We start from the raw sequence: 57,671 nt of genomic DNA, 5'->3' as shown, positions 1-57,671 counted from the left end.
CGCTGGTGTTGTCTGCCTCCGGGGCACGCCTAGCCAAGCGTGACGGCGCAGTTACCATCGAAGAACTGACAGAGCAAGGAGTGAGCATCGCCCAGATCATCGAGGTTCTAGCTCATTCGATGGGTGTTAAAGGGGTTCACTCGGCCTCGCAGCTTCTTGAATCGATGGACGTCGAGAGACTGCGAGCACTTCCACAAGAGCCATGGACACCCGACTTGGAGAGGCTCTTTCCCCGCAAATGACACACGAAGTCGACAAAAGACACAGGCCATAAGCTGTGTCATTTCGCGACTTCGTGTGGAGGGGGCGACAGCGGGCAGACACGGCAGCAGACAAACGTGTGCCAGGAGCAAAGCGGAGGGCACAAGCGGAACCGGGGCAGACAAACGTGCGCCGGGGGCGAAAGCCCACGCCTTCACCCCCGGCTACTCTGCCCTACTACGAGCAGCAGCTACCTCTCGCTACTTCAGAGATGAGCTTGCCGCTTCCTGCAAGGAGTTCAAGGTTTCTTCCACACCTGCGCCGTTGAGCCAGGTGGCCTCGATCTGTTCCTGAATTTGGTCGGCGATCTTCGGCCAGGCCTCGACGCGCGGTGCCATGCGGGCGTAGGTCGTCGCGGTCTTCAGGTACTGCGAGCGGTGCGGAGCGTTGAGGTACTCGCTGGAGTCCAGAGCCTTCTGGGTTGCAGGCATGTGACCCGTCGCGATTGCCCAGTCCCCGGTGTGCTCATTGAGGAACTTGGTGAACTCGAAGGCTGCACGGTACTTCTTAGCATCGGGCTTGGCCGAGACGGGAACGGTCCACACGTGGGAGTTTGCCCAGGTTGCCTTGTCCTTGAAGAGCATGAGCGCATCGCTGGTCTCGTACTTGAAGGGAGCTTCAGCGGTGAACTGGTTGACCGACCACACGCCGTTGTACATCACTGCAGACTCGCCACGCAGGAAGGCCTGCACGGAAGCATCGTAATCGTGGTTGACGGTCGTGTAGCCGTCCTTGACCAGGGTGTTGATGAACTCCAGGGAGGTCTTCGCCTCGGGCGAGTTCATGTTTGCCTTGGTACCGTCCGCGGAAATGATGTCCGAGCCCTGCTGCTGGACCAGGGTCATCCACAAGCGCTCGCCCATCGGGTCCTTCGACAGGGCGATATCGATGTAGTTCTTTCCGGTCTTTTCCTTCACGGCCTTTGCGTGCTCAAGGAGCTCATCGGGCGAAGTCGGAAGCTTGTAGGTGCCGTCCTCACCGACCAATCCGGCCTGGGAGAGGATATCCATGTTCAGGTGGCTGATGATGGCGTGGGTGTCGAAGGGAACGCCCCACTTCTTGTCCTTGTAGGTCACAGCGTCCAAAGCGGGCTTCGTCGAGCCGGACAGGTCGATACCCACTCCATCGGGCACCTCCATGAGCAGGCCCTTGGCCGCGTAGTCGGGCAGGTTGGAGCCGTGCATGATTGCCACGTCGGGGCGATCCGACGAGGCCAGAGCAGCGTTGAGCGAGTCGTAGTAGCTGTGCCACGAGGCGCCGCCCATACGCTCGACCTTGATGCCCCACTTGTTCTCAGCATTGAACTTGTTCGTGAGGATCGAGATGGCGGTGCATTCGCTATTGGCCTTGGACAGGTCGGTGACTCCCTCGGTCTTTTCCTGGCAGTCGCCGAAGAATCGAGCCATGGTGATGGTGGTCCCCTTGAGGTCCTCATCGCTCACGCCGGCAATTGCTGCACCGTCGACGGTCTTTGAGGAGGATGTGGAGGACACTCCGCATCCGGTGAGCACGAAGAGAGCGGTCGTTGCCAGCGCGCATGCGCTGAATCCCGCGTGACGTGCCAGTGCGCGTCCTTGTCGCATTGTCATGCCTTTCAATCTGTGTGGTGAATGGTGTGGTGAGTTTTCCTGTGTATGTAAGATCGCCATTTCCGAGGCCATCGTTGAGAACCCCGGGAAAGCCGATCAGGCGTGTGGCGCAGGTGGCGATAGCCTACTTATCGCCACTGGACAGTGAGATTCCTCTGATCAGATATTTCTGAAGCAGGAGGAAGACAATGAGCAGGGGTGCAGCACCGACGATTCCTCGGGCCATCAGCGAGCCCAATTCTGTCGATTGTGCGAAGGTTCCCTGCAAGGATGCGAGGCCCGTGGTGACCGTGAACATTTCGGGCTTTGTCGCCGAAACCAAGGGCCACAGGTAGTCGTTCCAGGTCTGAACGAAAGAGAAGGTTGCCAGGGCGATCAAAGCCGGTCGCGCCAGCGGAACCATGATGGAGAAGAAGACTCGAATCGGAGAAGCCCCATCAACTTGTGCCGCCTCTTCCATTTCGCTGGGTACCTGAGAGAAGAACTGCGTCATGATGAAAACGCCCAGGGGGAAGGCCACGCGGGGGAAAATCAGCGCAATGTAGGAATTCGCCAGCCCGGCCTCGGAAAACATCATGAACAAGGGGACGAACATTGCCTCTTTAGGAACCATCATTCCCGCCAAGGTCAGCCCGTAGACTACGGTGCGCCCGGGGAAGGGCAGTTTCGCGAAGGCGTATCCGGCGGCCGCGCAGATGAGGACGGTGATGATCGTGGCGGTGATCGAAACAATCATCGAGTTGAGGAACCAGCGCCCCGCGAGTCCAGTTCTAAAAACGTCCACGTAGTTCGACAAGGTCGGCTCGGTGGGGACAAGGATCTGCGAGTTGGTCTTCAGTGAGGAGTTAGAGCTCAGGGAGATGACCAGCGTCCACAGCAGCGGAATCAGCCACAGCAGAGCAAGTGCCATCATGACGACGTGGTAGCCGCAGGACTTGAATTTCTCTCGCATCTCAGCGGCTCCTTTGGCGTGAGATCAGGAATTGAATCAAAGAGATGAAGACCATCAGGACGAAGAGCACCAAGGACATTGCCGAGGCGTAGCCAAGCTGGGTATCCCTAAAGCCCGTCTGGTAGATGTAGCGCACGAGGACATCCGTTGTTCCACCGGGGCCGCCCGCGGTCATGATGTTGACCTGACCGAAGATTTGGAACGAGGCAATGATCTGCGTGACCAGAACCAAGACCGTTGCGTGGCGAAGGCCCGGAAGGGTGATGTTGACGAATTTTTGGAAGGAATTCGCGCCGTCCAAGCTTGCGGCCTCGTACAGTGTCGGATCGATGTCTTGAAGGCCCGCACCAAAGAGGATGAGGTTGAAGCCGACCGTCCACCATACGGTTGTTACAACGATTGCGGTCATTGCCCACTGCGGATCCGAAAGCCACGAGATGGTCCCCCATCCCATGTATTCGGTGAAGCGCGCGACGATGCCGCGCGAGGGATTGAGCATGTATCCCCAGATCAGTGTGGCAACCGAGACCGGTAGAACGTAGGGGACGAAGAGCGCCGCGCGGTAGAAGGAGCTTGCCCGTCCGCCTCGTTGAAGGAGGAGTGCGTAGATCAGGCCGAGGCCCGCGATGATCGGCGTCGAAACCAGGGTAAATATCGCGGTGTTCTTCATCGCGTTCCAAAAACGCGGGTCAGACCAGGAACCGCCATCACCGGGATGGATTCCCAAGATGATTGCCGCAGCGATCAAAGTGACGATCAAGAGGATTCGGCCCGAGTTCAGATCGCGTTCGCGCACCGCCTTGACGGCCACATACACTCCGCACACCAAGCAAAGCAGTCGGACCATCCACATCGAAGTGATGTCCCAAACCAGGCCGGTACCGCCAAGCATGTGGGTGTAATTTTCCAAACCGATCCATTCGCGGGTGCTGCCCAGCAGGTCCCAGTTGAAGAAGGACATGAGGACAGCCTGGATGACCGGGAAGAGGATGAAGATCCCATAGAAGATCAGGAAGGGGAGAGTGAAGGCGAAATTCACGGCCCATCTGCGAAGCACGCGCGGCTTAGGCATTGTGATCACCTTCGAAAGCCGTTGACACGACACTGCGCTCGTCGGTGCCTACCACCGCGCTGGCCTCGACAATCGTGCGAGGCCGAATCTGTCCGCTCTGCTGAGCGGAGCTGGTGACGAAACCACGAATCACATCCAGCGGGAGCTTCGGAGTGCGGTTTTCGTCAGCGAGGCCGTTTGTTTCTTGGCGAGTGTCGGTTAGTTGCGTGTAGCAGAAGCCCGCGAGGATCGGGGAGGCTTCAAGGGCCTCGAAAAGACCACTCACGCGTTCTTCGTAGGCCTGAGCGTTGGGGACAACCGCGTAGCCCCATGCGTCTTCCGCGTCTAGCGGCAATGAGATTCCGCCGAACTCCGTGACCATGACGGGGCGGTCATCACTCCATGGCTGGCCCAGAAGGATCTTGCGTCCCTGTGGGCCGACTCCGTTGACCAGCTCTGCAACCGATTCACGGTCGGCGTAGTTGACGCGGAGCTGCTCGCCGTAGACCCCGTAGTCGTGAGTTGTGACGATCGGGGTTTCCAGCTGTTCCCAGCCATCGTTGGCGATGACTGGGCGAGTTCCGTCGAGTGCCTCGGTGAGCGCGACGACCGAGCGAACGAACGCTTGCTGGCGCGGCGAGGTGACGATGAGGTCTACTCCCCAACTTTCGTTGAAGGGCACCCACACGATGACGCTGGGGTGGTTACGGTCGCGCAGAACGAGGTCGTGCCATTCCTGCGTGGTGACGCTGACAGCTCGGTCGCTGAAAGCGTAGGCCGAGGCGGATTCTCCCCACACCATCATTCCCATGCGGTCGGCCCATGTCAGGGTTCGCCGATCGGCACTGCGTTCGTGGATTCGCACGAAGTTGAAGCCCATATCTCGGGCAAGTTCCAGGTCTGCTTTCAGCGCCTCGGCGCTGGGCGCGGTGAAGTATGAGTTCGGCCAGTAGCCCTGGTCGAGGATGCCGCGCAAGTAGGTGGGCTGGTGGTTGATCTCGAGGTAGCGGTGTGAGAGGTGTACGTCGCGGATTCCCACGTAGGAGACGACCTCGTCTTCACCCACGCAGATGCGCGCGTTGATGAGGTTGGGGTGGGCGGGCGACCACAGCAGCCGGCCCCATTCCTGACGGTTTGCCAATGCGGGGATTTGTGCGACGAGGCGGAGCTGGCCTGAGTGCGCACGGACCATTGTTGCCGCCAAGGTGGCGCCCGCGAGGTCAAGGGTGAGGCTTGCCTCGACGGCCTCGTGAGTGCCCGTGCTGAGGGGGAGGCCAGCGCAATCCACATCGCAGGTCACTTGGGCTTCTTCGATGTCCCATGACCAGGTCAGCGAGCGAACGTAGTTTGCGGGCACTACTTCCATCCACACATCGCGCCAAATTCCGACGACGGAGTGGTACCAGATACCGTGGGGATGTTCTTGCCAGTCTTGCTTGCCGCGAGGCTGATCGACCGCGTCAAGGCGATCGTGCGCTCTCACAACGATTTCGAAGCCTGCGTCGAGGTAGTCACTGGGATCAATCTCAACGCTGAAGGGGGTGTAGCCACCTTCATGATGGACGAGGTGAAGTCCGTTGACCCACACGTCGCTTGCGAAATCGACGGCCTCGAAGTGAATGAGGAGGTGGGGGCGGTGGCCGGCGTCTGCTAGGCCGGCGTCTTTGATTTCTTCAGGCGTGACGCGTCTGCGATACCAGACAACATCGGAGTGCTCTCCACTCCACTGACTGCTGGGGCTTCCGGGAGGGAAAGGAACACAGATTGTGTGCGAGAAGTGAGCACCGGGGAGGTGCCATCCCAAGGTGAGGCCTTCATCGGTAGGATCCGTTGCGAATTCCCATTGGCCGCCTAGGTTCAACCATGATTCACGGCAAAGATCGGGGCGAGGATAGTGCGCGTCGCTCCATGCTTCAAAAGTGTCTACGTTGACCTTCATGGAATTATCATGCAGGATTTTCCAAAAAATTGCAACGTAGCAAATTATCGCAATCTCTTCAGCGGATTCCCTGATTTTTCAGTAGACTAGAGCCCATAGCCCCTGATAATTCCACATCTCGCCGCGATTTTATCGGAGACGGACATGAAAGCTTCACGGCCTAATATGCGCGATGTTGCGCAACTCGCCGGCGTCTCACAGCGCACCGTTTCAAACGTAGTAAATAATTTCCCCCATATTTCCCCCGCTACTCGGAAGGCAGTTGAGGACGCAATCCGTCAACTGGGTTACCGGCCAAACATTGCTGCGCAGCGCCTTCGACAGGGACAGACCCACACCTTGGCACTGGCAATTCCCAACCTCGCATGGCCCTACTTCGGGGAACTCGCGCACCTCATCCAAGAAGAGGCGCGGCGCAGTGGATATTCGATCATGGTTGTCGAGACTGCTGGTTCGCGCGAACATGAAGTCTCGGTCCTGCGTGATTTCCGAACCAATCTCATCGATGGACTGATCCTCTCCCCCATCGAGCTCGACCTTGACGGCCTCAACCAGCTCGAGTTGGACGCACCGCTGGTGCTGCTCGGTGAAAGGATCCAAGACGCGGGTATCCCCCACTTTTCAATGGATAACGTCTCCGCGGCCTCGGAAATGGTCCATCATCTCTACGATCAGGGAGCGCGCAGTTTCCTGGTTCTGGGATCGACGCACACGCAGGCTACCTCCAGTGCGGGCGCACTTCGCCAACGCGGGATCGAGAAGGCGCTGGCCGAGCTCGGCTTGGACTCGTGGGCATGGCGCAGCGTCGAAGTTTCCCCGTGGACCGCAGGTGGAGCGCAGGAAGCACTCTCGCAGTGGCTGGAGTCCAACAACCTCCCCGATGCGATCTTCACGATGAACGACCTCCTTGGGATTGGTGCACTGCGCGCGCTTGCCGAGGCGAATGTGCGCGTACCCGAGGACGTGCTGGTCTCCACGTGGGACGATACGGTTCTTTCACGCTTCTCAACGCCAACGTTGACCACGATCACGCCCGATACTCATGCAATTGCTCGCGAGGCCGTCCAGGGGCTAATTGCGCTTATTGAGGGGCGCGGGGGTTCGGGTGGAAAGCAAGCGCGCGAAGCGGATGGGAAGCTGAGCGGTGAGGAAGGCGCCGCCTCGCCAGGGGAAGAAGCTCAGGGCGTGGCAGATGTGACGGTCTCACACACACTGACAATCCGCCGCTCGACCGTCCGTGCCTAAGCTCCCTCATTCCTGTTTTAGCTCGCACACCTACGGCCTCAGAACAGCAATAGGACAGGAACAAGTGAGCTAAAGCAGGAATGTGGGCAGGAATAGAGGGGGCGGGAAGAACGACAGGCGGCCGACGCACACATACACGTGTGGGCAGACCCGAAGGCCTGCCCACACGAGAAAACTGCGAAAGAACACTCAGAGGTTCAGCTGGATCTTTCGACCAGGAACGGCCTCGATCAGCTCGCGAGTGTAATCCTGAACCGGGTTGTCGAAGAGAGCATCGGTCGTATTCGCTTCAACCAAGCGTCCCTTTTCCATGACCACAACATCATCAGCGATCTGGCGAACAACAGCCAGGTCGTGAGTGATGAAGAGGTAGGACAATCCCAGCTGAGCCTGCAAATCGTTCAGCAGGTGCAGAATCTGGTTCTGAACCAGCACGTCCAGAGCAGACACGGCCTCGTCCAGGACGATCACTTCGGGGTTCAGTGCAAGCGCACGCGCAACGGCAACGCGCTGACGCTGACCACCGGAAAGCTCATTCGGGTAACGACGCATGGCGCTTCGCGGCAGGGCGACCAAGTCGAGCAGCTCGGCGACGCGCTCTGCACGCAGCTTCTTCTCGGCTTCGCCGTGACCTTCAAGAGCGGCGACGGCCCACGGTTCAGGATCGCGACCGGTCGCCTTCGCGCGCTCAACTTCCTGCTGAGCGTAGGCCTTCGTGCCGTAGCTGTGGATGCGCAGCGGCTCTTCGATGATTCGGTAGATCGAATACATCGGGTCGAGCGAACCGTAGGGGTTCTGGAACACTGCCTGAAGGCGACGACGCAACGCGAAAAGCTGCGCCTCGCTGTACTCCGAGGTGTCCTCACCGTCGAAGAAGATCTTGCCCGAGGTCGGCTCCAGCAGGTGGAGGATCATGTTCGCGGCAGTTGACTTACCCGAACCGGACTCACCCACAACCGCCAGAGTCTTTCCACGGCGCAGCGTGAAGGAGACATCGTCGACCGCAAGAAGCTTCGAGGCCTCACCCTTCGCACCGCGGATGTGGAACTCCTTGGTGAGGTGCTCGACGCGAATCATTTCCTCGCTCGAGGCATTCTTCGCCGAGCCGGTGAGTTCTTCTTCCGTGTGCGTGATGCCGCGCGCGTGAGCGGACTCAATACGTGCCGAGGCCAAGGACGGGGCCGCGGACACCAGGCGCTTCGTGTAGGGGTGCTGCGGGTGCTGGAGAATCTCCAGAGCAGGACCGGATTCCACGATGCGACCGCGGTGCATAACGACGAGCTGTTCGGCGCGCTCAGCAGCCAGACCCAAGTCGTGGGTAATGAAGAGCACTGCCGTGCCCATTTCCTTGGTAAGAGTCTCGAGGTGATCGAGAATGCGACGCTGAACGGTCACGTCCAGTGCCGAGGTAGGCTCGTCAGCAATGAGCAGCTTGGGACGAGAAGCAAGACCGATTGCGATCAGCACGCGCTGACGCATACCACCCGAGAACTCGTGCGGGTACTGCTTTGCGCGGCGCTCGCCGTCGGGAAGGCCCGCCTGTTCGAGCAGCTCGGTGACGCGCTCCCCTGCTTCGGAGCGGGGAACAATATTGTTCGCCAGCAGGGCTTCCTTCACCTGCGTGCCCACGCGAAGAACGGGGTTCAGGTTACTCATCGGGTCCTGGGGAACCAAGCCAATGCCAGATCCACGAAGTTCGATCCATTCCTTGGAGCTCATCTTGGTGAGCTCCTTACCGTCGAACTCGATGGAGCCGCCGGTGACCTTACCGGTACCCGGAAGCAGGCCGATAACTGCAGCGGCGGTGGTCGATTTACCCGAACCGGACTCGCCGACGATTGCGACGGTCTGACCGGGGTAAATGGTCAGGTTAGCTCCGCGAACGGCGGGAACGACACCGGTCGAGGTCGTGAAGGTGACCTCCAGGTCGGTGATCTTCAGCAAGGGGTTGGCGTCGTCCGGGTGGACTTCGACCTTCTCAGCGCCTTCGAGGATGACCTCGGTGACAGTCTCTTCGAATTGTTCTTCGTTCACTTCTTCGCCTTCGGGTCAAGGGCTTCGCGAACGGCGTCACCCATCGTGATGAAGCTGAGCACGGTCAAGGCCAGTGCCATAGCGGGGTAGAAGAGAACCATCGGTGCCTGCCTCAGGTTATCCTTCGCCTGCGAGATGTCAGCACCCCAAGACACCACCGTCGGGGGAAGACCAATACCCATGAAGGACAGCGAGGCCTCGGCGACGATGAAGGAACCCAGAGCAACCGTCGCGTAGACGATAATCGGTGCCATGGAGTTCGGGATGATGTGGGAGAGCAGGATCCGCCAACGCGATGCACCGGTTGCCTTCGCGGCCGTCACGAATTCTTCGTTCTTGGCGCTCATGACCGAACCGCGCGTGATACGTGCGATCTGAGTCCAGCCGAACATCGACAAGACCAAGATGACCATCCAGATGTTGCGGTGCTGCTTGAACATCTGCATGAAGACAATTGCAGCGAGCAGCAGGGGAACTGCGAAGAAGATGTCAGTGACACGTGAGATCACGGCGTCGATCCAGCCGCCGAGGAAGCCGGCGATGGAGCCAAGAGTTGCACCAATCAAGACAACGCAGATCGTCGTCAGAACGCCGACGGAGACCGAGGCGCGTGCACCGTAGATGACGCGAGCGTAGATATCGCAGCCCTGGAAGGTGTAGCCGAAGGGGTGTCCGGCCTCGGGCTTGCCCAGAGAGTGCGAGAGTTCGCAGTAGTCGGGCTTAACGCTCGTGAAAAGCTGTGGGAACGCAGAGATCAAAACGGCAATAACGATAATGACCGCAGCGATCCAGAACAGGGGACGCTTGCGCAGATTCTTCCACGCTTCACCCCACATTGAGGCGGGCGCGGACTCATCGGCGACGGCGTCAACTGCGCCCAGACCGGTCTCATCGATATCCGAGACGTAGTGCTCCTGACCGGCGCGAGTACGCGAAATAGCTTGCGAAGGGATGAAATCACTCATAGCGAATCCTCGGATCAAGAACGGCGTACAGCAGGTCAACAAGGAGGTTTGCGGTGATGTAAACCATGACCAGGACTGTCGTAAAGGAGACAACGGTAGCGGGCTCACCGCGGACGATGGACTGCCACAAGGTACCGCCAACACCGTTGATGTTGAAGATACCTTCGGTGATGATTGCGCCACCCATGAGGCCACCCAAGTCGCCACCGAGGAAGGTTGCGACGGGGATCAGCGAGTTACGCAGAATGTGGCGCGTCATCACGGTGCCTTCTTTCAGGCCCTTGGCGCGAGCGGTACGCACGTAATCGGCAGAGACGTTTTCGGACACCGATTGGCGCGTGAGTCGGATGACGTATGCGAGAGAGGTTGCGCCTAGCACAATTGCAGGCATCGTCAATGACTTCAATGAAACAGTACTTGCCGTTGGCGGGAAGATACCCCACTTGATACCAAGGAAGAACTGCATGAGGAAGCCGATGACGAAGGTCGGCACAGAAATGACGACCAGCGAGAGAACCAGGACCGTCGAGTCGAAGATACCGCCGCGACGCACACCCGCAATAACACCGAAGAGAATGCCGAGAATAGCTTCAATCAACAGAGCGTAAATGGCCAAGCGGATGGTGATCGGGAATGCGGTTGCCAGTACCTCGGTCACCGGTCGACCGGAGAAGGTCTTTCCGAAGTCAAGGGTGAAGATGCCCTTGAGGTAGAGCAGGTACTGCAGCCAGAAAGGCTTATCGAGGTTGTATTCTTCGCGGATTCGAGCTGCCGCAGCCTCGGTCAAGCCCTTATCGCCACCGAGGGCCGCGACGGGATCACCTGGCATCAGGTAGACCATCGCAAAGATCAGGAACGTTGCTCCAAAGAAGACCGGGATGGTCTGCAGGAGACGTCGTCCGATGTATCGCAGCATGGACAGGTCCTTTTAATACATGCGTTTACGAATGGTTTTCGCAAACTCGTCGGGGTTCATCAAGATGAACGGGATTTCGCATGGGTCGTACACTCTGCAAGCCTGGGGCCGAAAGCAGGTACACGACGCTACTCATGCGCACTACTGATCATAGTAATGCAAAGAAGTGGTAAATGGTCAATCGTGTGTCTTTAATTACGCGCACACAGTTGCGTTTCGCGATTAGTCATGAACAACTGTGGGGTGGAAGCCTAATGACCTCCACCCCACAGTTTTTCCGCCTATGTTCAGCGGGGAAGAACTATGTTCAGTTCTTGGTAATCGCGAAGTAGTTCACGGTCGAGTTCCAGGTGAACTGAACGTTGCTCACCTTGGTGGACCATGCACCGTTGGTGTTCGAGTACCAGGTCGGGATAACCGGCATATCCTCGAAGAGCAGCTCTTCTGCCTTGTACTGGAGCTCAAGAGCCTCGGTGCCCGAAGCGGACAGAGAGTCGCTCAGGTACTTATCGAACTCAGCGTTCTTCCAACCGGCGTAGTTGGAGGAAGCATTCGAGGAGTAGGTCGGGAACAGGAAGTTGTAGAGCGAGGGGTAGTCGCCCTGCCAGCCCTGACGGAAGCCGCCCTTAGTGGTGCCGGCCTTCATGTCGCCCAAGAGGGACTTGAAGTCTGCGTAGGCGTCGCCTTCAGCCTCAATACCCAGGGTGTTCTTGATGGAGTTGCAGGTTGCGTCAACCCACTGCTGGTGTCCACCATCGGAGTTGTAAGCGATCTGCAGCTTGCCGCTCCACGGGGAGATGGCGTTGGCCTGTGCCCACAGTTCCTTAGCCTTCTCAGGGTTGTAGGTCAGAACCTCGGAACCCTTCAGGCCTTCCTTGTATCCATCGATTGCGGGAGAGGTGAAGTCCTTAGCAGCGGTACGGGTACCTGCGAAGACGGTCTTGATGATCGAATCACGGTCGATCGACATCGAGATGGCCTTGCGACGCAGCTTGCCTTCTTCACCGGAGAAGTGCTCCAGGCGACTGGGGATGGTGACGTACTGAATGACGGCCGCAGGCTGGTTGGCGGTACGTCCGGACAGTTCCTGCTGGTAGCTGGAGAAGACCGAGTTCGGGACAGCATCGAGCACGTCGAGGTCGTTGGAGCTCAGGTCAGCGTAAGCAGCATCAAGGGACTGGTAGAAGACGATGCGCAGGCCACCATTCTTCGCGGTACGAGGACCGGAGTAGTTGGGGTTCACGGCCAGATCGATCTGCTTGGAGTGCTGCCAAGCATTCTCACCGTTAGGCATGTAGGGGCCGTTACCCACGGGGTGCTCGCCACCGTTCTTGGGGTCTGCCAGAGTCGAGTCGGGAAGCGGAGAGTAGGCGGTGTAGCCCAGGCGCTTCATGAAGTCCGACTCGGGACCCTTCAGCTTGACAACGAAGGTGTAGTCATCGAGGATCTCGAGGCCGCCTTCCATGTCGCCAGAGCCGTCATCGTCGGTGCCGATAACGTCAGCGAAGAAGCCTGCGGAACCGAGGTTCTGCTTCGTGGCCATCTTCCATGCCTCGACGAAGTTCTTTGCCAGAACGGGGGTGCCGTCGGAGAACTTACCATCGGCACGGAGCTTAATGGTCCACTCGGTGTTGTCAGAGTTAGGGGTGATGGACTCTGCAGCGTCCAGCTGGGTCGAGCCGTCAGCCGCGTAGTATGCGGGGGACGAGAAGATGCTGGAGACGATGCGGCCGCCACCGGTCTCGTTGGTGTTCGCCGGGATCAGCGGGTTCTGGGGCTCAGAACCGTTAACGGTGACAATGTTGTCCGAAGACCCACCAGGCGACCCACCATTGGAGCCGGTGCTGCCAGAAGAGCAGGCGGTCAGTGTCAGACCAAGGACGGCGGGCACTGCCAGCCAAGACCTCTTGAGGTTCATAAGGATTCCTCCTATTAGGAATGCTGTTCATCAGAAGTGCTGATGACGGAGAGCATAGCCGACTTTCTTCCCAAAAACTTCACGTGTCCATGATTTAAACATTACATTTCGATTACGATTGTCAAGATTTGGTAAAGAAGATTCTTTGAGAATAGTGCTCATTATGTCAACCTATGCCACATATCACAGGGGTATCAATTTTGCTTCCTCGTCAACCATTGATACCCGTTCCGATCAGGCTTATTGCCTAGTCAACAGCCCGCTAAATGGCGCGAAAATTTAGCTTTCCGCACGAACTAACCCCTGCCGTAATGAACTGAAACAGACTACTCTAAACAGTGCAGGACTCGCCGCCTCGAGGACTGCAGCCGGATATTTGGTCTTGCTTCAGCGGTCCAAATATCCGGTTAGACGTTACGGGGTTGGCGGTTGCGGCTGCTCAGTCGCAACCGCCCGCCTTAACGCATCTCCATCTTCGCCGCACCAACGGGGGATACCCGCCGGCACATCATCCAAAGCGCCTGAGGAAATCGCTTCAAAAGTACCGTGCGCCATCAATTGCTCGATCTGCGAGAGCGAACGAATAGCAATTCCCGCAACATTGTGCGGAAATTCCCGCGCGAATTCGGCATAAATCTCAGGATCATGCTGCCCGTCATCACCGACCAAGATCCATTGAATATGCGGAAAAGTCTGGCGTAAACGACGAAGTTCGCGCCTCTTGTGTTCCATCCCAGAACGGAACCACCCAGTATTCGAGGGTCCAAAATCCGTCATGAGCAAAGCACCCATCGGATAGTCAGCACGTCGCAAAAACTCACGCAAACCGGGAACCAAGTTCCACGGCCCCGTCGACAGGTACATGACTGGAAGCTCACGAGGCCGCGCTCCCCCACGTCCACCGGTGTCCTTTCCCCCGGCGACGATCGGCATCCCCCGGCGTGAAAGTTTGCGTAAGAAACGGGCCATCCCAGGCACGGCCTCGCGCTGAGAAACTCGCTCCATCAGCGCATGCTTTGCAGCTGTGAGAAGTCGCGGAATCATCGAGACAATGATGGTGTCATCGATATCGGAAACCACACCAAACTCTTCATCATTGCCAATCACGCGCAAAGAGACATCAACCGCTTTTGCTGCGCGCACTCGCCCCAAAACACGATCATCGTCAGCACTGTGAACGCGGAACAACTCGCCGCCCGCGCTGAGCTCACCGTGGCCAAGCTGAGACAAATGGAAAAGCTTCTCGCCCTCTTGCAAACCAAGTTTTGCGACATCACAGGCGTTCAAGGGCTGAATCGAAGCAGTATGCCATCCCGGCGCCAAACCGTGTCCCTCAAGGTCAATATCGATGTATCCGCCGCGGTCACTGAAAGCAAGAGTTTGCGCCTGACCAAAAGTCACGACAACAGGTTGACCGGGGACCTGTGCATCGAAAAACTGACGCCAGCCGCGACGCTGGCTGAGCCATGAACGCTCACCACCGCGGTCCTCCATAATGACTCGAGCCATGACACGAGCCGTTTTCTCAGAGGCATAACCGCCAAAACCCACGATCCCAGGGTAGAAACCCGCCCACCCCAGCAGGCCTGCGAGGCCTCGGGAAGTTGCCTCGTCAAGGGAAGCAGCGACGGAAAGCGCGAGGGATGGGGTCTCGTTATCGATCATCTCAATCCTCATCCAAAACTTCGCGCTGTCGGGCGGCCTCTTCCTGTGCAGACTTTTCCAAAGACCTCTTCAATGTCGGCAGGCCAACAACCATACCCAGAACCATAAGCCAAGCAAAAATCGCAATCATCACGTAGGCACCGGTGGAACCATAGCGGTCAACTGCCGGTCCAGAGGCGGAAGAACCAAGGGAAACACCCAGGTTGATCGCTGTGCTCAGCCATGCCAAGCCCTCGGTTTGACGATGGCGAGGAACCGACTTCGTGACCATCATGTTGACGTTCGTCATGGTAGGCGCGCAGGCAATGCCACTGATCAACATGATGATCCCCAGCGAGACCAAGGAGTTCGCCAGCAGATATGCAGTCATTCCAATGGCAAGGGCTACGACGCCCACGGCGAAGAGCTTCCACAGGGGGTAGCGCCAGCTTCGCGCGCCATAGAGCAGGGCAGAAATTAAGGAACCGACGGAGAACATGGCCAGCAACACGCCTGAAAGCGCCGGAACCCCGAGCTCCTTCGTAAAAGCAACAACGGCGATATCGTTTGCTCCGAATTGCGCGCCCATTCCCGCGTACGTCAGCATGAGGACGATCATTGCGGGGAGTAGAAGCAAGGAACGCTGAGGGGTCGAGGCCGCGGGACCAGCAGGTGTTTGCTTACCTCCGCCTACAGCACCGGACGCGTCCGCCGCCTCGTCACCGTGGGCGGGCGAACGATGGGACACGGGAACCGGCTCGGAAGAGCGCTGTCCCAAGAAAAGCGCAGCCCCGAGGATAAGGAAGACGATGGAAACGGCAACGCCCGTTGTTGGGTGAAGAGCAGTACCCAAAACCGTTGCAACCACGGGGCCAACGATGTAGACAAACTCGTCAACTGCGGCCTCCAATGCGAAGGCACTATTGAGCTGGGCAACGGTGTCAGTCGCGCGAATCCAACGTGCACGAAGCAGGGCACCCGGGGAACCCCACGTGGCTCCCGCGATACCTGCCGATACGAAGAGGATCCATGTGGAGGCGACTTCTAGGGTTGCAAACAAGAGCACCGTGGTCGCGATAGCTGAAACCGCAAAAACTGGTCCCATGACTTTGAGCTGTCCATAGCGATCGACCAGTCGCGCCCACATCGGTGCAGTCACCGCCAAAGTGATGATATTGATCGCCGAGACCACGCCCGCGAGGGTGTAGTTTCCATATGCCGCCTGGATCGACAAAATAATCGAGATCGGCATGATGGACATGGGTAGACGCAAAATGAACCCAGCAGCCGAAAAACGCCAAGCACGGTTCAGACGAAGAATTTCCCCATAAGTCGACAGCACTGTGTCAGTTTATGCGCTTCCACGCACCTTTGACACTCTCCACGCGTATGGTGCCGCGCACCCTCCAAAGCGCTTAAACAGCGCTTGGCCTAGACCATTTCCGCGCCGCGTACGCTTCGTCCGTACCGCGCGCCACGGCTTAGTTCGTCACTTCAATCTTTCCGTGAGCCCCTGCCTCGGCAAGGCTCATGACGTGGTTGACGAAGGTGTAGGTCCCCGGTTCTTTGAAGGAGAGCTCCACGAAACCTCCCTGCGCGGGAAGCATGGGGAAGGTTTGGGATCCCCCTCCCCCACGGCTAATGGCATTGCCTCCGTCGATGAGCGTATATCCACCCTCGTCCCAGACGGTATCGAATTGCCCACCGACGATGTGGAAGGACATGGGAGTATTCGGGCCTGAATCCATCAGCCAGAAACGCACGCGCTCGCCAACCTTCACTTTGAGGGGGTGCGCGTCGTACTGGAAGGGGCGACCATTAAACGCCTGCAGGTCAGGCATCATCGAGGCGATCTTCGTGGCGCTTGCGGTTCCGCCGTTATCCCCCAGATACAGCTCGGTCGCAACCATCGCGTACTCGTGATCCACTGGGCGCAGATCGCTTGGGTCAATAATCACCGCACCGGTCATACCGTTGGCAATGTGCATGGACATGGGATGCGTCGAGCAGTGGTACATCCAGATACCGGCTGCCTTGGCCGTGAAGGTGTATTCCAGCGTCTGCCCGGGATCGATCGTCTTCATGGCCTCATCCGGCGCAATATCGCCCGCGTGGAAGTCCAGAGAATGCCCCATGGTTCCTTCGTTTTTGAGGGTGATGTGGAAGGTGTCGCCGATCTTCCCTCGAAGGGTGGGGGCGGGAGTGTTCCCATTGAAAGTCCAGACCGTCCTGCTGACATCGTCGCTCAGGTTCTGCACGATATCGTCGCGGGCAACCAGGGTGTAGTAGTGGTCTTTTTCTTCCGAGGCCGGTGCAACTTCAGCGGGATAGGGATCGACTTTCGCTGCGTAGGCTCGTAGTTGATCCGCGGTGGGGATTCCCGTTCCCGTTGCAACCTCGTGGTTGTGGGAGCTGCCGGCGGAGTGCGAGCCTGTTGAACCAGTGCCGCCCGGTGCACCATCGGCGACAATGCTCAGCGTCATTCCCATCTCGCGGTGCCCCGGCAGTGAACACCAGCCCTCAGTGTTGGCAGTGATCACTCCGGCGTCCAGTTCTGCGCTTGCTCCAGGGGCCAGAGAGCCGGTCGTTTGCCCACTAGCAAGAACGAGGTCGTGCCGTTGTTCCGCGGTGTTCGTGAAAGTAATGTGCAGTCGATTTCCCGCCGGAACGTGGACGACAGAAGGAGTGAAGGACATCCCTTGGACACCGATTTCCACGTGGGTGGTTTCACCGGTTTCTTTCACCTGCGTTGCCGAGGCCACGCTTGAGTGTGCCCCCGCATCCGCGCCCGTCGTGCCCAGGTTTGTCCCTCCCGCGAGAACGCTGGCAACGACGAGAGCCACAACTGCGCCAAGGCCAGTGAAGACCATCGCTGCCCGCGAGGGCCCGGTGTTTTCTTCGCTCATTGAACCTGCCTACTTTCACTCAGGGTTTCACTGCGGGCACGACGTGCCCGCGCTTGAGTAACGCCAGTTTTTGCATAGATGACGACATCGATGACGAAGGTTGCGATCACAAGGAACCATCCCGCCATTCGAAGCACGTGAACAGAGGTGCTATCGCCTGCGAAGAACAGAAATAGCTCGAGGATCAGTGCGCTGTTTCGTAGCCCCAAACGCAGGGGAAACTGCCAGTCGATGATTGCGATACCGATTCGAACGATGGAGGGGCCACCGCCGATCACGACCGGCATCAGATAGGACAGAGCGCCTTGGAAGAGCTGAGTAAAACCCGCGATTCCAATGATGGGAAGCCACATGAGGGTGAGCGCACGAAGCTGAGAGGGAGTGGAGACGAACAGTGCCGCCACTCCTAGAGCGCACACTCCCACGCTGATCCACAGCAGACCAAGCAGGAATGACCAGGCGGAATACTCACGCGGACCTTTATTTCGAAGGACTTTCGCGTAAGGGTAGACGATCCCGACAATTGCGCATGCCCCGACCGCAAGGATCCCCGCTCCGACCAGGGGCATCACGCCCAGAAGGGCACCAGCGATTGCAAGAAGCAAGCTCAAACACCAGGGAAGAAGAACCCGCACACCGCCGCTGACTGCATCGGGAGACATCCGAGTGCGCAGAATTGTCGGCCCCAAGGTAATAACCGTTCCACCTATCGTGAGACCAACCCATCCCGCAACGCCACTGAGGGCGTGAGCAAGGGTCAGGCGATCGCGCATCGCGACCATGGCCTCGGGAATGGACGGTGAAAACATCGTTACGGTGACAAAGGAAGCCAGCAGCGCGGCAAGAACAAAGAACGAGGCCGAGCACACGTAGTAGCGCACGACGATGACGAAGCGGGAAGCCAAGCGTTCGCGAAGAACCGAGAGCATTTCGGCGCCGTGCCACGCGGCGACTGCGGCAATTCCGGTCGCAGCGATCACTGTACCGACCATCCATCCCAGCCACATTGAGACAAAGAGCGAGGCGAAGAAGGCATTGAAGATCAGGACGCGGATGGTGTTGTGTCGGCGCGCTCGCGGGTCATCAGCGGACAAGCGCGCCAGAGAGCGCGCGAAGAACCACGACCACTGAAAAATCCCATTGCTTAAGACACCCAGGGTCACCAGGTGAATCATGGTCCACAGGGGTTGGGGCATCCGGCTTTTAGCGACCAGCGTGGCAAGCGCCATTGCGACCGCGATCATCATCCAGATCGAGGTGAAAGTGTCAGTGCGCTGTCGAGCAGTTTTTGCGGGAGTCAGCGTGGATGCGGAAGGCGAAGCAATCTCAGGCATGAGTGCTCCGCTCGCGCCTCGTGTTCGCAATAGTCACGCTCGCCGTCGTGACGACAAAGAGGAGGAAGGCGCACACGCCCAGCGTTCCCCCAAAGCGCCAGGGAAGTGCAGCCTCGCGCGCACCAGAAAGGAAACGGATCAGCAGACTCAAGTGGAAAAGAATGAGGGGAACCCACATCGCAAGGTGATAGGGAACCTCGCGGCGAATCACCGAGGGGATGATGACCGGCGCGTGCGCGATAACCATTGAGACCGCGAAACCCACGGTCAGGGCGTGGACGATCGCATCGTAGCCGTAGCCGGAAAAGGTCGGGGGCGCGGTAATCCACAGAACAGCCGGGAGCATCGCCCACCCGTATCCCGCGAGCATCGCAACCGCAGAAAGACGCGGAATTCCAGGGATTTTGATCGTTTTGAGAGCCACGTCGTGATATCCCATGTCGATCGCAAGGGCTGCAAGGGAGATCCCGAGAAGCGGGTAGGCGACAAGGGGAACAATCAGCGTCAGGGCAAGCGAGATGACCAGAGCTCCGACCCAGACTAGGACTCGCTTCTCGGTTGTTTCACTGAAGGCAAGGCGCGCCAATTCGAGGCGCTCACCAATGATCGTCAGGACCAAGAAGAATAGCCACCAGGGCATGATGAGGGCGACTTCCAGTCCTCGCATCCACAAAAGAATCCCGCACAAGCCGACACATGCACCGATCAATTGGATGAGGACCGCGTACGAAGCTTGACGCTTTTTCCACACATGCCGGTAAATCATGACCAGGGTGATCATGGAGATTGTCCACAGGACTGCCGGAAGCATTCGCTGGGATTGATACCCGGGAAGGGTGCGACTCAGGTAGGCCGGAAGCGGCAATGTGGCAATGAAATTGGCGACCGCGCGGCTTTGAGAGATGACGATGGCTGCAATTCCCGCGAGCGCCGAGGCGGCCGGGGAAAGGTAGGCCCATCGAGAGTTCAGCGCTACTGCCCGCTCTAAACAGATCGCTGTTCCCAGGAAGCCGTAGACCATGAGGATTCCGTGGATTGCACCCAGATCCGTCGAGTTCACGGGAGCAAGAGCCCCCAGGCGAACAAGAGCTGCGTCAAGTCCCGCAAGAAGCGCGAGGGCTGCCCCCATGAGCAGGATCATTCGAGGCCAGGGAAAAGGCGGGCGTGCAGAGGTTAAGGTATCCGCACCTTCACGCGTTTTCTCCACCATTTTTACCGGACCTCTCCTGCTTTAATGAGACCCCTTAAAGGTACCGGTCAGGAGGCTCTTTTTCCACCAAGCCGCAAATCCTGAACGCGAATAACGGATAGGGGTGCGGGGCCGTCACACGACCCCGCACCCCTCACAAAGGTTATGAACGCGAGCTCAGCCCTTCAAGGCCTCGCTCACCAATTGCTTAGCCGCTTCCTGAACCTGAGCAAGGTGCTCGGCTCCGCGGAAGGACTCAGCATAGATCTTGTAGACATCCTCCGTGCCCGAAGGACGAGCCGCAAACCACGCGACGTCAGTCGTCACTTTCAGGCCACCGATTGCTGCATCATTACCTGGAGCACGCACGAGCTTTGCGGTGATCGGGTCACCGGCCAGTTCGGTTGCGGAAACATCCTCGGGAGACAAAGCAGCAAGCTTTGCCTTTTCTTCACGGTTCGCAGGCGCATCGATTCGCGCATAAGCCGAAGCCCCGAAACGTTCGACCTGTTCTTCGTGCAGCTGCGAGGGTGTCTTACCGGTAACGGCCAAAATCTCAGAGGCCAGAAGGGCCAAGATGATTCCGTCTTTATCGGTGGACCACACGGTGCCATCCTTGCGAAGGAAGGACGCTCCTGCGCTTTCCTCGCCGCCGAAACCGAGCTCGGCGCTGACCAGCCCGGGAACGAAGTACTTGAAGCCGACGGGGACCTCAATGAGCTTTCGCCCAATAGAATCAGCGACGCGGTCGATGAGTGCCGAGGACACCAAGGTCTTACCGACTGCAGCGTTTGCGGGCCAGTTCGGGCGGTGCGTGAAGAGGTATTCGATCGCAACGGCCAAGTAGTGGTTCGGGTTCATCAAACCGTCGGGCGTCACGATTCCGTGACGGTCCGAGTCAGCGTCATTTCCGGTCGCAATATCGTAGGGAGTGTTTCCGTTTTCGTCCGGAGTCATCGCATTACGCAACGAGGCCATCGCATAGGGAGAGGAGCAGTCCATACGGATCTTTCCATCCCAGTCCAAGGTCATGAACGACCATGCAGGATCAACGATTGGGTTGACCACGGTGAGCTCAAGACCGTAGCGCTCGGCAATTGCGCCCCAGTAGTCCACCGATGCTCCGCCCAGCGGATCGGCGCCAATGCGCACGCCGGCCTCGCGAATCGCATCGATATCGATGACCTGGTCAAGCTGATCGACGTAGTAGGCAAGGTAGTCGAAGCGGTGGATACAGGGGTGATCCAGCAGGTCCGAACCCAGCACGCGATCGACGCTGCGCCAGCCTTTTTCAAGGATTTCGTTGGCGCGCTTGGCGATCCACGAGGTCGCATCGGAGTCCGCGGGACCACCGTGAGGCGGGTTGTACTTGAATCCGCCGTCACGAGGCGGGTTGTGGCTGGGGGTGACGACGATACCGTCAGCCAGTCCCTCCCCTGCCATGCGCAGGTGCTTGGGTGCACCATTTGCGCCGAGGACCGCCACAGAAACCGCGGGGGTCGGAGTGAAAGATCCGCGTGCATCAATGCGGACATCAACGTTATTGGCGGCCAAGACTTCCAGGGCGGTCCGCCATGCGGGTTCGCTCAGCGCGTGGGTGTCGCGACCAATGAAAAGCGGACCATTGAAGCCCTGCTCGGCTCGGTAGTCGACTATCGCCTGGGTGATCGCAACGATGTGTGCTTCATTGAACTTGCCATCGAATGCGCTACCGCGGTGACCGGAGGTACCAAAAGACACCCGTTGATCGGGGTTTGAGGGGTCCGGTTCAATGTCGTAATACGCGGAAATTAGCGCATCAATATCGGTGAGGTCTTCGGGAAGGGCAACAGTGCCAGCTCGATCAAACATGCTTTTAGTCTGCAATGTTTCCCTCAGGCGTGCAAGAGAGTCCACATAGAGCACAATCATGAGTAAATATTCGTCAAGCCCCGACGTCTTGGCCGCCCGTGGGCTAAACTCGATCAGGATGTCGCTTTCGCAACGACGCTGACAGTGACAGGCATGGACGGCAAAGGAGAACCCCATGGGCTGGTTGGATTCAATCGAGCACAATCGCTGGCTTTCAGCGCAACTTCAAGCTCTGATCGCAGAAGCAAAAGTCAGTACAACACCTTCAGGTTTCAGCGAAGGCCCGGAAGGTGAGGAACCCAACCCTCGCGCCCAGTTCACCCTCAGTGCTCGAATGCTCCACGCCTTTTCTTTGGGGACGCTCTTGGGGCTTCCGGGCTCTCGCCGCTACGCCGACCACGCGACGCGTACCCTGCGTCGCGTGATTGACGAGCACCTGAAGGAACTCCCCGACCCAAGCGCCGTTGATGAAGAAGAAAACACCGACTCGGAAGCTTATAAGGCAGAAGTTCGCGGCGGAGACATCGACTACCAGCTCGATAACGCACTACTAATCAGTGCGAGCGCCGCGGCCACCGTTGCAAACCGCCCCGGCGCACACGAACTCCTCCTGGGGGCTCTTCACGAACAAGAACGCCGTTGGCTAGCGCCGAATTCGCTAGTCTACGGGGCAATTGCCTCGGGAAGTACACAGCACAAGGCTCCGATCATCTCCCTGGGGACCCTGGCCTCGACAACCGAGGCCTACCTTGCCGCCGCTGAAGCGACCGCCGACCCCGTGTGGATCGACCGCGCAGAGGCGATCACCCTTGCGGTCGCGCGCATGGGAGGCGAGGCCTCGTGGAGGCTCGGCGAATACATCGATATCGAGACCTCCTCCCCCGTTGCCCAAGGCGAGCAGGGGTGGGCAAAGAAGTGGGAACACTGGTCCTCGACCCCCGTGCTTGAGGGAGTACAGATCGGTACCCTGTTGCGCTGGGCGCGTTTGTCGATCGAGGTCCGCGCTGCGCTGCGCTCTTTGGGACGCAAACCCGATGATGCTCTTCTCGAGGCCGCGACCGAATTCTTTGAGCGTGCTCGCGTCGACGGGTGGAGGCAGCTGGGCCATGCCGGCTTTGTCACCTCTGTCGGTTTCGATGATCACGAGAAGCAGATTCTGGATAATCGCCACTACATGTGGGTTGCCTGCGAGGGCGTATGCGCGGCGGTTTCTCTAGCGCGAGCGCTTCGCGATGACGGCGCCAGCGAGGGTGAAGTCGAACACTATGAGCACTGCTATCGTTCATGGCTCGATTTCATTAACGATGAGCTCATTGTCCGCCCGGGACAGTGGCTGCACGTCCTCTCTTTCGACAACCAGGTGACTGAAGAGTCGACCCCGCGCAGTGGCGATATTGCGTGGGCAATTCAGACCGTATTGATTGGTCGTATTCCGATGTGGCCGCCTTTCGCTTCGGCCATTTCACGAGGCCTTCTTGACCACCCTGAGGAGGCTCCTACCGACCGTCGCTCCTGGGTTCCTTTCCGTCGACGCCACTGAGGAATATTAGGGATCTATTACATATTCAGGAAGACGAATGTGCGAATAGATCAAGATCCGCTATGATTGGCGGGTCTGGAGGGCTGACCGAGTGGCCGAAGGTGACGGTCTTGAAAACCGTTGTGTCAGCAATGGCACCAGGGGTTCGAATCCCTTGCCCTCCGCGGTTCCGACAACAATAAGGTCGCAGTGCGTTTCGCGTCTGCGAAGAAAATGCCTTAGAGTAGTCGGCATTGGAGACGTCGCATAGTCCGGTCGAGTGCGCCTCCCTGCTAAGGAGGTAGGGGTTCACGCCCCTCGCGGGTTCAAATCCCGCCGTCTCCGCAAATAACCCCGAGTTTTCCTTGAAAACTCGGGGTTTTTCTATGCCTATTTCGGTAGGCTGGCACCTTGTTGCACCGTCACCCACTTGTCTGAGCACTTTTCGTCACAATGATGAAATACACAAACAATTGCCCAGGTGGCACGCAGAAAGTAAATTAAAGCTTGTATCCCTATAAATTGTGCGATGAGAGAGATTTCCATGACACACCCTCGACTGCTCAATACGCGTGTGCGTATAGCTGGTGCGGCAAGTATTGCCACACTTTCGCTACTGTTCACGCCGCTCAGCCCCCTATACGGGAGCGTAGCGGCTGATAACAGCAGCGAGACCACTCAGGCAGCCCAAACCTCGGATACAGGCAGCGAAAACGCCACGACCGAAGAAGCAAGCGGCGCCTCCGCTGAGGAAACCCCTGCTCCGGCAACAAATACCGAAGCCCCCGCAGAGATTTCAGCACAGAACGCAGGAGTGAGCGCAGACGCGAACACCCCTCGCACGCGCCGCGCCCGTGCGGTCGCGGACGACCAGGCGACCCTGGCCCTGAACGTCGTCAACGATGAACCGACCCTGCGCATCCACGACGATCAGATCACGACGATCAATTTCTCCTGCTCCTCGGTCACCACCCCCTGTAAAGGCGCCGAAATTGAGCTCACGCTGCCCGGCCCCATCACGCCGGCCGGCCTCAAGCTCGCAGAGCGCGGCTACACGGTCGTCCCCGTCACCGGCGACAGCGTCACCAAGACGACGAACTCGACGGAAAAGACCCCGGACGGCACCCGCGTGCAGCACTACATCTTCAAGCTGAAGGACCCGCTGCCCGCCGGCACGTCCGATCGAATCCAGGTCACCTGGCACTACGACTACTATGACGCGCCGAACAACTCCACGACGAACCAGACGGTGACCTTCCGGGCGGCTAACGCCCAGACGGTCGAGCAGGCGCTCACCACCACGTGGACGGCCACCACCGACGTCGCCATCGAGAAGAGCGGCCCCACGAATCCCTCCAACTATCCCGCGGCCGGCGGCGAGACGACCTACAGGCTCCGCTACGGCTACCAGCAGATCGACCAGACCAACCCCAACAAGGTCGGCATCCGCTGGAACGGCTCCTCGCTGAAGAACGGCCTCAACGGCCTCGGCTTCGTGGGTGTCCAGAACATCAAGGTTGTGGACCCGCTGCCCGCCAAGGCCGTCTTCGTCACGGCCTCCGACGGCGGCGTGTACGATCCGGCCACCCATACCGTCACCTGGTCCTACGACAAGTGGTTCTGGCAGAACCCGATCGAGTCGACCGTCACCGTGAAGTACCCCGCGGGTAGTGTCACGACCGCCGACACGGTCACCAACAAGGCGACCATTAGCGCCGAGGTCATGAACGACCCCTCGACCATCGTCACCAAGAGCTCCGAGATCAGCCACGGCTTCGCCGAGCGCAAGCCAGGTGGCGGCATCTCCAAGGCCGGTAACGACTGGGCGTACCAGGTACGCGGAGGCCTCTACCAGTGGCGCTTCGGCGGCGACAACACCGGTAACACCGTGCTGCACTTCCGCTGGGAGGACACGCTTCCCTGCACCTGGTCCTCCCAGGATGCCAAGGCCTCGGGAAACTCCTGCGATACCCCGACCATGGTCAGCCCCTACCGCTTCACCGTCTTCAGCAAGTCCGGGTACGAGGATAACGGCGGCTGGAAGCTGGAGTACTGGACCAACAAGGGCAACCATGAAACCGTGGTCTACAACAAGACCACAGGCCTCACGCTTCCCGAGGGCGAGTGGATCACCCGCTTCACGATCGACACGGACGCCGCTCCGCAGTCCCGCCCCTCGGCGTGGCTGCACGGAACCGTTCCCACGGATTTCCCGAAGACTGAACCCGCAGACTTCGCCTCTCACTACAACCCCGCGTCGCAGCCGGAGAGATACTACAACTACGTGGCCTCCCCGGATTATGTGCGCTTCCAGAACTGCGCGAGCGGAACCGTCACCGACAAGGACAGCGGCCGCGTCCTCGTCCAGAACGACAACCTCTGCTCCTGGATGCGCGTGCGCGACGAGTTCCCCTCCGTGCAGGCCTACAAGGTCGTTCGCACCAACCCGGTGGTCGTGGGGAAGCCCGCACAGTTCTTCATCAACGGCACCGCTAAGGCGAAGTCCGAGGGTGGCACGCCCACTCCGTTCACGATCGTGGACCTCCTGCCCGAGGGCTTTGATGTGGACGATGTCTCCAAGATTGTTCCCGAGAAGCGCTCGACGCTGAAGAATCCCGACGGCACCCCCTACGACCTGAGCAAGGTTACGGTGGAGATCGAGAAGAACTTCAACAACACCGGCCGTACCCTGATTCGCTGGAACGTTCCGGATCCGGTCGAGGGCAGCCTGTACTCGACCTTCGACGTGAACGTGCTTGCGACCGCTCCGGCTGGTAAGAACACGAACGACGCCATGGCGTTCATGCCCGGCGACGGCGCGAAGGCGACCACCGAGGATAAGAGCTTGCGCAACACGAACTACTGCATCGGTAGCCGCGCGGTCGACACCTTCGACGTGAACAAGAACGGCTCGATGACCGACTACATCTGTAACGCCGCGAGGGACTTCAACGTCGCCACGACCCCCTCGATGGCCATCGAGAAGGAAGTGAAGGGTAATAAGAACCCCGACTTCGTTCCGGCCGGCGAGGTCGCCGAGATTGACCCGGGTGCCGATGGCGCCTACCGTTTCACGATCTCCAACGCGGGTAACACCCCGCTGACCAAGGTCGTTGCCTACGACATCCTTCCCCACCTGAACGACGTGGGTGTCGGCCCCGCCTCCTCGCAGGCCCGTGGCTCCCACTGGAAGCCGAACCTGAACTCCACGGCGTGGGCGTTCGAGTCGGTGAAGGAGAAGCCGGGTCGCGATCCCGAGGTCACGGCTGTTCCGGCCTCGGACATCACGGTCCAGTACTCGACGGTTCCCAACCCCTGCCGCGGCGAGGTCCTCTCCGCGGGTGGCGCCATGAATGACGCCCCCGCCGGTTGTACCCCCAATGCGTGGGGCGACGCTCCCGCCGACCTGACGACGATCACCGGCTTCCGCCTGGTGATGAACCGCGACATCGAGCCGGGTGAGAAGATCCGCTTCGTCGCGACCATGACCTCCCCGGTCAACGCCAACCTCATCGCCTGGAACTCCGTGGCCATGTCCGGTGGCTCCATGCAGAACGGCAAGGTGTCCTATCTGCTGCCCAACGAGGCCCCCAAGGTCGGCATCAACGTCTCCTCCGACGTCGAACTGAAGAAGACGGTTGCCCGGGCGAAGATGAACGGCGACGAGCCGGTTCGTGACGCTAACGGCGTCATCGAGACGGTTGAGTCGACGGACCCGATCATGCCGGGTGACTACATGCTGTACAAGGTGAACCTGAAGGCCAAGGGCCCTGCTGTCGCCTCGGGTATGAACGTTGCTGACGCTCTGCCTTCTGGTGTGGAGTACGTGTCTTCCGAGACGCGTATCTGCCAGGATGGTGCGACGAACCCCTGCACCGGCCCGGTCTACGCGACCGCCAACTACGATGCGGCGGCCGGTACCTGGAGTGCGATGGAGTCCGGCATCCTCGACACCAACCTCAACGTTGGTGGTACCGAGACGCTGTATCTCCTCGTGAAGGTCAAGCCCTCGACCGAGGGTTCGACCATCACGAACACAGCGACGCTGGGTAAGTTCGACCAGATCGACTCCAACCCGGACAACAACAAGGACAGCGCGACCTTCAAGGTGGGCGGCACCATCTCGGGCACCATCTACAACGACAAGGATGCGACCTGGTTCAACGATTCGCCCGTCCTCGATAGTCCTTTCGAGGGTGTGACGGTTCGTCTGCTCGACGCGGACGGCAACCCGGTGAAGGACTCGTCCGGCGCCGACATCACCACGAAGACCGACGCCGACGGTAAGTACACCTTCACCCGTCTGCCGCTGGGCTCGTACAAGGTCGAGGTCGTTGCGGGTGATGCGAAGGTTGACGGCACCGACGTGAACCTGGCCGACTACAAGCAGACCTACGGCTACGGCTCGTCAACCAGGCGCAGCGAGGCCGGCAAGGGCAAGCTCGTCACGCCGACCCCGATCGCCCTGACGAGTGCCGCGCCCAACGCCACGAAGGTCGACTTTGCGTTCGTGAAGCCCGCCTCGGTGGGTAACTTCGTGTGGTTCGACGCGAACAAGGATGGCATCCAGGACGCGGACGAGTTCGGCGTCGCCGGCGTCACCGTCACTCTGACGGACGGTGCCGGCAACCCAGTCATCGACCTGGACGGCAACCCCGTCAAGCCTGTGACCACGGATGCCAACGGTAAGTACGAGTTCACGAACCTGATGCCGAACGTCGATCGGATCGTCGCGAACGCGGGCGAGGAGAACTACAAGGTCACCTTCACTCCTCCCGCCGGCTACTCCGCGACCAAGAGCTACGCGGCTGCGGACGGCGAGAAGGACTCCAACGGCGCCGACAGCTCCGTAACGCTCACCGAGGGTCAGAACGATGAGACCGTCGACTTCGGCCTCGTCGCCGACGGCACGATTGGTGACACCCTGTTCTGGGACGTCGACAACAACGGTGGCTCCGCGCCCTCGGGCCCGGACAAGCCGCTGGCTGGCGTAACCGTGACGCTGACCTTCAAGACTCCGGCGGGTGTTGAGAAGACGCTCACGACCACGACCGACGCGGACGGCAAGTACAAGTTCGAGAACCTGGCCCCCGGCGACTACAAGGTCACCGTTGATCAGGCCTCGCTGACGACTGCATGCCCCGCGTGCACCGCACAAACCCACGCTCCTTCAGGAAATCTGACCCCTTCAGAGAACCAGACGCTCTCCCTGAGCTCGAAGGTCACTCTGAGCCCCGGCAAGATGAGCAACGATTCTCAGGACTGGGCTTTCACCGGTCCTGCGAACACCGCGATCGTCAAGACCATCACGGATCCGGCAGCCGAGCCCGCGGGTGGCTTCACCCCCGGCACGACTGTCACCTACACGATCACCTTGACGAACGAGGGCCCCAACCCTGCAACCGGTGTCATCGCGCAGGATAAGCTCCCCACGGGTGTGACTTTCGTGAGCTCTACCGGCGACGGCACCTACGATGCAGCCACCGGCAAGTGGGACCTGAGCGATGAGGTCATCGAGAAGGATGCAACCCGCACGCGCACCATCGTCGTGCGAGTGACTCCCGAGGCCGCTGGTTCGATCGTCACCAACACGGCGACCATCGAACACCAGGATCAGTTCGGTGATAAGACCGCGGACAACACCTCCTCGGTGCCCTTGACCGCCGGTTACACGATCGCTGGCAAGCTCTACAACGATGCCAACGCATCCTTCAGCTCTGATAACGGCGAAAACCCCTACTCGGGTGTTACCGTTGCGCTCCTCAAGAAGGACGGCACCCCTGTCCTCGACAAGGATGGCAACCCTGTAACCGCTGTGACCGACGCTGACGGCAAGTACTCCTTCGCGGGTCTTCCCCTGGGTGAATACAAGGTGGATGTTGTTAACCCGACCTCTGGTCCTCTCGCAGGCACCAAGCCTCTCGAGGCCTACACGGGTCGCTACAAGACCAGCGCTGAAGTGACGATCAAGGCTGAAACCGGTTCCGTTATCGACGTGAACTTCGGCTTCGTCAAGCCCGCTTCGCTGGGTGACTACACCTGGATGGACGTCAACCGCGATGGCATTCAGGATACCGACGAACCGGCTCTGCCCGGCGTGACGGTCACCCTGACCTACGCGGACGGCTCCGCCGTGACCGATGCCTCTGGCAATGCCGTGACAGCGAAGACAAGCGACGCGAATGGCAAGTACAAGTTCGAGAACCTGCTGCCCGGCGACTACAAGGTGTCCTTCCAGGCACCTGCAGGCTACGAGGCCACAACCTCGGATGCCGGAACCGACCGCGCTCTCGACTCCAACGGAGCTACGGCCTCGGTCACCCTGGCTCAGGATCAGACGGATGAAACGATTGACTTCGGTGCCGTTGGTACCGGTGTCATCGGCGATCAGCTGTTCCTCGACGTCAACCAGAATGGTGGCAATGCCCCCGACGCTGGCGACAAGGTGCTGCCCGGCGTGAAGGTCACTTTGACCTGGACCGGCCCGGGTGGAATCACCCGCACCTACGAGACCACGACCGATGCGGATGGCAAGTACAAGTTCGAGAACCTGCTGCCCGGCGACTACAAGGTGAGTATCGATCCTCAGACTCTCCAGACCGCCGAACCGCTGCTCGACGTTCTCACCCACTCCCCTGCTGGAGATGTTGAGAACAAGACCGTGGTCAGTGATGCAACCAAGGCTGATTCCACCGCCTTCGCAACCGCCATGAAGCTCACGGCTAACCTGACTCTGACGGGCGAGAAGAACCAGAACCTTGATCAGGACTGGGGCTTCGGAATCTCGGCTGACACCGCCATCAAGAAGGCGATCACCGATCCGGACGAGGTCGATCAGGAAACCTTCGAGTTCACCCCCGGTAAGAAGGTCACCTACACCCTGACCCTGTCCAACAATGGTCCGGGCGTGGCAACCGGTGTCACCGTCTCCGACAAGCTCCCGGCGGGCGTTAAGTTCGTCAAGGCTGAAGGCGACGGCACCTACGATGCGACCGCCGGCGTGTGGAACCTGTCCGGAGAGACCATCGCCAAGGGTGATGATCAATCCATCGAAATCACCGTCGAGATCACCGGTGAAGGTGCGGGCGCGCTCGTCACGAACGTCGCGCGTGTCTCCCACCAGGATCAGGCGGGCGACAACCCTACGAACAACGAGTCCTCGGCGTCCTTCAAGGGCGGCTACAACCTCGGTGGCACGATCTACCGTGACTCCGATGCAAGCTTCTCCAAGAGCTCGACCGAAGAGCGTTTCGCCGGCGTGACTGTCGCCCTGCTCGATGGCGATGGCAACCCCGTCCTCAATCACGATGGCAACCCCATGACGACCGTGACCGATGCCGATGGCAACTACCAGTTTGTTGGCCTCGGAGTGGGCACCTACCGTGTCTCGATCGTTGATCCGAACACGGGCGTCTTGGCCGGTCTGACCAACACCCAGGCCTACACCGGACGCGGCGCAACCCAGGCACCGGTGACCATCACCGATTCCTCGGTCCAGGGCGTTGACTTTGGCTTCGTCAAGCCGGCAACGATCGGCGACCGCGTGTGGAACGATCAGGATCACAACGGCGTTGACAATGGTGAGCCCGGAGTTCCCGGCGTGACCGTGATCCTCAAGGATGCTTCCGGCACCGAGGTCGCGCGTACGACGACCGACTCCGATGGTCGCTACCGCTTCGAGGGAGTCCTCCCCGGCACCTACACCGTGTCGATCGAGGTTCCTTCCGGTTACGAGGCCGCGTCGACCGCTCAGTCCGTTAGCGTGACGGAGGGCGAGGTCAACTTGGATATTGACTTCCCGGTCACCTTGATCCCGACGCCTTCGCAGCCTGCGAAGTCGATCCTGGCGAAGACCGGTTCGGATGCACAGTGGATCGCGATCCTCACGGCCATGTTGCTGACCGCTGGTGTGGGTGTCCTTGGCACCGCTCGCAAGCGTCGCAACTGATCGCATGACGCGAGTGCGGTTCTAACCGCAAAGCTCGGGCCGGGCCTCGACGAAAGTCGGGGCCCGGCCCTTTTTGTGTGTTTTATCGTTATGTCTCCAGGGGCGTGCTTTTGCGAGTTCGCTTTGTGCTGCCCAACCTGCGGTCTTAACAGTGCGCGCACCGCGGCTTAGATCGCGCAGTCATGCTTTAGCTCTCCCCTTCCCCCGTTAGCTCTCTCATTCCTGGTTTAGCTCGCTCACCTACCGCCTTAGAACAGCAATAGGCCCGGAATGAATGAGCTAAACCAGGAGGGAGGGAGGAGGAAGAAGAAGAGAGCGCGGGAACGAGGCCGCACCGGGCAACGCGCGCCGACAACCCCGTGCCCTGGGGACCGTACAGGTACGACTGTGCCCCTGGGTGCGGCAGCACCCAGGGGCACACGGCCTTAGCCAAGAAGCGGCGGCATGAGCCGCTGCCTGAAAAGCTTCTCAGTCGAGCTGGTCGAAAGAGCGCATCCACGCGGAGTGGATCGGATTCGCATCCGCGACCATGGCTTCGAAACGGTTATCCGCGATCTCAATGACCTCGTTGAGGGTCACACGCATTTCGCGCAAGTCCGAGCTCTCAACACGGCGCCAACCATCAGCCAACAATTGATCCGCTGAATCAATGCGTGAAACACAGACGATCATCGGACGATTGAAGCGTTCGCGGTAGGCCTTACCCAAGACGCGAAGCTCTTCTTGCTTCGCAGGGTCAAAGTCACCCAGCAAGGTGGAACCGGTGTCCACCAAAGCCTGCTCATCGGCCTCGTCGGACAACAGGAGGTCAACGATATCGGTGTAGCCGGCAATCAGTGATTCCTGTTCCTCGGGGCTTGCCTGAGCAACGGCGTCTTGGAAGGCGTAACGCAACTCTGACACGTTAGCGAAAGGCGCGCGGGCCCATGCTCGCTCTAGTGGCCACGTGACGCCTGAGAACATTGGCTCAAACACGCGAACGAACTTCTCTTCGCCCAAGCTATTGACTGCGTCCAAGTCCAGCGGACGACCATCGAGCATCGACACCGCGGGAGCTGGCTTGCGACCAATGTGGAAGAAGATGATGTTGAGGATGATCGCGCAGATCGAACCGATAGTCACACCGGATCCGAACAGAATCTGCGCCCACGAAGGCACATATCCTGCTAAGTCCGGCTTCAAGGTCACCAGCAGGCCCAGACCGATTGAGGTCGACACGATCACCGAATTACGGTTATCGCGCATATCAACCGTGGACAGAGTCTGAATACCAACAACCGCAACGGCAGCGAACATCGCCAAGGAAGCGCCACCGATCACCGGCTTGGGAATCGACGCTACGACGGCTCCAGCCTTGGGGAGTACACCCAAGATGATCATGATGACACCGGCCGCGGTGACGACCCAACGGGACTTCACTCGAGTCAGACGCACCAGACCAACGTTTTGAGCGAAGCAGGTGTAGGGGAAGGAGTTCAAGACACCGCCCAGAGCGGTAGAAAGGCCATCGGCACGCAGGGCATTAGCGATATGCGCGGGAGTAATGCGCTTTCCAACAACCTCACCCGTGGCGAAAACGTCGCCCGTGGTCTCGACCGCCGTAATCGCCATGACGATCAGCATTGAGATGATCGCAGCGACAGAGAACTTCGGAATTCCAAAGAAGAAGGGGGTGGTGACACCCACCGGTGCCGCCTCCCCCACAGCCGAGAAGTTTGCGTCTCCAAGGAGCCACGCAACAAGGGTTCCTCCGACCAAGCCAAGAAGGACCGCGATAGTCGCCATGAAGCCGGAGAAAATACGCTGAATGATGACGATGACTGCAAGGGTTCCCAGTGCGTATGCGAGGCCTCGCAAGGTTCCTGGAATGGGGTCCGCGCCAACCTTTGCCGCTGCACTTCCCCAGGCGACAATGTCATTTGCCGCGACCGAGAGAAGGGTTGTGCCCATGACGGTCAGCAAAGCACCAGTGACAACAGGCGGGAAGAAACGCAGCAGTTTCGCGAAGAAGGGCGCAGCAAGGAAGGTTGCAATACCGGCAACAATGATGGAGCCATACATTGTTGCGAGGCCTTGAGTTCCGCCGCCTGCCGCCAGACCGACAGCAATCAGGGGCGAGACTGCAGTGAAAGTGACTCCTTGAAGGAGCGGCAGGCGGACACCGATCTTGGGTCCGAGTCCTGCAGATTGAATGATCGAGGCGATACCACAGGTGAAGAGGTCCGCGTTGATCAGGTGAACAGTGGTTGCCGAATCGAGTCCCAATCCGGTGGCAATAACCAGCGGAACAACGACTGCCCCGGCGTAAAACGCGAGGACATGTTGAAAACCAAGGATTGTGAGCTTGGGGAAAGAAGGGACTGCATTGACGGGGTCGATGTGGATGGTGGACATTTTTGGCTGGCTATTTGCCATGGCTGTGCTCCTGCACGTCACTCAAAAATGGACCTCTTCATTTTTACTCATTTTGACCAGCAAATGAAAGTTCCCTCCATTCGCGTTGCTATTTCTTTGGTTGACGAGGCCACACCTCCTTCCGTGATATCGCGCGGTAATTCCGTGGCACAGGGAAGCAGAAAACCAGGGGATGTGATTGATGACGCATTTGTGAGTTTGCTTGTCAGAGCAGCTTGTGCTTAAACTATTTCTCGGCCAATCAATCGGCTTTGCGCTCGTAGCTCAATGGATAGAGCATCTGACTACGGATCAGAAGGTTGGGGGTTCGAGTCCCTTCGAGCGCGCAAGCGGCCCCGCTCGGTGCGTCCCACCGGTCGGGGCTTTGCTTTACCCGCTTTCGAACGCGCCGACGCGGGTTAAAGGATAAAGCGTGTTGGTTATGTGGGGACTTTTTGGTGTAGTGCTGCGGGAAAGTCGGTATTGAAGTTGGTGGCGACCAACTTGGAGGGTGGACACTACGTGTTGCTGAAGTGTTGACTTTTCGGCCTGATGGTACGGGAAAGTTGGTGTTTTTGTTGCTCGAGGAAGACACGGAGAAACCAGGGTCCCCACCAAGTTCCCTTACTGGCACCGTTCCAAAACCGATGTCATTGCTTTCTTTTCTGCCCGGGTCACCCCCAATCCCCATGAAGCTTTCACTGCAATCTGCCTCTGGACGTAGGCGCATTGGTATGCACTGTTGGACGGCAACCACTGATCGGCACTGCTCGCGCCTTTATCTTGATTCGCCGCCCCATCAACAGCCAGCAGGTTGAATGGATCGTTAGCGAAGTCTTGACGCCGCGCTGCATCCCACTGCCATGCCCCGCTCTTCCAGGCGTTCGCAAGGGCAACAACGTGATCAATCTGGACGGCCTCGGAGGAATCCTCGCCTCGTTGGAATTCGATCTGGCGCCCGGTATAGGGATCGTTTAAAACCCCCGACACAACAACGCACTGCGGTGAGCTTCGCTTCATCTGAAGATCACGCAGGTCCCGTTTCAACACGTCGTTTCTGGTGTCACAACCATTGCGGTCCACGTCAGCCCAGCGCTGACCGAATTGATCTCGAGAATATTGCGGGACTGATTCTGACCCTTTCTCAATGACGCGCAGTTCTTCAAGCGCGCGGCGACTATCATCAGCGCTCCCCAAGGTCACATCCGCCGGTCCCGTTGCATGGGTGGACCCCGAGGCGCGCCACCAGAATCCCAGCAGCAGCGCAAAAGCGGCGAGGAAGACACTGAACACAATGATCAGACGCCCTCTGTGTGTGCGTTTCATCTTCCTCACCTCCCGACTTTCCTGAGAACTACCAACACCCTAAGGGAAACAACATCCATGCCTCCCTCACACTATGCCGCAAGGAGTCATCATTTCCCGCTACAGCACCCAGATCTGTGGAAAACGCCGAAAGGACCTACACCCTGTGGATAAAAAGAAGCCCGCCTCCCTGGAAGGAGACGGGCTTCCCAGTGCACTTCTATGCTGTTCGAACGCCCAGACGTTCCGGCGCCTAGACGCCCAGGCATCCAGATGCTCAGGCATTCAGGCCGCACATCAGCCGATCTATGCGCGACTCGCTATCCGCTCACACAGCTTTCCGCTCACGCAGCTTCTCGTCCACGAAGTAAATACAGACCAAAAGCAGCGTCAGCGAGCCCATCGCAAGCAGCTGTGCACGTCCCGAAGCGTTAAAGAGCATGAGGACAATAAGCGCAAAGAGGCCAAGCAGCGACAGCCTCGGAACCCACGGCCATCCCGGAACGCGCAGCGAAAGAGCTCCCTGCGCTTCCAAAGACGGGTGCAGGCGGATCTGCGCAATGACGATCATGATCCACACGATGAGCAAGACCATTCCAACCGCATTGAGCAGAATCTGCAAAATCACGGCAGGCAAGAGCCAGTTGAGGGCGACCGAGATCAGGGACAACACAACCGAGACCGCAACCGCGTTCCGGGGAGTGCGACCATGCTCAATATCGCCGTGTAGAGCAGCAACTTCAATGGCACCTTCGTCAGTGTGCGTGGCTTCTTCCACCTTCGATCCGAGAAGCCAACGCGGACCCATGCCACGAGAAGCAAGGGAGTAGGCGATACGGGAAGAAGCGTAGATATTTGCCGAGAAGGCACTGACCAGCGCAGTGAAGATGATGATATCCATGATGACGCCGACCCCCGGGAAGTGCGCCATTTCGAGGACGGCCGCGAAGGGGCGCTTGCTCATTTCCACGGAGTTCCACGGAAGCAGGCAAATCAGGAGGGTCACTGAACCAACGTAGAAGACCAGAATGCGCCAAATGACTGAGCGGATTGCCTTCGACATTGCGCGCCGTGCGTCATCGGCCTCGGCAGCGGCAATGGTGACGATTTCGAGGCCACCAAAGGAGGTGATGATCGCGAGGAGCCCGACGGCGATTCCGGAAATGCCCGCGGGCGCAAAGCCACCGTTTCCGACAAAGGCCTCGTGCAAGCCCTGCGTACGCCCCGGGATGAAACCGATGAGCATGAACAGACCGATAGCCAAGAAAGCCACAATCGCCAGGACCTTCAAGGCCGCAAGACCCGCCTCGACAGCTCCGAAGTGTCCGGCAGCCAGCAGGTTAATCCCGCCCAGAACAATGACAATCACCAAGGTCACGACCCACTGAGCAACGCCCGGGAACCAGTGGGTGAAAATCTGCGCGGCGCCGGTCATTTCCAATCCCAGCACCATGATGAGCATGACCCAGTAGAGCCAGCCGGAAGTGAAACCAGCCCAGCGTCCAATCCCAGCTTCCGCGTAGGTTGAGAACGAACCAGAGGAAGGAATCGCAGCAGCGAGCTCGGCGAGGGAATACATCACGGCAACAACGATCAGCGCAGCAAGGATATAGGAGATCAGCACTGCGGGACCGGCCTCGGCAACGGCAACGCCGGTGCCCACAAAGAACCCGGCGCCGATCGCGCTACCCAGCGCCATCATCTGCAGGTGGAAGGACTTAAACTTCTTCGAGCCGGACTTGTTTCCGCCAAGAACCGGCGCTTGGCCCTGTGCAGTTGTGGCTGCTGCCTGTGTATTTGTTATCGATGTACGTGCCTCATTGCTCATTGATCCGAACGTTCCTCAATAATTTTCTGTGCATCTTCATGATCGACGGAACGCAAGCGCAACAGTGCACGAAGCTGCGTTGCCGTCATTGTCAGTGTCCAGTCATTATGCGACGGAAGCTGCCATTTTCTCCAATGTGCAAGAACCGTGAAACTTGATCCCACGATTGTCGCAATCAACATGCCGATCTGCTCCAGACCCGACTGCCCGAAAGCGGCCATGATCGCGGCAGAGACGAAGGCCGGTGTTGCATAGAGATTGTTCCCGCCAAAGACCTGCGGAACCATTCCAGCCGAGATATCGCGGATCATTCCGCCGCCCACAGCAGTCATAATTCCCAGCAAAATTGCCGGTCCGACACCGAGCCCAGCATTAATCGTCTTCAGTGCACCCGTAGCTGCCCAGCACCCCAAAACCGTGCCATCAGCCAGGACCAGGGCGATCCGCCAAAAACGCGAGTCCAGGCGCCAGAGCATGGCGACAAGCGCACCGACAAGCGCGGTTCCCAAGTAGAAGGGATCGGTCAGGGCAACGGGCGGGCCTTGATCGAGCATGATGTCACGGAGCATGCCTCCCGCGAGCGCGCACATGATTGCCAGAACCATGAAGCCCACGGCATCAAAGCGCTTGATACGCGCAATGCGTCCGCCGAGAATCCCGTTGAGCAGCACGCCAAGAAGATCGATGGCGCGGAAGAGATCCGGCAAGGTCTGATTGAGGGTATCGAGCACGGTCCCTATTGTCATCCACTTCTCAAGAGATTCCAAGGAGCGACGGGGGTGATCTCAGAACCCAAGATTGAGCGCCGAGGCCAAGCCCAGTATCCCGGACATGCTCAGTTCCGCCCGCCCCAGGTGAAGCTACCTAGGCCACGCTCGTCTCAAAAAGCAATCCAAGGGCGAAAGTCGCACCAGCCGCGCCAAAACCGATGAGAAGTTGGCGCAGTGCTCGAGGTGCGGGCGGCCGTCCCGAAAGGACACCGACGATTCCACCGGTGAACATGAGCGCAAAGCCGACAAGTCCAACCGCAACCCCCGCTGCGAGCATTCCGTTCAGGCCAAGAATGTAAGGGATGAGCGGCAAGAGAGCACCGGTCGCGAAACAAATAAACGACGAGGCCGCGGCCCGAATGGGGGTTCCGACTTCTTCGCTTGCCCCCGCGTTCTGCTCATTTTGCGAGGCGAAGATCGGGCGACGCATAGCGTACGTGTCCTCGGCGTCTTCGCCCACGCGCCCCTCGGCCTCGGCAAGCTGACGGAAAACCTCAGCGGCATGCGCATCAGCGTGCTCCGCATCCTCACCACGCGCGCGGAAAAGCAGGGCCAACTCGTTCGCGTCAACGTCGAGGGAGGGAAGGGAACGATCGGCCTCGGGATCAGGAATGGAGGCGTCAAGGAGTTCACGCTGCGAGCGCACACTCACCCACTCGCCGGCGGCCATCGACAGCGCGCCTGCGAGAAGGCCCGCAATACCGGTCGTCAAAATATTCGAGGTACTCATACCCGCACCGACAACGCCCAGAATCAACGCAAGGTTGGAGACCAGACCGTCGTTGATGCCAAAGACTGCCGCGCGGAAGGTCCCAGCCAGAGTTTGGCGCGAACGCTCAGCCAGCGAGCGTACAACTTCACCGTGAATTCGTTCATCGGCTGCCATTTGTGCGGGAGCATCATCGTCATCCTCATAGGAGGATCGCTGTTCGGTGCGCTGGGCCATGGCCAGGACGAAAATCGTTCCAAACATGTAGGCGAGCATTGCCGAGATGCGGGTACGCAGCGGCGGGTGGGGCGCTGGAAGCGCATGTTCGCCCAGCAAAGAGAGCCAGTATTCTTCGTGGCGCCCTTCTGCCTCGGCGAGGCCCAAAAGCACTTGGCGTTCCTCGCCGGTTCGCTGTTCCGCGAGCGCGCGATAGGTGCGTGCCTCCATGCGTTCTTCGGCCAGATAGCGCCTCCAGCGGCGGATTTGTGCGCGCGTGGGCTCAGTTGCCGTGTTGAGGGATTCAGTCATTGTTCGACAGCGTGTTTTCGCTCAGTCCGCGTAGGTCGGTAGGTCTTCGTCGTCTTCCGAGGCCTGGGCCGGCATCCGGAAGAGACGTTCCTTGACGGCATCGGCGACCTTATCGGTGACCTTCTCTCCCTGGGTGCGCACGAGGGAAGAGACCTTTTCACCGGCTGCGTCTAGCGGACGTGCGACCACGGGGAAACGGCGCACTTTCGCGGCGAAATGGCAGATTCTTTCGTATTGTTCGCGGCCTGCTCGAGTTCCTAGGACGTAGCCGATACCGAAACCGACGGCGATTCCCATTTTCGTTCCCACGAGACGCCTTTCTTTCAACGCGGGCGCTTAAACGCACCGTCGTGCGATGTGAGTCTGGAATAGAAACCAGCCTAGTGGGTGGCGAAAGCTATTCGCTACTTGTTTACCTTTTCGCACGTTGTGAGATGAGGTATTTCGCATCCGAGAAGAAACCGATACGGTGGAGTCATGAGCGAAGTACGTATGAACACTCCCCGTGGGATCACACTGTCGGGAACTTTCGTTCAGCCTGTAGATTCTCGGGACGCCGTTGTCCTGTTTTCTCACTCTTTCCTTGCAGACCGTCATTCCGGCGGCCATTTTGACGATCTCGCGCGCGCCTACCGCAAGGCGGGCTACGCGACTTTGCAATTCGATTATTCGGGGCACGGCCTTTCTGATGATGAGGTGATTTCTCGCGAGTCCCAGATCGAAGACCTCCAGGCAGCATCGGGCTGGCTTGCGGATCAGGGCTTCACTAACCAGCTCATTCACGGCCACTCTTTCGGCTCGGTGACCGCACTTGCGGCGCGTCTGAGCCACGCGACCGCGCTCTTCTTATCGGCACCTGTCCTGGGCCCCCTTTCCTACGATTGGAGCGCGATTTTCTCCAGCAATCAGCTGGACGAATTGGAGCACACGGGCCGCACATGGATCCCCGACGACTCTGAGGGCCCCCGTGAGTCTTTCGTCATTTCCAAGCAGACACTTGCGGACCTGTCGATGGTTGACCCGGGCATCATCGATCCTTCGGGAGCTCCCGTCCTGATCCTCCACGATGCTGACGATATCGAGCTAGACCTCGTGGACCTTACTCGCGACGCCTTCCTTCGCCTTCCCGATGGCTCGCGCGTGGAATTGATCCACGAAACCTCCTTTGGTGCGGGCGAGCATCCTGAAATCCTGCGCGAGGCCGCGCTGGAGTGGGCACAGCTGTGGGCTGAGCCCAGCGGAGAATTTCGCCAGTAACGCACACACCCAGCTGGCCTAGGCGTTCTTCGATACTCTGAAGGGGTGTCCTCTTCCCAGCAGCCCAGACGTCGGCGCTCACACTCACGCAGGGGCCGTCTGGCCCATGCGCCCGCGCCTTTTCGTCCTTTCACGCCCGAACAGCTTGCCGCTCGGGCCGCTGCGCTTCCGGTCATTTCTTTCCCGGATCTTCCCGTCAGCGCTAGGCGCGATGAAATCGCCCAGGCCATCCGCGAGCATCAGGTTGTCATTATTTCGGGTGAGACCGGTTCGGGGAAGACGACGCAGATCCCCAAGATTTGCTTGGAATTGGGCCGCGGAATCGCCGGGATGATCGGCCACACCCAGCCTCGGCGTATCGCCGCGCGCTCTGTCGCGGAAAGAATCGCCTCGGAACTGGGGCAAAAGGTCGGTAAACAAGCCGGCGAGGTCGTTGGCTATCAGGTGCGTTTCACCGACGAGGTCGGCCCCACGACCCTCGTCAAGCTGATGACGGACGGCATTCTTTTGGCGGAAATCCAGTCAGATCCGATGCTGCGCCGCTACGATACCTTGATCATTGACGAGGCCCACGAACGCAGCCTCAACATTGACTTTATCTTGGGTTACCTTGCGCGGCTGCTCCCTATGCGCCCTGATCTCAAGGTCATCATCACCTCGGCAACAATCGATTCGGATCGTTTTGCCCAGCACTTTGGCTCCTGGGATGGCCCGATCGGAGAGGGTACGCTGCTCCAGGCAGCCCCGGTCATCGAGGTTTCGGGACGCACCTTTCCTGTTGAGATTCGCTATCGCCCGCTTGCCGCTGATACGCCATCGTCGTACTCCTCGACTTCCGGGAAGGACACGAACGCGCTCCTCTCCCCCACGGCCTCGGCAACTGGGGAAGAAATCCTGGCCGGCAGCGGCGTCGAACAACTGGTTTTAGAGGACGCGGATGATCCTCTCGCTGTGGAGGGCTACGGTGCAGGGGTCGAGATCGACCTTGAGACGGCAATCTGCCACGCGGTTGATGAACTGTGCACCGAAGGCCCCGGGGATATCTTGGTTTTCCTGCCCGGCGAGCGCGATATCCGCGATGTTGAGCAGGCCCTTCACGACCACCTCGGCAACCGTGCACCGCGTGACATGTCGCGCTCGAAGAATCCGGCGGATATCGAGATCCTTCCCCTGTTTGCACGTCTGAGTTCGGCAGAGCAGCATCGAATTTTTGAGGCGCACTCTCACCGCCGCGTCGTCCTGGCAACGAACGTTGCCGAAACCTCTCTGACGGTTCCGGGAATCCGCTACGTCATTGACCCGGGTTTGGCGCGTATTTCGCGCTATTCCAACAAGACGAAGGTGCAGCGCCTCCCCATTGAAGAAGTCTCGCAAGCAAGCGCAAACCAGCGTTCGGGACGCTGTGGGCGTGTGGCAGACGGCATTGCAATTCGACTGTATTCCGCGGAAAACTATGCGTCGAGGCCGCCTTTTACCGAGCCGGAAATCCTGCGCACCTCGCTTGCGTCCGTCATTTTACAGATGAGTGCCTTGGGCTTGGGTGATGTGGCTTCCTTCCCCTTCGTCGATGCTCCTGATTCGCGCGCTATTCGCGACGGCATCAATCTGCTCGTCGAAATTGGGGCACTTCGTGCTTTGGAGAATTCTTCGAGTTCGCAAAGTGGTTTTGAGCTCACGCCTATTGGCCGTGATCTTGCTCGTCTTCCCATTGACCCGCGTCTGGGACGCATGTTGCTTGCGGGCAAGGATGCGGGCTGCGCATCGGAAATTCTCATCATCGTCGCGGCTCTATCGATTCAAGACGTTCGCGAACGACCTCTGGACCACCAGGAGTCCGCAGACACCGCACACGCGCGTTTCACCGATCCACACTCGGACTTCCTCACCTACCTCAACCTCTGGCGCTACCTCCACATCCAACAGCGCGACTTGTCAGGCACGGCCTTTAGGCGCATGTGCCGCGCCGAATTCATTCACTACCTACGCTTCCGCGAGTGGCGCGACATTGCCCACCAACTACGCGATATGGCCCGCACTATCGGCATCCACACCGAGCCCCTCGGCATTCCTTCGGCCGAGGATGTTGTTAACGAGGCCTCGCGCGCGGGAATCGCCGACGCAGCCGCGCGTGCCGCCGTCTCCTATACACGATCGACAAGCGCGGTTGATACGGATGACATTCACCGCTCGATTCTTGTCGGGCTCTTATCCAGCCTAGGAGCCTGGGACCCGGTGACTCGCGATTACACGGGGAGCCGCGGAACCCACTTCACGATCTGGCCGGGTTCTGGAATCACCGGTCACCCCGATTGGGTGATGACGGCCGAACTCGTTGAAACCTCACGGCTTTTCGCGCGAACGGTGGCACGGATTCGCCCCGAATGGGTCGAGCCCCTTGCCAAGGATCTCCTCACTCGCGTCTATTCCGAGCCGACCTGGAATTCCTCGCGAGGCGCAGCCTACGTCCAAGAAAAAGTCATGCTCTACGGCTTGACCTTAATCGCGGATCGTCCGGTTCTTCTCGGACGCCTGGGGGCCACTCCCCTGGGTTCAATTCGTGGTGCAATGCCCAGTGACTCCCCCTTCGCAGCGGCCCTCAGCACCCCTGTCACTGCGGCTGAGCTTGCCCGTGAGATGTTCATCCGCCATGCCCTTGTTCAAGGTCAGTGGCGTGAGCGCCACGCCTTCCAACGGCGCAACGACGAGGCGATCGAGCGTGCACGCGAAACGGAACGCAGGAGCCGCACCCACGGCCTCGTCGCCGATGAAATGGCGCTTGAAAGGTTCTTTGACGACATTCTTCCGGCGTCGATTATTTCCACCGGGCACTTCAACCGTTGGTGGAAGGACAAGAAGCGCACGGATCCCAAGCTTTTGGACTACCCTCCCGAGCTTCTTCTTCCCCGAGGCCTCGGCCAAACCGGCGATGGCTTCCCCGATCACTGGGCGCAGGGCGAGCTGCGTCTTCCCCTGTCCTACGAGTTCCACCCGGGTTCCCCGCGCGATGGAGTCTCCATGTCGATCCCGATCGAGGCCCTGGGGCGCGTGAGCGATGAGGGGACTGATTGGTTGGTGCCCGGGATGCGTGAAGAACTCATCACCGAGGCGATCCGCGCGCTCCCCAAGGCAAAGCGTCGCCTACTTGCCCCGGCTCCCGAGGTCGCAAAGACTGTGGCAGCGTGGATCGAGGACGTGCGTCGTGGCCGCGTCGACCTCAATGCCCCTGCGCCAAAGAAAGCGCAGCCTACGCAGCAGCAGGCTCAAGAGGAAGACCCCGCGTCTTTGAGCGCAGCTTTGGGGCGTTTGGCTGCGTGGGGCGAGCGAACCGGGCAAGCGCGAAGCACGCGCAAGAGTGCGGGGACTGCGCAAACTCCTGCAAAGCACTCTCCTGAATCGGCAGTTCCAAGCGACACTGCCGAAGCCGCGGCTACTTCTTCTGAACACGGCACCGCACGTACTGCACAATCGGCCTCGTTCAACGAACTATTCACGCGGGCGCTGCGAGAATTGCGCGGAGTTGACCTCAGTGATTCGGATCTGCGCGCGATGGAGGATTCTCTTCCCGATCACTTGCGGATGACTTTCGTCGTTCACGATCACGACGGCCGCGAGTTGGGAAGTGGTAAGGACCTTGGCTACCTCAAGCGCACCCTTGCTGGAGCAACCGATCGTGCCTTGCGCACCGCTGTTCGCCAAGCCCTGAGCGAGGCCCAGAAACGCTCTGCGAAAACAGCTCAGACTCAGGGGGAGCCGCAGGCAGGCGCGGTGCCGACCGAAGTAGAAACCGCAACCGGCGCCCATCCGCCCGCATCCAACGCAGGCTTGACAGCACCTGCAGGCGCGGCCTCGGCGATGGAAAGCGGCGAAGGGGAACTCTTCGCGGATAATCTTGAGGCCTTCCCCAGCGCACCACTTCCGCAATCAGTTGAATCGCGCGCACAGGGCTTGCTCATCCGCGCTTTCCCGGCGCTCGTCCCCCAAGGGGATCGCGATAATCCGCTCGCCGGAGTACGCGTCATGGCGAATGCCTCTCAGGCGCGAAGCGAACACCGTATGGGTATTGCGAACCTTGTCCTGCGCGCGATTCGCCTGTCCACAAAGCGCGTATCCACCCGCTGGACGGGACGCGAAGCCCTCATGCTCACCTCCACGCCGTACCCGAGCACCGAGGCGCTCATCGCCGATGCGCAATTGGCAAGCGTGCGCGCTCTGAGCGACACCCTTGCGGGAGACCGCGGGCTGTGGGCGATCCGCGATGCCTCGGCCTTCGAGGATCTTTCCACGCGTATTCGCGACCGCCACGAGGACCAGGTCTACTCGATCATCGAAGTAGTTGTCCGCGCGATGGAATCTTGGGCACAGCTGCAAGACCACCTTGCCGAGGCCAGCGGCCCCGCGTATGCGAGCCTGCGCAGTGACGTTCAAGCGATCGCGTCCTCACTGGTTTTTGACGGTTTCATTGCCGCAACGCCGCTGGAGCGACTGCTGAACCTTCCTCGCTACATTCAGGCGCAATCCGTGCGGCTGCGCAAGGCTCTGCGCTCGCCCGCAGATGTTTCTCGCGACGAGAAATCGCGCGCGGCCTTGTCCCAGATTGACGAGGAAGTTGAGGAGTTGCGCGAGCTCATGGATACGCGTCCCTTCGATGGGCGCCACGAGGCCGCATTCGAAGAACTCCTATGGATGCGCGAGGAATTGCGCGTGTCCCTCTTCGCTCAAGAACTTGGAACCGCACGCAAGATTTCCCCGCAGCGCATGCTCGCCGCGATCGATCGCCTTCACGAGGCCATCTAGGGGGAGGCGTGGAACGTGAAGACGCCCAACAGATGGCGCGCGAGCTGATGAACCAGCACGGCTTGAGTGAGTGGTCTTTTCGTTTTGATCGTGCACGCAGGCGAGCAGGTTCATGCGTCCATTCCCGCAAGGAAATCACCCTCTCTGGGCCGCTGACCACCCTGTATGACGCGCCAACAGTTCGCGGAGTCATTCTCCACGAGATCGCCCACGCCCTTGTGGGATCCAGTCACAATCACGACGAGGTGTGGCAGGCGAAAGCCCGCGAGTTAGGTTCGCCCGATCGTGCGCGTCTTTCAGGAGGATTGCCTGCACCTCGCCCCGCGTGGAGGGGAGTGTGTCCCGTGTGTGGGGCTGTTCGGGAGTTGTATTCCATGCCCCGCAGGGTCACTTCCTGTGGCGCATGTTCGCGCACTTTCGATCCCTCGCGGATTTTCCAGTGGTCTTTTAACGGCCAGGCGCGTGAGCCGGGTGGGCAGTACGCTCGCCAGCTACGTGCGCTCAAGAAGCGCACGCGTTAACATATGTCCATTCACCCGATCTTTTTGATCCCATTCAAAGGACTCATCGCATGACTGCTTCCACCCCCTTCGACGACGGCGCAACTACCAATACCGGTGAGAACCGCGAAAACCTGAGCTGGCAACAGTTTGGCGATGCTTCGCGCGAACTTGCCCAGCAGATCGTCAATTCCGGGTGGATGCCCGACCTTATTGTTGCAATCGCGCGCGGCGGCCTGATTCCGGCCGGCGCGCTTTCCTATGCACTGGGTGTGAAGGCAATCGGCACCATGAACCTGGAGTTCTACACGGGTCTGGGCGAAACCTTGGATGAGCCGCAGGTTCTTCCCCCGCTGATGGATGTCTCCGCGATGGATGGCAAGAAGGTCCTTGTTGTCGATGACGTTGCTGATTCGGGTAAGACCCTCAAGAAGGTCATGGAGCTTATTGAAAAGCGCGGTTTGAGCTTGGATGGTCAGGCGCACGCAAAGGTCGAAGCACGCTCCGCGGTGATCTACAAGAAGCCGGTGTCAATCATCGATCCGGATTTCGTGTGGCACTACACCGATTTGTGGATTAACTTCCCCTGGTCTGTTCTGCCTGTCGTTCAGGCACAGTAGTCGTTTGAGCTGAGGCTCCACGCTTAGGCTCTACGACACACAATGACGGGACTGCGCGCTACTCGCAGTCCCGTGATTATTTTGCCGGCCCTCAACGCCTCGTTACAAGGCAACTAGAGAGGCGTAGTGCTCGCGCTGGTGGTGTACGACCTCAGTGCCTTGAATATCCCCATTCCGGTTGATCACCCGCAGGTTCCTGGGACCCCCAACGGTTGCAAACAGATGCGCTGCCGCACCGCACGCCCAACGACTGTCTGCGTTTGAGCGGTGGACGACAGTCGGAGCGACAACTCCATTTGAAGAAAAAGAGAAGAGTTCATCTTCGAAGAGCACCGCCCAGTCCGAGGCGAGGATTCGCACCCCGCTTCCGTCAAGGACAATGCGCTCCTTTTGCGTAATGTAGCTGAGTCCTTGCAAGAAAACCGCAAGGTTGCGGGCGAATTCCATGACAACTCGCCGGCAGACGAAGTCTCCGGTGCGGGCCATGGTGATGAGTTCTTCTATGTCGCGCGGCCTGTCGTCTTTCCCTTCATCGAGGCGTGCGCCTCGAGCACGAGCAAGAACAGCCGAGGGGATCAGCGCGCCGCTGGCGCACCCCATGTGTCCCAGCGAGCACACACCATTACTCCCCGCGATAGGAAGGTGGAGGACTCGTTCGTATTTCCCGGTGGGATCTGTAATGAGTTTTCCGCCCTCGACCTCAACGAACGCAACCTTTTCTGCAATTTGAGCGACAAGGAAATCATCCATCCTCCGCCCAACCCCATAGGCGATTTCGTAGGTTGCCAAGCCTTCAAGGTTTGTAATGATCGATAGAGGAAGCCGCGCATCAACGGTGATGTATTGGAGGAGTGGGAAATGATCCCAGCCCAAAGCTTCCAGAACACAGGTGCGCTGACGGGTCACTCTCCCGTCGATACTCAGGCCAATTCCCCTGATCGCCCCATATGGTTCAGCGCTTTGGACAAGTTCTTCACCTAGCTTATTGATGGTGGTGACGACTTTGTCGGAGTCACTGGTGATGACGCGGGAACGTTCTTCGCGCACACGCCCCGAACGATCCATGACAACAGCATGGATTCGTCCCGGTAAGAGTGCGATTCCAACCGCGCATTCATCAAATAGTTCATAGCCCGGAGGCTTTGTTTTGACCTGCGGCGGATCCGCTGTTCTTTTGTGTATATCATACGGTTCCATGACGAGCCCCTCTGCAACAACGTTGTCGCACGAACACGGGCGTGCTCAGCATAGTCAGTGTATACCCGCGCCACCCATCATTGCTTGAGTTGCAACATTATTGTGGAAACCACGCTCGCATGTATGCGTAAACATTTGCGTTCCCATAGACAGAGCAGTCATCCCCACGCCCTTTCAACGCACCCCTGTTCGGCACATAAGGCGTGTAGTTATACATGCTCGCAGTTGCTCGGTTAGCAGGAGTAATCTGCGTCGTGGTGCACTCTTGTGCGGGCGCATAGCGAGCCTCAACCCGCTGCCCCGCCTGGAATCGATAACGCTCAGGCTTTATCCGGTAGATCGCAAATTGCCGCGCTGCATAGTAGACCTGCCGTTGAAAACCCGCGTAATCGGGATCGCAGGTACTGTTATCCGGACAGGCGTACCCCATCGCGCTGGGGTAGCTAAACCACTGAAAATCCCCGCCCGAGGCGTAAATCAAGCCCTGTTCTTTTTGGAGGGTCACCAGAAGAACCTGCGGGTTCACTCCACATGAACGCGCGGCTTGCCCGATGATCTGCGCGGCGCTTTCTTCCTCACCGCCCTGGTATCCCCATGGACAGTAGTCATCGCCCGCATAGCTCTCAGTGACGACCGAGAAATCCTTCAAGCAAGGGATATCTTGATCATTCGCACGCCCCGCCCGGCAGCCTTCGCCTTTTTCTTCGATGAAGGCCGCAATCTGCGCGTCCGTCATCGTCGTCGAATCATCCAGCACTTGGTCTGAAATAAAGTTTTCCGGGTCAAACCCCGTGTAGTCGAGCGCGATTCCGCGGGGCGCTTCCGACGTAGGCGTCTGGGTGATCTCGGGTTCTGCTTGCCCACAGCCCCCGATCCCCATTGCCGAGGCCGCCGCCACGCACAGCGTGAGAAGCGCGCGCGTGCGCGTGAATCGTTTCGTCACCGATTCAAGCTCCCTGCTGCATACTCAAGGATCGCGGGAGTGCACTTTTCGATGGTCGCGCGCGTGGCCTCGAAATCGGAATAATCACCGTACCAGGGGTCGGGCACATCACGACTGCCCCCGCGAGCGGGCTTGCCTGCAACCTCCTCGAAATCACGGAACATGCGGATCTTCGGATCGGGGCCACCCGCAAGCCGTTCAAGGGCGCGAAGGTGGGAGGAGGTCATCGCAAGGATCAGATCCCAGCGCTGGAGTTCCCCCGCCTGAACCTGGCGAGCACGATGCGAGGGCACGCGATACCCGCCCTCGCGCAGTGCACGTGCAGCACGCGAATCAATGCCATGCCCGTGTTCTTCATCGCTGATGCCCGCGGAATCAACACAAATGTCGACCCCACTATTGGCGGCCGCCTCGCGAAGGATTTGCTCGGCCATCACGGAGCGACAAATGTTGCCGGTGCAGACCATCAGGACTGAAAAGGACATGGCATCACCTCTCAGGCGCAAAAGAGCGGGAGGTATGCGCGCACGGCCTCGAAAGAGTGGTATGCGGCGGTTTCACCGTTCATGTGGAAGTCCTCATCGGCGCCTTCCCCGGTCAGGTCCGAGATCGCGCGTAGGCAGATCCAGTCGATGCCGTTGGACCAGCACACCTGTGCCATTCCGCAGGTTTCCATGTCGACCGCGAGCGCGTCGGGGAAGCCAGCGCGAATTCGGGCAACAACCTTTTCGGAGGCAAAGGAATCGCCGGTGACGATGCGGCCCGTGCGCACGGTGTGGGGCTGCGCCTCGCCGAGCTTGGCAAGAGCGTCGATCGCATGCTGCGAGGAGTGGTAGTCCACTGGCATGCGCGGGATCTGGCCAAGTTCGTAGCCAAAAACGGTGGCATCGGCGTCGTTGTAGATCGTGGAGATGGCGCCTGCGACGTCACCAACCTTGATTCCACCTTCAAGTCCACCCGCGGTGCCGCCCGCGATGACGATCTTCGGGGTGGCCATGGTCAGGCCTCGTGCGACGGCTGCCGCGGCGTTGGCGATGCCCACGCCGGAGGTGATGACGAGGACGGTGTGGCCCGCAAACTGGCCAAGGGCATAGCTCTGCTGGTGGTGACCTTCCGCGCCGACGTTGAGGGTCTCGACCGCATCGGCACCGGGGAGGGGCGCAAGGGCGTCAAGGAAGGGCTGTGCTTCCATGACCATCGCACACTGAATGAAGGCGTCAACCGTGGGAAGAACGCGCGAAGGGGTCAGGGTCAAGGACATGAGTGGCCTCTCTGGGAAAGATCGTCAGTTGTCGGTTGAAGAAAGCGGCACACGCCTCAGCACGAGGCCGCATCGTCCTGAGTGACGACAAGCCACTCGTCGCGGTGCGCGAGGAATTCGCGGACGGCGTCCTGCGCGGCGGACAGGGAGTGGTTCGCGCCCCAGCCGCACTGGACCTCGTTCGCGGCGGGAACTTCGGTTGCGTTGAGGATATCTTCGAAGGTTGCCTGCAAGATGGGAAGGAATTCTTCGGTTTCCACGCCCAGGAGCAGCGCGTAGAAGCCAGTCTGGCAGCCCATGGGGCCGAAGTCGATGAGCTTGGTGGTGTGGTTACGCATAAGCTCTGCGCTCAGGTGTTCGATGGAGTGAACGGCAGGCATCTCCAGGTGAGCCTTGTTCGGCTGCGTGAAGCGGACATCGTACTTGATGAGGACGTCACCACCGGGGAGAGTCTTGCGGTCGGCAACGCGAACGTAGGGGGCAAGGACACTGCGGTGGTCGAGGTTAAAGGATTCGACATTCATGCGTTCAGTCATGACATCAAGTTTATAGAGATTCGCCCAAAGTGCGCGGGGCAGTCTCGCATGGCGCAAGAGAGTTTTCTCCCGTGTACCTGGTGCCCCTCTTTTCCACTTCACGGGGCTTTTTCGGGCACAATAGAACCCATGGATCTTCAGCCGCCGATTGACGTCACCACACAGGACGAATACAGCGCAGATACGCCTACTCCCGCCGCGATTGTCGCCGGCGAAGTCCCCGCAAGCTCGGCCGCTCGTCCGCTTTCAGTTTTCGACATGTTCTCGGTCGGTATTGGTCCTTCTTCTTCGCACACGGTGGGTCCCATGCGCGCGGGCTTGGCTTTTTCGACGGAGCTGTGTGCGCTTCCCGAGTATTCGCGTCTCTCCCACGTGTGCGTCGAGCTTTTTGGTTCTCTTGGTGCGACCGGTCGAGGCCACAACACCGATCGCGCAGTTCTACTGGGTTTGGCGGGCTATGACCCGGAGACTGTTTCTATCGATACGGTCGAGAGCGTCATTCCTTCGATCGCCTCGAGCGGGATGCTTCCTTTTGCGGGTGGGCGCGATATTCCCTTTGATATCGAGGCGGATATTCGTTTTCTTCCGCGGAGGGTCCTGCCCTATCACGTCAATGCTTTGACGATCAGTGCTTACGGTGAGGCTTCATCGACGGCGGGCGCTTCCCGAGGCCAAGACAGCATCGCCCGTGATGACCAAGCTTGCGGGAAGTCTTCCGAATCGGTCGATTACCCGGGTGAGTTACTGTTGCAGCGCACCTACTATTCGGTGGGCGGCGGTTTCGTCATGGCGCAAACGAATGACGATAGCGAGCATCCCGAGATCGCTTCGCTGGCCTCGGCGCAGGAAACGACGGGAATGTGCACTCCCGCTCCTCTCCCCTTCTCGACGGGCGCTGAGCTTTTGGAGCAGTGCACGCGCTCTGGGCTTTCGATCGCCGAGCTCGTGCGCGCCAATGAACTTTCCGCGCGTCCCGCTGCTGCACTCACCGAATACCTCGATCACATTGCGCATACGATGTTCGGCGCGATCGATGCGGGTATCGCCTCAACGGGTATTTTGCCGGGTGGTTTGGATGTGCCCAGGCGCGCAAATGCCCTGGCAGCGCAGTTGCGTGCCCGCGCAGAGAAGGCTTTTTGCTTGGAAAAGCGCCATGGCTGGGCCGGCGCTATGCAGGATCCTTTGCGCGCCATGGACTGGGTTAACCTCTACGCTCTTGCGGTGAACGAGGAGAACGCTGCGGGTCACCGCATTGTCACTGCGCCGACGAATGGCGCTGCTGGTGTGATCCCTGCTGTTCTTGGTTACCTTGTTTCTTTCTGCCCCGAGGCCGGTGCTGAGTTCCCGAATTGCTCTCCTGCGCAGATGGCCCGGATTTCGGAGCTTCCTCTGGGCGGGAATTCGGAGTGCGCGCGCGCTCGACAAGAGTGCATTCACGAGTTCTTGCTCGCGGCGACTGCGATTGGCGCTCTCATTAAGACCAATGCGTCGATTGCCGGCGCGGAGGTGGGGTGCCAGGGTGAGGTCGGTTCGGCCTCGGCGATGGCCGCTGCGGGGCTTGCGCAGGCTTTGGGTGGCACTCCAGAGCAGGTGGAGAATGCTGCTGAGATCGCGATGGAGCATTCCTTGGGACTGACCTGTGATCCGGTTGGCGGCCTGGTTCAGATCCCGTGTATTGAGCGCAATGCGATTGCTGCTGTGAAGGCAATTAATGCGGCTCGAATGGCCCTGTGGGGCGATGGCCGGCACACTGTATCTTTGGACGTCGCGATCGAGACGATGCGTCAAACGGGAAATGACATGCTCTCGAAATATAAGGAGACCTCGGCTGGCGGTTTGGCTGTGAACGTTGTCGAGTGTTAAGAGCCGTTGTGCGTGAAGCGCAGTGCCCCACCTTGGTTTCCCAAGGTGGGGCACTGAGTGTGAACGACGTATTGCGTGAGCTCTACTCGCGAGCTTCAGAAGCGTCAGTGGTCGGGGTGTTTCCGCTTTCGAGGCCTTGTGCGGCGTCGCCTTCAGCTTCGAGTGCGCCACTTTCTGCCGCTGCGAGCTGCGCTGCTTCGCGCTTCTTGCGGTTCTTGTGGGCGAGGAACCATAGGACTGCGGTCGCGATGAGGACGATGATAATGCCGACGACAACGGCGATCATCCAGGTCTGAACGACAGCGGGTTCAACATCGGCCGATTCTTCTGCGACCTGCGCATCGTCCATGGGGATGCGCTCGCCGGTGACCAGGAGGCGGTGAGTGTTGATTCCGTATGGAGTACAGGTGATCAGGGTTGCGAGGTCTTTTCCTGCGACCTTGTTCAGGGTTTCCGTTTCGTTCGGGAGAACGGTCCGGATGTCGGTGACCTTGTACTTGAGGTGGCGCCCTAAGACTTCGATGTAGAAGACGTCACCGAGTTCGACGCGGTTGAGGTGGTCGAACATGGTTGCGCTTCCCAGGCCCGAGTGGCCGGTGAGAACCGTGTGGGTTCCTTCGCCGCCGACGGGGAGTGCGGTTCCAAAGAGGTGTCCGACGCCCTTTTCAAGAGTGGAGGTTTCTGTGCCGTGGTAGACGGGGAGGCTGATATCGGCCTTGGGGACCTTAACGGTCGCCATGACGGTGTTCACGTTCAGTTGTGACAGGTAATCGGAGTATTGGGGGGTATTAGGCCGCTGGGATTCCAACCAGGGGTCAAGAATGGGTGCTTCGGCGGCTTGGCGGTTGTATTCGTCAGCGCGTGCGAGTTCGTCTTTAACGACATCTCGACCGACGTTGGTTTGTTCGGCGCTGAATGCTTTGGCGATGCGCTGTTGTTCGACGTTGTTTTGGTAGGTCGAAACGACTGGGTAGAGCAGGACCAAGATTCCGAGGATCAGCAGGATCGGGGGGAGGATGGTGAAGAGGCGACGGCGACGTTTTGCCTTGCGGAGTCTATGCTCGCGTGCTTCCGCAGTTTCGGGCGTGTCGTCCTGAACCGGGGTGCTTGTGAGGCTGTCGTCTGCGTGGATGTCGTTCTCGCTCATGAGTCGCCTTTTGGATGGGGTGATGGGAGTTGGTGTTGATTGTACAGAAACGGGTGCGGGAAGACCTGTGGGCCTTCCCGCACCCGGCTAAATCTCAGTTAGAGATCAGGCGTTTTCCTTGCGACGCTTGTTCGCAATGGTGATGGCGCCAGCGCCAGCAACGAGTGCCGAGCCAGCTGCGATCAGCACGCCCACACCGGCAGCACCGGTGACGGGCAGGCGGAATCCACCGTTGTGAGGAGCATCCTTGACCGTGGTCTCCAGGGTGTACTGGTTGTCGGCCTTGGAGTTGGACTGGAGGATCTGGAAGGCGATCGGGCGGGTCTGGAGCTCGAAGCCTGCAGGAGCCTTGGTTTCAACGAGGCAGTACCAACCGGGGTTGTCGACCTGCTTGTTGTTCTCCCAGTCGTTGTTGCGCAGGGAGTCGATCTCCACGACGCCGTCGGCGTCGGTGGTGAAGGTGTCCTTGCCATTAACGGTGATCTTGTCACCGAGAGTTGCGTTGGTGGAAACGAAGTTGTCGGTGCCGGAGGTCAGTCCGGTGGGGGTGCACTTGTAGACCGAGAACTCGGCGTCCTTGAGCTTGGCGGTCGGATCGGCTGCGGAGACCTTGGTGATCTTGACCTTGCCGAACTTGGAGACGACCTCAGAGTTCGGGTACTCCGGGGGAGGAGTGGTGCCCGACTCGGGATCCCACGGGGTTGCCGGGGTGTTCGGGATCAGGGTGACCTTGTTGGGGACCAGGCCGTTTCCGGAGAGCGGACCGGTGACGGTGCCCTTGAGCTTCATGACGACCTTGGTGGCGTCGGTTCCTGCTGCACGGGCGGCAGCAATCTTGTTACGGCCGGCTTCGGTGAAGACAGCGGTGATGAACTTGTAGTTGTCTGTACCAGCAGCAACGGTTCCGGTAGCGGTCTTGAGATCGTAGTCGGTGCCGGCCACAAGAGCGGTGCCGTCAGACAGCGCCAGGGTGACATCGCTGGTCGCAATGGTGACGCGCTTGTCGTACTGGTCGGCGACCATGTAGGTCTTCAGCTTGTCGCCAGCGGGGAGGCTGGGGATGTCGGAGTTAATGGTGTAGTTGATCTCGGAGCCAACCGCGGGAGTGGTGTCGTCCTTGACCTGCTTGTCAACGCCAGCCTTGGAGTTCTTGGGGTAGACGTGCAGGTTGTAGTTCCACTCGTTCTTCTCGGTGGGGTGCGTCATCGGGACGGTGATGATGAAGGGCTTGGAGCCGATGTAGCCCGCGGGGGTCACGGTCTCGGTGACGATGTAGGCGCCGAGGGGCAGGTTCTCGAACTTTGCGAGGCCGCCGCCAGCGGTCGTCTTCTCGACCGGGGCGTCAACGCCGTCAGCCTTTGCGGCGTCAACGTTGCCGTTGTAGCCCACGAGCTTTTCCCAGCCGGCCTGAGTGGTCAGGTCGACGCCGGTCAGGCGCTGGACGGTGAACTTTGCGCCGTCGAGGCCGGTGCCGGTGACCGTGGTGTCCTCAAGGCCGGTGCCTTCGGTGGTGCCGTTGGTGTCATCCTTCACCAGCTTGTGGATGGTGATGGAGCCGGTCTTGGCGGGGTCCAGGTCGACCAGCGAGGGGAGCTGGGGAGCGGTTGCAACGACGCCGAATGCGGATGCGGTCGGGGCTGCCGTAGCAATACCCGGAACCGCAGCAGCGCCAGCAGCAACTGCGATGACGGCGAGGAGGCTGATGCCTCGACGGGTCTTAAGAGTTGTCATTTGTGTTCTCCTGTTGTACGGGATCTTTGAACAGATCGAGTGATGGTGATGTGAACTAGTCATCAACTAGGGTCAGTGTCTCAGGCGAAGTTTTCCGCCTTGCGACGCTGTTTCATGGTGACCAGAGAGATCACCATCGCCCCGCCCATAAGCGCCATTGCGACACCGATGTACGGGTAGATTCCGAGGCTGCCCGAGACGGGCAGGTGTCCTACCTCCGTGTCCTTGACCAAGATGGTGGCCTTGCGTGCGCCGCCCACAACGAAGCCCTGATCGCTCTGGGGCAGTGTTGCGTTTGTGACGGAGGCGTAGGCCTGGACGGCCGAGTTGGCCCACTTGGTCTGATCGCGCACCTCCGCGCCCAGGGTGACAACGGTGCCGTTGCCATCCGTGGTCAGGCGGAAGGGGATCGGACGAGGCAGGAGGCTGTGTCCAGCCGGTGCCTTGGTCTCAACCAACCAGTAGTCGGTGTTGAGTTCAAGGCCGGTGACTGACCAGTAGTAGACATCCGTCGTGGTTCCTGCGGACAGGGTCTTGACGAGGGTCGCGGAGGTGGAGCTCTGCGGGTTACCGCCGCTGTAGATCGCGAACTCTGCACCACTGAGCGGGTAGAGCGCCGATCCGTCTCCGGAGGTGTACTGGTTGGTCGGGTCGGTGAAGGTCTTACCCGTGTTCTGGGTACCGGCCTTCACGACGACGATCTCGTGAGGAACGTTGGGACCACAGGCCTTGTTGTTATCAATGCCGTCGTGATCCTTACCGTTCTCGGCGTAGACCTGGTTGAAGAGGCCGAAACCGGGAACCGGGAGGTTCTTCTGATCGAGGTGGCAGGCGAGGTTGGTTTCGCTGTAGCCGGAGGCAGCGGTGTTGCGCTTGACGTGGAAGCGGATCCAGAACTCGGCGGTAGTGCCGGGCTGGAGGGTGACTCCGTTGGTCAGCGTGTAGACACCGTTAGCTGCGGTTGCGTTTGCAGCACCAGTAAGGCCGGCCTGCGTGGTCGCGATCTTTGCGGACTGGATCTCAAGACCCTTAGCGAACTCCGGCTTATCCGTGAGCTTGCCGGTGGTGGTTGCGATCTGTCCGTCGTTGGTTGCGACGATCTTGTAGTCGACATCGAATTCGGCTGCACCGGTGGCGCCACCGTTTGCTTCGATGCTCTTTTCAACGCGGACCTTTGCGGGCACGTAGGGGCCGCAGGCCTTGTTGTTGTCGATGCCGTCGTGGTCCTTGCCCGTCTGAGCGTTGACCTGGTTGAAGAGGCCAAAGCCGGCGGTGGGGATTCCCTTGGCGTCGAGCTTACATTCGAGAGCGGTCTCGTCGTAGCCAGCTGCTGCGGAGTTGAACTTGACGTGGAAGCGGATCCAGAACTCGGCGGTCTTGCCGGGCTCAACCTCCACACCGTTTGTCAGAGTGTAGGTGCCGTTTGCAGCGGTTGCGTTTGCAGCACCAGCGAGGCCGGCCTGGGTCGTGGCGACCTTAGCGGACTGGATCTCAAGACCCTTGGCGAACTCGGGCTTGTCCGTGAGGATTCCGGTCGAGGTCTTCAGGTTTCCGTCGTTGGTTGCAACGATCTTGTAATCGACATCGAACTCGGTCGCGCCGGTGTTTGCGCCGCCATTTGCTTCGATGCTCTTCTGAACACGAATCTTGGTAACGGGAACCGGGCCACAGGCCTTGTTGTTGTCTTCACCGTCGTGGTCCTTACCGCTTTCTGCGACGACCTGGTTGAAGAGGCCATAGCCGGCGGTGGGAATACCGTTGGCGTCGAGCTTACATTCGAGGTTCTTAACGTCGTAGCCAGTGGCCGACTCGTTGCGCTTGACCTGGAAACGGATCCAGAACTCAGCGGTCTTACCCGGATCGAGTTCCACTCCGTTGGTCAGAGTGTAGACACCGTTAGCGGGAGTCACAGTGGCTGCGCCGGTCAGGCCTGCCTGGGTGGTGGCGACCTTAGCGGACTGGATCTCAAGACCCTTCGCAAAGTCGGGCTTATCCGTCAGCTTGCCGGTCGACGCCTTGGTATTGCCGTCGTTGGTTGCAACGATCTTGTAGTCGACGATGAAGTCGGTGGCACCCGTGGTTGCACCGTTTACCTGGATGCTCTTTTCGACGCGCATCTTGGTGACGGGAACCGGACCACAGGCCTTGTTGTTGTCTTCACCGTCAGAGTCCTTGCCGTTTTCGGCGACGACCTGGTTGAAGAGACCGAATCCGGGGGTCGGAACGTTGTTTCCGGTGACCTTACATTCGAGGTTCTTGACGTCGTAGCCAGCGGCAGTTTCGTTGCGCTTCACGTGGAAGCGGATCCAGAACTCAGCGGTCTTACCCGGATCGAGGTTGACTCCGTTGGTCAGGGTGTAGACGCCGCCGCTTGCGGTTGCGTTTGCGGCACCAGCGAGGCCGGCCTGGGTCGTGGCGACCTTAGCGGACTGGATTTCGAGGCCCTTGGCAAAGTCGGGCTTGTCCGTCAGCTTGCCGGTGTTACCGGCGCCGTTCCCATCGTTGGTGGCAACGATCTTGTAATCGACATCGAACTCGGTCGCGCCGGTGACGCCACCGTTGTTTTCAATGCTCTTTTGAACGCGCAGGTTCGGGACCTTCGGAGCTTCGTATTCGTTGACAAAGGTACACGTGATGGGAGCTGCCTCGTTCGAGGCTGCGCCGCCGACGTTCTTGAAGTTGACGCCGCGTTCCGTCTTGGTGACGGCGACGTCTTCGCCGATACCGTTGACACACTTGATGTCTTTGAGCTTCCACTGCGGATCAGCAATCTGATTTTCCGAAATGGTGAAGTCAGAGTTGCCAACCTCGAAGGGAATGAAGTTTGAGTCGTACTTTGCGCCTCCCTCACCGAAGGCGATGGGGGTCAGCGACGCGAGTGTCTCGGTGGGCGCCATGTACTTGTTGCGCGCCGAGGCGGAGGAAGCCGTGGGCTTCGTGACCGACACGGTGCCGGTGGTCGCTGGCTTGCGGCTCGTGTTGTCGCGCCAGGTGTCGCCGGTGGTCACCGCGAAGTTGGCGGCGGGG

The 57,671-nt window shown here is 59.4% G+C and carries 37 protein-coding genes and 3 tRNA genes (1 of these 40 cut by a window edge); 12 read left to right on the top strand and 28 right to left on the bottom strand.

All coding sequences use genetic code 11. The annotated features are described in order from the left end of the window. Positions 1-242, top strand: the final stretch of a protein-coding gene (gene gluQRS, locus BQ8011_RS02780; protein ID WP_072457847.1) for a tRNA glutamyl-Q(34) synthetase GluQRS. 706 nt of this gene lie to the left of the window's left edge; only the last 242 of its 948 coding nucleotides appear in the window; the start codon falls outside the window, past its left edge; its stop codon occupies positions 240-242. A 219-nt stretch (positions 243-461) separates the two neighbouring features. On the opposite strand, the gene BQ8011_RS02775 is transcribed toward gluQRS, so the two are convergent. The 4 genes from BQ8011_RS02775 to BQ8011_RS02760 all read right to left on the bottom strand — a co-directional run bounded on the left by BQ8011_RS02775 (position 462) and on the right by BQ8011_RS02760 (position 5,792). Next, a complete protein-coding gene (locus tag BQ8011_RS02775; protein ID WP_231945350.1) occupies positions 462-1,850 on the bottom strand; it encodes an extracellular solute-binding protein in 1,389 nt (462 codons plus the stop codon). Positions 1,851-1,974: 124 nt separating this feature from the next. After that, positions 1,975-2,802 (bottom strand): carbohydrate ABC transporter permease, encoded by an 828-nt coding sequence (locus tag BQ8011_RS02770; protein WP_072457243.1) that lies wholly within the window; start codon positions 2,800-2,802, stop codon positions 1,975-1,977. 1 nt (position 2,803) lies between these two features. Further along, complete coding sequence (locus BQ8011_RS02765; protein WP_072457241.1) at positions 2,804-3,874, bottom strand: carbohydrate ABC transporter permease; 1,071 nt, start codon at positions 3,872-3,874, stop codon at positions 2,804-2,806. Continuing rightward, a complete protein-coding gene (locus BQ8011_RS02760) occupies positions 3,867-5,792 on the bottom strand; it encodes a glycoside hydrolase family 2 protein (protein WP_072457239.1) in 1,926 nt (641 codons plus the stop codon). Before BQ8011_RS02760 ends, BQ8011_RS02765 begins: the two co-directional genes overlap by 8 nt. A 144-nt stretch (positions 5,793-5,936) precedes the next feature. Between BQ8011_RS02760 and BQ8011_RS02755 the strand changes: the two genes are divergently transcribed. Further along, the gene (locus BQ8011_RS02755; RefSeq protein ID WP_231945349.1) at positions 5,937-7,037 is read left to right on the top strand and encodes a LacI family DNA-binding transcriptional regulator; all 1,101 of its coding nucleotides are present in this window, start codon (positions 5,937-5,939) and stop codon (positions 7,035-7,037) included. 189 nt (positions 7,038-7,226) lie between these two features. Here the strand turns inward: BQ8011_RS02755 and BQ8011_RS02750 are convergent, their stop codons facing one another. From BQ8011_RS02750 to pgm, 10 genes are all read right to left on the bottom strand, one after another. Further along, entirely contained in the window at positions 7,227-9,032 is a 1,806-nt protein-coding gene (locus BQ8011_RS02750) for a dipeptide ABC transporter ATP-binding protein (RefSeq protein WP_231945390.1), read from the bottom strand. A gap of 35 nt (positions 9,033-9,067) precedes the next feature. Then, the gene (locus tag BQ8011_RS02745) at positions 9,068-10,036 is read right to left on the bottom strand and encodes an ABC transporter permease (RefSeq protein WP_072457233.1); all 969 of its coding nucleotides are present in this window, start codon (positions 10,034-10,036) and stop codon (positions 9,068-9,070) included. After that, the gene (locus tag BQ8011_RS02740) at positions 10,029-10,952 is read right to left on the bottom strand and encodes an ABC transporter permease (RefSeq protein WP_072457231.1); all 924 of its coding nucleotides are present in this window, start codon (positions 10,950-10,952) and stop codon (positions 10,029-10,031) included. The genes BQ8011_RS02745 and BQ8011_RS02740 overlap by 8 nt, the downstream gene beginning before the upstream one ends. Before the next feature lie 307 nt (positions 10,953-11,259). Next, on the bottom strand, positions 11,260-12,870 hold the full coding sequence (locus BQ8011_RS02735) for a peptide ABC transporter substrate-binding protein (protein WP_072457229.1): 1,611 nt from the start codon (positions 12,868-12,870) through the stop codon (positions 11,260-11,262). Between the two features lie 414 nt (positions 12,871-13,284). After that, the gene (locus tag BQ8011_RS02730; RefSeq protein WP_173656066.1) at positions 13,285-14,547 is read right to left on the bottom strand and encodes an App1 family protein; all 1,263 of its coding nucleotides are present in this window, start codon (positions 14,545-14,547) and stop codon (positions 13,285-13,287) included. Further along, positions 14,537-15,856 carry an MFS transporter gene (locus BQ8011_RS02725; RefSeq protein ID WP_072457225.1) on the bottom strand — a complete coding sequence of 440 codons (1,320 nt, stop codon included), beginning with the start codon at positions 15,854-15,856 and terminating at the stop codon, positions 14,537-14,539. Before BQ8011_RS02725 ends, BQ8011_RS02730 begins: the two co-directional genes overlap by 11 nt. Positions 15,857-15,995: 139 nt before the next feature. After that, the gene (locus BQ8011_RS02720) at positions 15,996-17,420 is read right to left on the bottom strand and encodes a multicopper oxidase domain-containing protein (RefSeq protein WP_072457223.1); all 1,425 of its coding nucleotides are present in this window, start codon (positions 17,418-17,420) and stop codon (positions 15,996-15,998) included. Then, the gene (locus BQ8011_RS02715) at positions 17,417-18,754 is read right to left on the bottom strand and encodes a hypothetical protein (protein WP_072457221.1); all 1,338 of its coding nucleotides are present in this window, start codon (positions 18,752-18,754) and stop codon (positions 17,417-17,419) included. Before BQ8011_RS02715 ends, BQ8011_RS02720 begins: the two co-directional genes overlap by 4 nt. After that, entirely contained in the window at positions 18,747-19,964 is a 1,218-nt protein-coding gene (locus tag BQ8011_RS02710) for a hypothetical protein (protein WP_072457219.1), read from the bottom strand. Before BQ8011_RS02710 ends, BQ8011_RS02715 begins: the two co-directional genes overlap by 8 nt. Positions 19,965-20,120: 156 nt before the next feature. Beyond that, positions 20,121-21,794 carry a phosphoglucomutase (alpha-D-glucose-1,6-bisphosphate-dependent) gene (pgm, locus tag BQ8011_RS02705; protein ID WP_072457217.1) on the bottom strand — a complete coding sequence of 558 codons (1,674 nt, stop codon included), beginning with the start codon at positions 21,792-21,794 and terminating at the stop codon, positions 20,121-20,123. Between the two features lie 175 nt (positions 21,795-21,969). Here pgm and BQ8011_RS02700 point away from each other — a divergent pair, with 175 nt between their 5' ends. The 4 genes from BQ8011_RS02700 (at position 21,970) to BQ8011_RS02685 (ending at position 31,261) form a co-directional block, all read left to right on the top strand. Then, on the top strand, positions 21,970-23,334 hold the full coding sequence (locus BQ8011_RS02700; RefSeq protein ID WP_072457215.1) for an AGE family epimerase/isomerase: 1,365 nt from the start codon (positions 21,970-21,972) through the stop codon (positions 23,332-23,334). A gap of 77 nt (positions 23,335-23,411) precedes the next feature. Further along, positions 23,412-23,498 (top strand) — tRNA-Ser (locus BQ8011_RS02695). Positions 23,499-23,569: 71 nt separating this feature from the next. Beyond that, a tRNA-Ser gene (locus BQ8011_RS02690) sits at positions 23,570-23,658 on the top strand. Between the two features lie 199 nt (positions 23,659-23,857). Next, on the top strand, positions 23,858-31,261 hold the full coding sequence (locus BQ8011_RS02685; RefSeq protein ID WP_072457213.1) for an SdrD B-like domain-containing protein: 7,404 nt from the start codon (positions 23,858-23,860) through the stop codon (positions 31,259-31,261). 468 nt (positions 31,262-31,729) lie between these two features. On the opposite strand, the gene BQ8011_RS02680 is transcribed toward BQ8011_RS02685, so the two are convergent. Then, entirely contained in the window at positions 31,730-33,676 is a 1,947-nt protein-coding gene (locus BQ8011_RS02680; RefSeq protein ID WP_072457211.1) for a solute carrier family 23 protein, read from the bottom strand. A 253-nt stretch (positions 33,677-33,929) separates the two neighbouring features. On the opposite strand from BQ8011_RS02680, the gene BQ8011_RS02675 reads away from it, so the two are divergent. Further along, positions 33,930-34,002: transfer RNA gene (locus BQ8011_RS02675), tRNA-Arg, on the top strand. A gap of 277 nt (positions 34,003-34,279) precedes the next feature. Here the strand turns inward: BQ8011_RS02675 and BQ8011_RS02670 are convergent. From BQ8011_RS02670 to BQ8011_RS02650, 5 genes are all read right to left on the bottom strand, one after another. After that, entirely contained in the window at positions 34,280-34,981 is a 702-nt protein-coding gene (locus BQ8011_RS02670; protein WP_072457209.1) for an HNH endonuclease family protein, read from the bottom strand. A 307-nt stretch (positions 34,982-35,288) separates the two neighbouring features. Further along, the gene (locus BQ8011_RS02665; RefSeq protein ID WP_072457845.1) at positions 35,289-36,662 is read right to left on the bottom strand and encodes an amino acid permease; all 1,374 of its coding nucleotides are present in this window, start codon (positions 36,660-36,662) and stop codon (positions 35,289-35,291) included. A gap of 122 nt (positions 36,663-36,784) precedes the next feature. Then, positions 36,785-37,534: a trimeric intracellular cation channel family protein gene (locus BQ8011_RS02660; protein WP_072457208.1), complete on the bottom strand. Its 750-nt coding sequence runs from the start codon at positions 37,532-37,534 to the stop codon at positions 36,785-36,787. A 118-nt stretch (positions 37,535-37,652) separates the two neighbouring features. Next, positions 37,653-38,795, bottom strand: a complete 1,143-nt coding sequence (locus BQ8011_RS02655; protein WP_072457206.1) for a VIT1/CCC1 transporter family protein — start codon at positions 38,793-38,795, stop codon at positions 37,653-37,655. 21 nt (positions 38,796-38,816) lie between these two features. Then, on the bottom strand, positions 38,817-39,104 hold the full coding sequence (locus tag BQ8011_RS02650; protein WP_034500833.1) for a hypothetical protein: 288 nt from the start codon (positions 39,102-39,104) through the stop codon (positions 38,817-38,819). Positions 39,105-39,272: 168 nt separating this feature from the next. Here BQ8011_RS02650 and BQ8011_RS02645 point away from each other — a divergent pair, with 168 nt between their 5' ends. Genes BQ8011_RS02645 through BQ8011_RS02630 form a run of 4 tightly spaced genes read left to right on the top strand, consistent with a single transcriptional unit; the run spans position 39,273 to position 45,966 of the window. Continuing rightward, entirely contained in the window at positions 39,273-40,052 is a 780-nt protein-coding gene (locus BQ8011_RS02645) for an alpha/beta hydrolase (RefSeq protein WP_072457205.1), read from the top strand. A 45-nt stretch (positions 40,053-40,097) separates the two neighbouring features. Continuing rightward, on the top strand, positions 40,098-44,846 hold the full coding sequence (locus BQ8011_RS02640; RefSeq protein WP_072457203.1) for a DUF3418 domain-containing protein: 4,749 nt from the start codon (positions 40,098-40,100) through the stop codon (positions 44,844-44,846). An 8-nt stretch (positions 44,847-44,854) separates the two neighbouring features. Continuing rightward, positions 44,855-45,367: a SprT-like domain-containing protein gene (locus tag BQ8011_RS02635; RefSeq protein WP_072457201.1), complete on the top strand. Its 513-nt coding sequence runs from the start codon at positions 44,855-44,857 to the stop codon at positions 45,365-45,367. Positions 45,368-45,417: 50 nt separating this feature from the next. Beyond that, positions 45,418-45,966: a phosphoribosyltransferase gene (locus tag BQ8011_RS02630; protein ID WP_034500839.1), complete on the top strand. Its 549-nt coding sequence runs from the start codon at positions 45,418-45,420 to the stop codon at positions 45,964-45,966. 102 nt (positions 45,967-46,068) lie between these two features. Here the strand turns inward: BQ8011_RS02630 and BQ8011_RS02625 are convergent, their stop codons facing one another. From BQ8011_RS02625 to BQ8011_RS02605, 5 genes are all read right to left on the bottom strand, one after another. Beyond that, positions 46,069-47,163 (bottom strand): ROK family protein, encoded by a 1,095-nt coding sequence (locus BQ8011_RS02625; protein ID WP_081940742.1) that lies wholly within the window; start codon positions 47,161-47,163, stop codon positions 46,069-46,071. A gap of 97 nt (positions 47,164-47,260) precedes the next feature. Beyond that, entirely contained in the window at positions 47,261-48,106 is an 846-nt protein-coding gene (locus tag BQ8011_RS02620; RefSeq protein ID WP_034500841.1) for a hypothetical protein, read from the bottom strand. Then, positions 48,103-48,591 carry a low molecular weight protein-tyrosine-phosphatase gene (locus BQ8011_RS02615; RefSeq protein ID WP_034500842.1) on the bottom strand — a complete coding sequence of 163 codons (489 nt, stop codon included), beginning with the start codon at positions 48,589-48,591 and terminating at the stop codon, positions 48,103-48,105. Before BQ8011_RS02615 ends, BQ8011_RS02620 begins: the two co-directional genes overlap by 4 nt. 11 nt (positions 48,592-48,602) lie before the next feature. Next, the gene (gene mtnN / locus BQ8011_RS02610) at positions 48,603-49,367 is read right to left on the bottom strand and encodes a 5'-methylthioadenosine/S-adenosylhomocysteine nucleosidase (protein WP_034500844.1); all 765 of its coding nucleotides are present in this window, start codon (positions 49,365-49,367) and stop codon (positions 48,603-48,605) included. Between the two features lie 56 nt (positions 49,368-49,423). Continuing rightward, entirely contained in the window at positions 49,424-49,903 is a 480-nt protein-coding gene (locus BQ8011_RS02605; protein ID WP_034500846.1) for an S-ribosylhomocysteine lyase, read from the bottom strand. A 129-nt stretch (positions 49,904-50,032) separates the two neighbouring features. On the opposite strand from BQ8011_RS02605, the gene BQ8011_RS02600 reads away from it, so the two are divergent. Further along, positions 50,033-51,766 carry an L-serine ammonia-lyase, iron-sulfur-dependent, subunit alpha gene (locus BQ8011_RS02600; RefSeq protein WP_072457197.1) on the top strand — a complete coding sequence of 578 codons (1,734 nt, stop codon included), beginning with the start codon at positions 50,033-50,035 and terminating at the stop codon, positions 51,764-51,766. Between the two features lie 82 nt (positions 51,767-51,848). Here BQ8011_RS02600 and BQ8011_RS02595 read toward each other — a convergent pair whose 3' ends face one another. From BQ8011_RS02595 to BQ8011_RS08990, 3 genes are all read right to left on the bottom strand, one after another. Next, complete coding sequence (locus BQ8011_RS02595) at positions 51,849-52,913, bottom strand: class C sortase (protein ID WP_083429974.1); 1,065 nt, start codon at positions 52,911-52,913, stop codon at positions 51,849-51,851. Between the two features lie 105 nt (positions 52,914-53,018). Continuing rightward, complete coding sequence (locus BQ8011_RS02590; RefSeq protein ID WP_083429973.1) at positions 53,019-54,644, bottom strand: SpaH/EbpB family LPXTG-anchored major pilin; 1,626 nt, start codon at positions 54,642-54,644, stop codon at positions 53,019-53,021. 80 nt (positions 54,645-54,724) lie between these two features. Further along, on the bottom strand, positions 54,725-57,671 hold a 2,947-nt coding region (locus BQ8011_RS08990; protein ID WP_234952139.1), incomplete at its 5' end, for a prealbumin-like fold domain-containing protein.

It is taken from the genome of Actinomyces marseillensis, from assembly GCF_900155605.1.
In the GTDB taxonomy this organism is placed as follows: Bacteria; Actinomycetota; Actinomycetes; order Actinomycetales; family Actinomycetaceae; genus Pauljensenia; species Pauljensenia marseillensis.
The sequence above is the reverse complement of the archived record's forward strand: the minus strand, read 5'-3'. Positions and strand labels throughout refer to the sequence as shown.

Bases quoted from the DNA above. Each gene is read 5' to 3' on its own strand.
- BQ8011_RS02775 (WP_231945350.1), bottom strand. From the start codon at position 1,850: ATGACAATGCGACAAGGACGCGCACTGGCACGTCACGCGGGATTCAGC.
- BQ8011_RS02645 (WP_072457205.1), top strand. From the start codon at position 39,273: ATGAGCGAAGTACGTATGAACACTCCCCGTGGGATCACACTGTCGGGA.
- BQ8011_RS02630 (WP_034500839.1), top strand. From the start codon at position 45,418: ATGACTGCTTCCACCCCCTTCGACGACGGCGCAACTACCAATACCGGT.
- BQ8011_RS02745 (WP_072457233.1), bottom strand. From the start codon at position 10,036: ATGAGTGATTTCATCCCTTCGCAAGCTATTTCGCGTACTCGCGCCGGT.
- pgm (WP_072457217.1), bottom strand. From the start codon at position 21,794: ATGTTTGATCGAGCTGGCACTGTTGCCCTTCCCGAAGACCTCACCGAT.
- BQ8011_RS02735 (WP_072457229.1), bottom strand. From the start codon at position 12,870: ATGAACCTCAAGAGGTCTTGGCTGGCAGTGCCCGCCGTCCTTGGTCTG.
- BQ8011_RS02760 (WP_072457239.1), bottom strand. From the start codon at position 5,792: ATGAAGGTCAACGTAGACACTTTTGAAGCATGGAGCGACGCGCACTAT.
- BQ8011_RS02665 (WP_072457845.1), bottom strand. From the start codon at position 36,662: ATGATGGCGCTGGGTAGCGCGATCGGCGCCGGGTTCTTTGTGGGCACC.
- BQ8011_RS02715 (WP_072457221.1), bottom strand. From the start codon at position 18,754: ATGCCTGAGATTGCTTCGCCTTCCGCATCCACGCTGACTCCCGCAAAA.
- BQ8011_RS02755 (WP_231945349.1), top strand. From the start codon at position 5,937: ATGAAAGCTTCACGGCCTAATATGCGCGATGTTGCGCAACTCGCCGGC.
- BQ8011_RS02590 (WP_083429973.1), bottom strand. From the start codon at position 54,644: ATGACAACTCTTAAGACCCGTCGAGGCATCAGCCTCCTCGCCGTCATC.
- BQ8011_RS02625 (WP_081940742.1), bottom strand. From the start codon at position 47,163: ATGGAACCGTATGATATACACAAAAGAACAGCGGATCCGCCGCAGGTC.
- mtnN (WP_034500844.1), bottom strand. From the start codon at position 49,367: ATGTCCTTGACCCTGACCCCTTCGCGCGTTCTTCCCACGGTTGACGCC.
- BQ8011_RS02700 (WP_072457215.1), top strand. From the start codon at position 21,970: ATGGGCTGGTTGGATTCAATCGAGCACAATCGCTGGCTTTCAGCGCAA.
- BQ8011_RS02655 (WP_072457206.1), bottom strand. From the start codon at position 38,795: ATGACTGAATCCCTCAACACGGCAACTGAGCCCACGCGCGCACAAATC.
- BQ8011_RS02765 (WP_072457241.1), bottom strand. From the start codon at position 3,874: ATGCCTAAGCCGCGCGTGCTTCGCAGATGGGCCGTGAATTTCGCCTTC.
- BQ8011_RS02770 (WP_072457243.1), bottom strand. From the start codon at position 2,802: ATGCGAGAGAAATTCAAGTCCTGCGGCTACCACGTCGTCATGATGGCA.
- BQ8011_RS02600 (WP_072457197.1), top strand. From the start codon at position 50,033: ATGGATCTTCAGCCGCCGATTGACGTCACCACACAGGACGAATACAGC.
- BQ8011_RS02605 (WP_034500846.1), bottom strand. From the start codon at position 49,903: ATGACTGAACGCATGAATGTCGAATCCTTTAACCTCGACCACCGCAGT.
- BQ8011_RS02720 (WP_072457223.1), bottom strand. From the start codon at position 17,420: ATGAGCGAAGAAAACACCGGGCCCTCGCGGGCAGCGATGGTCTTCACT.
- BQ8011_RS02730 (WP_173656066.1), bottom strand. From the start codon at position 14,547: ATGAGGATTGAGATGATCGATAACGAGACCCCATCCCTCGCGCTTTCC.
- BQ8011_RS02595 (WP_083429974.1), bottom strand. From the start codon at position 52,913: ATGAGCGAGAACGACATCCACGCAGACGACAGCCTCACAAGCACCCCG.
- BQ8011_RS02615 (WP_034500842.1), bottom strand. From the start codon at position 48,591: ATGTCCTTTTCAGTCCTGATGGTCTGCACCGGCAACATTTGTCGCTCC.
- BQ8011_RS02660 (WP_072457208.1), bottom strand. From the start codon at position 37,534: ATGACAATAGGGACCGTGCTCGATACCCTCAATCAGACCTTGCCGGAT.
- BQ8011_RS02710 (WP_072457219.1), bottom strand. From the start codon at position 19,964: ATGGTGGAGAAAACGCGTGAAGGTGCGGATACCTTAACCTCTGCACGC.
- BQ8011_RS02670 (WP_072457209.1), bottom strand. From the start codon at position 34,981: ATGAAACGCACACACAGAGGGCGTCTGATCATTGTGTTCAGTGTCTTC.
- BQ8011_RS02685 (WP_072457213.1), top strand. From the start codon at position 23,858: ATGACACACCCTCGACTGCTCAATACGCGTGTGCGTATAGCTGGTGCG.
- BQ8011_RS02740 (WP_072457231.1), bottom strand. From the start codon at position 10,952: ATGCTGCGATACATCGGACGACGTCTCCTGCAGACCATCCCGGTCTTC.
- BQ8011_RS02680 (WP_072457211.1), bottom strand. From the start codon at position 33,676: ATGGCAAATAGCCAGCCAAAAATGTCCACCATCCACATCGACCCCGTC.